This is a genomic window from Rhodococcus sp. NPDC058532 (genome assembly GCF_042719255.1).
Classification (GTDB): Bacteria; Actinomycetota; Actinomycetes; order Mycobacteriales; family Mycobacteriaceae; genus Rhodococcus_G.
On sequence record NZ_JBHXNU010000009.1, the window covers coordinates 93,770 to 151,440 of the forward strand.

Consider the following 57,671-nt stretch of genomic DNA (forward strand, 5'->3'; position numbering starts at 1 on the left):
GTGTTTTCTCTGCCGCGTGGGGCGAAGAGACGGAAGGGGAAGTGGGATGCTCCCCGACCCCCTTCCCCCCCCCCCCCCTCCCCGTTTCCGCGCGGTCAGCCGCCGAGCGTGGCCTTCTCCGCGTCCGCCGCCATCGCGGCGATCAGGCTGTTCGGGCGCATGTCGGTCCAGTTGGTCTCGACGTACTCGACGCACGACTGGCGCGACGCCGCACCGTGCACGGTCGTCCAGCCGGCCGGGACGTCGGCGAACGTCGGCCACAGCGAATGCTGCCCCTCGTCGTTCACCAGCACGAAGAACGTGCCCTCCTCGTCGTCGAACGGATTGCTCATCTCTTTCCTTTCCGTGAAGATTCTTGTCCTGCAGGCATGTTCGGTCGGTCAGCGTTCGCCGTCGGCGGACCACCATTCCTCGAGCGCCGCACCAATCCGGGCGAGCGACTCCGGGGACGCCATCTCCCAGTGCGTGGCCTCGATGCGGTGGGTGGCGATCCGGCCGTCGACGGCGGCGCGCCACGTCGACGCGCCGATCTCGCCGGTCGGGTCGTCGCCGCACGCCGCGAAGTACAGCAGGTCACCCTTGTAGGGCCGCGGGTCGTACTCCCCGATCATCTCGATCGACGCGCCCGCGGCAGCGAGCGCGGCAGCGATCCGGTCGGCCCCGAACGATCCGAACGGCGCGGGAAGATCCGCGACGAGCTCGTGCACGAGGTCGATGGTGAGATCCTCGTCGACCCGTTCGCCCCCCGACGCGAGCGACGGGAGCAGACCGCCGACCAGGTCCCGGGCGGTCATGCCGCGCGCGGCCGCCGGGCGTTCGATGTCGTTGTCCGCGTAGCTGTCCATCATCGCGAGCAGGGCGACCTCCCCGCCGTCCGCCTGCAGCTGGGCCGCCATCGCGTGGGCGATGACGCCGCCAAGCGACCAGCCGATCAGGTGGTACGGCCCCTCGGGCTGCACGGTCCGAATCTCCCGCAGGTAGCGCGCCGCCCAGTCCTCGATGGTCGCGGGCAACGGTTCCGCACCGGAGATCGCGGGCGACTGCAGACCGTAGATGGCGCGCTCGCGGTCGACGTGGGCGGACAGCCCGCCGAACGCCCACGACAGGCCGATGACCGGGTGGATGCAGAACAGCGGCGGCTTGGTCCCCTGCTCCCGCAGCGGAAGCAGGATGCCGAACGCGGCGTCCGCGTCGACGTCCTCGACACCCGCGAGGACGGCATCCGCACGGGACGCGATCGACTCCACCGTGGGACCCGAGAACACCCACAGCACCGGAACCTCGACACCGAGCTCGGCGCCGAGGAGCGCGGTGAGCCGGGTGGCCACCAGCGAGTTGCCGCCCAGTTCGAAGAAGTCGTCGTCCAACCCGACCCGCTCGAGCCCGAGCACCTCGGCGAAGACCGCAGCCACCGCGCGCTGGGTGTCGGTCGCCGGTGCCCGGAACTCGCGCGGCGCGAACTCCGGATCGGGCAGCGCCGCCCGGTCCACCTTGCCGTTCACGTTCAGCGGCAGCGCATCGAGGACCAGCACGGCCGCAGGCACCATGTACGACGGCACCGCGCCGGACAGCGCGCCACGAACGTGCGCCCCGTCGAGGCCGGACCCGACGACGTAGCCGACGAGCCGGGTGCCGCCCAGCGCGTCGCCCCGTGCGACCACGACCGCGTCGTTCACCCCGGTCAGGGACCGCAGCGCGGATTCGATCTCGCCGAGTTCGATCCGGTAACCGCGGACCTTGACCTGGAAGTCGGCGCGCTCGAGGTAGTCAAGGTTGCCGTCGGCGCGCCACCGCACCACGTCGCCGGTGCGGTAGAGGCGGGTGCCGTCACCGAAGGGGTTGGCGACGAACCGATCCGCGGTCAGGTCGGTCCGCCCGTGGTAGCCGCGGGCCAGCTGGGTGCCTGCGAGGTACAACTCGCCGGGCACCCCGACCGGTACCGGGTGCAGGCGTCCGTCGAGGACGAACACCTGGGTGTTCCACTCGGGCCTGCCGATCGGCACCGTCGCCGCGTCCGCCTCCGACGTCCGGTATGAGGTCACCGAGACCGCCGCCTCGGTCGGTCCGTACAGGTTGTCGAGCCGGGCACCGCTGACGGCCCGCAACCGCGCCGCGGTGTCCGCGGGCAGTGCCTCGCCGATGGCCAGGACTCTGGTCACCGACTCCGGGAAGCGGTGCTGCTGGTCCGCCAGCAGCATCGACAGCATCGACGGCACCACGTGCAGGGTCGTCACCGACTCGCGCGTCATCAGGTCAAGGAGGTACGCCGGATCCCGATGCCCGTCGGGGCGGGCGATGACCAGCCGCGCACCGGTCTGCAGCGCCCACCAGAATTCCCACACCGACAGGTCGAAGGTGGCCGCGGTCTTGAGCAGCACCGCGTCGGTACCGCCGAGCCCGTATTCCTCCTGCTTCCACACCATCTGGTTGACGACGGCCGCGTGGGAGACGGCGACGCCCTTCGGCCTGCCGGTCGAACCCGACGTGAAGATCACGTACGCCGGGTTCCCGGTGCGCAGCGGCGCCACCCGGTCCCGGTCGTCGACCGGTGCGTCCGGGATGCCGGACAGGTCGAGGGTGTCCACCGCCAGCGACCGGACGTCGTCGGGCAGCGCGACCGCGTCGGCGGTCCGGGTCAGCACCAGCGCCGGGGCCGCCGACTCCAGGGTCAGGGCGATCCGATCCCCCGGATGGTCCGGGTCGATCGGCACGTAGGCGCCGCCCGCCGTGACGATCGCGTACATGCCGACCATCAGCTCGACGGACCGCCGCATCGCCAGACCCACCGGGGCCTCGGGGCCGACCCCCTCCTCGATCAGCCTGCGCGCCAACCGGTTCACCCGGGACGCGAACTCTCGATAGGTCAGCGTCTGCTCCTCGAACACCAGCGCAACCTCGTCCGGGGTCCGGGTGGCCTGCGCCGCGAAGAGGTCGACGAGGGTCGCGTCGGGCACCGACTCGTCGGTGGCGTTCCAGTCGCCGAGGATCTGCTCGGACTCGGCCGCGGTGACCATCGGCAGGTCCCCCACGGTCCCGTCCGGGTCGGCGACGACCCGTTCCAGGATCCCGAGGAAGCGATCCGCGAACGCCTGCGCGGTGCCCCGATCGAAGAGGGCCGTCGCGTAGGTCAGGTTGGCGCCCAACCCGATCGGCGTCCCCTGTTCGTCGTAGCGGTCACCGATGATCAGGTGCAGGTCGAACTGGGAGACCTCGGACGCCAGCTCGGCGGGCGCGATCTCCAGGCCGTCGAGTTCGAAGGTGGCCTCGGCGAGGTTCTGGAACGAGAAGCCGACCTGGCACAGCGGGTGCCGCGCGGTCGAGCGGGTCGGGTTGAGCACCTCGACGAGCCGCTCGAACGGCACGTCCGCGTTCCCGAACGCCCCGAGGTCCGCCTCCCGAACCAGCGCAAGCAGCTCGATGAAGCTCGCGTCCGGTGCGACATCGGTCCGGAAGACCAGGGTGTTGACGAACATCCCGATCAGGTCGTCGAGCGCGGCGTCGCCGCGGCCGGCGAACGGGGTGCCGACCGCGATGTCCCGTGTCCCCGACAGCCGCGCGAGCAGCGTCGCGAACGCGGCGTGCACGACCATGAACAGGGTGGCGTTGTTGCCGCGCGCGATGGCGGCCAGGCCCCGGTGCAGCTCGGCGCTGACCGCGAACTCGATCGTCCCGCCGTGATACGACTGCACCGCCGGGCGCGGCCGGTTGGTCGGCAGATCGAGCTGGTCGGGAAGGCCGGCGAGCGCGGTCCTCCAGTAGTCGAGCTGCGCGGAGATCAGGGACGCCGGATCGTCCTCGCTGCCGAGGACCTCCCGCTGCCACAGCGCGTAGTCCGCGTACTGCACCGGCAGCGGCTGCTGCGGCGGGACGGTGTCGGCGGCACGAGACGCGTACGCCACCATCAGGTCCCGGGTGAACGGCCCGATCGAGGACCCGTCGGCCGCGATGTGGTGGACGACGAGGGCGAGCACGTGTTCGTGGTTCGCGTCGGTGCCGTCGACCCGCACCAGCAGCGCCCGGATCGGGACGTGCGCGGTGACATCGAATCCGGCGGACACGAACGCCGTCACCTCGGCGACCACCCGGTCGGCAGGCACGACGACCGGGTCGAGGTCCACCACGACGTCCCCGATCGGCAGGATCACCTGCGTCGCGGTGCCGTCCTCGGCCTGCGGGTACACGGTGCGCAGCACCTCGTGCCGCGCCATCACGTCCCCGACCGCGGCCTGCAGGGCCGCCACATCGAGGTGACCGGTCAGCCGGATCGCCGACGGAATGTTGTAGGCCACCGACTCCGGGTCGAACCGGTTGAGGAACCACATCCGCTGCTGCGCCAGCGACAGCGGCAGCTGCTCCGGCCGGTCGCCCGGACGCAGCGCCGGACGCCCACCGTGTCCCGCGAGTTGGCCGACCCGCACCGCGAGCTCCGCGACCGTGCTGGCCTCGAACATGAGCCGGACCGGGACGGTTGCGTCGAGCGCGGCGCCGAGACGGGCGGTGACCTGCGTCGCGATCAGCGAGTTGCCACCGAGCTCGAAGAAGTCGTCATCGAGCCCGACGCGAGTGGCGCCGAGCACCTCCGCGTAGGCGTTCGCGACGATCTGCTCGACCGGGGTCGACGGGGCGCGGAACTCGCGGGCCTCGAAGACGGGCTCCGGCAGCGCCTTCCGGTCGAGCTTGCCGACCGGGTTCAGCGGGATCTCGTCGAGCACCATGATCGAGGCGGGCACCATGTGGGCGGCCAGTGATCGACCGACGAACTCCTTGAGCGCGCTCGGGTCGAGCACCCGACCCGGTACGGCCACCACGTAGGACACCAGCGAGGTCGAGCCACCGGCGGTGTGGCCGATCGTCGTCGCGAAGTCGACGTCGTCGTGAGCGGTCAACGCCAGGTCGATCTCGCCGAGTTCGATCCGGAAGCCGCGGACCTTCACCTGGAAGTCGGCGCGGCTGACGTAGTCGAGCTCACCCGCATCCGTCCACCGCACCACGTCACCGGTCCGGTACATCCTGTCGCCCGCGAGGGCACCGTCCGCGGCGAAGGGATTCGCGACGAAGCGGTCGGCGGTCAGCCCCGGCCGATCGAGGTAGCCGCGCGCGACACCGGGGCCAGACAGGTACAGCTCCCCGGCAACACCGACGGGGACCGGGTGCAGCCTGCCGTCGAGGACGAGGGTGCGCACCCCGCGCAGACCCTCGCCGATCGGCATCGGCCCGCCCGGGGTGAGCGGATCACTGCTGGTGGCGAGGATCGTCGTCTCGGTGGGCCCGTAGACGTTGAAGAAGGCGCGGTCGGCCGCCCAGCGGGCGACCAGGTCCGGCGAGTATGCCTCGCCGCCGACCATCACCGACCGCAGCTCCGGGACCTGGGCAGGGTCGATCGAGGCCAGCGCGGCCGGGGTGATGAAGATGTGGCTCACCCGCTCGTCCCGGATCAGCTCACCCAGTTCCGCACCGCCGTAGATCGTGGTCGGCACGATCACCATCGTCGCGCCAGCTCCGACCGCGAGCAGCAATTCCAGCATCGAGGCATCGAAGCTCGGGGACGCGAAATGCAGTGTCCGCGAGTCGGCATCGATCCCGAACCGGTCCCGCTGTTCGTCCGCCAGGTTGGACAGTCCGCCGTGGGTGACGGCGACGCCCTTCGGTTTGCCCGTCGACCCCGACGTGTAGATGACGTAGGCGGTGTTCTCGACCCGGAGGGCACCGCGGCGTTCGGACGCGTCGACCTCGCCCGCGGGCTGCACCCGGCAGCGGGCGGCGAAGTCGAGGTCGTCGAGGACCAGCCAGCGGACGCTGCCCGGGAGCCGGTCCACGGACGCGGACACGGTCAGGCCGATCCGGGCACCCGAGTCCGACGCCATGTGCGCGACCCGGTCGGCGGGGTAGTTCGGGTCGACCGGAACGAACGCGGCGCCGGTCTTTGCCACCGACCACACCGCCAGCACCGACTCGATCGACCGGGTGATCCCCAGCGCAACGAACGACTCCGGGCCCACCCCCTCCGCGATCAACACCCGCGCCACCCGGGACGACCACTCGTCGATCTCCCGGTAGGTCAGGGTGCGACCCTCGAGTGTGACGGCGGGCGCCGACGGGTGCATCCTCGCCGCGGCGGCGAGCACCTCCGGCAGCGTGCGCACCGGGCCGGCGTCCGCGCCGCGCCGACTGCTCAGCTCGACCAGTTCCGCAGGGGTGAGGAGGTCGATGTCGCCGATCGCGGTCGAGGGGGCCGCCACCGCCGCGTGGGCGATGGACACCAGTCGCTCCGCGAAGCGGACGACGGTCTGCTCGTTGAACAGATCTGTCGCGTAAAGGAATTCGGCCGCAATGCCGTCGGCGACGCCGTCCTCGGTGAACGACTCCATGATCGCCAGCTGCAGGTCGAACTTGGCGACGTGCCCGTCGAAGTCGACGCCGCTCAGGCTCAGCCCGGGCAGTTCGAACTCGACCGGCCCGGTGTTCTGCATGGCGATGGCCACCTGGAACAGCGGGTTCCGCGACTGCGAGCGGGTCGGGCTCAGCACCTCCACCAGCCGTTCGAACGGCACGTCCGCGTTCGCGAACGCCGACAGGTCCGTCTCCCGAGCCTGCTCAAGCAGATCCGCGAAGGTGGTGGACGGCTCGGCGGGCGTCCGCAGGACCAGCGTGTTGACGAACATGCCGACCAGCTCGTCGAGTGCCGCGTCGCCACGTCCCGCGATCGGAGTGCCGATCGCGATGTCCGAGGTCCCGGAGAGCCTGGCGAGCAGCACGGCCAGCGCCGTGTGCAGCACCATGAACATCGTCGAATTGTGGGTCCGGGCAAGGTCGCCGAGGCCTCGATGGAGGCTCGCGTCCAGCGTGAACGACACCACCGCTCCGCTGTTGGTCGCCACGGCGGGACGCGGTCGGTCCGTCGGCAGCTCCAGCTGGTCCGGCAGCCCGTCTAGGGCCGTCGTCCAGTGCGACAGCTGCCGGGAGATCAGCGAAGCCGGGTCGTGCTCGGAGCCGAGAACCTCGTGCTGCCACAGGCTGTAGTCCGCGTACTGGACGGTGAGCGGCGCCCAGTCCGGCGCGCTGCCCGCGCCGCGGGCGGCGTAGGCGAGCATCACGTCGCGGGTCAGCGGCCCCATCGAGACCCCGTCGCCCGCGATGTGATGCACCACCAGCACGAGGACGTGGTCGTCGGTGTCGGCGACGGCGAACAGCCGGGCCCGCACCGGGACCTGGGTGGTCACGTCGAAGCTGGCGGTGACCACCTCGGTGACCCGGGTGATCGTGTCCGCTGCCGGGATCGTCTCCGGCGTCAGGTCGAGGGTGAACGCGCCGACCGGCAGGACCTGCTGGCTACCCGTTCCGTCGACGGACGGGTACCGCGTGCGCAGCACCTCGTGCCGGGCCAGCACGTCGCCGACTGCTGCCCGCAGTGCCCCGACATCCAGCTGGCCGGACAGTCGCACCGCTGCCGGAATGTTGTACAGCGCCGATTCGGTGTCGAACTGGTTGAGGAACCACATGCGTTGCTGTGCAAGGGACAGCGGAATCAGGTCGGGACGCGGGCGTGCGGTCAGCGCGGGACGGTCCGACGCCAAGCCGGACCGTTCGACAACCTCCGCCAGTGCCGCAACGGTCGGGGCGTCGAAGATCACCCGGACCCCGAGATCGACGCCGAATCGGGCGTTCAGCCGAGCCACGACCCGGACCGCGAGCAGGGAGTGGCCGCCGAGCTCGAAGAAGCTGTCGGTGGCACCGACCTGCTCAATGCCGACGACGGCGGCGAAGGCCTCGGCAACGAATGCCTCGACCGGGGTGCGGGGAGCGACGTAGGCGTCCGTGGACGTCTCGAATCGTGGCGCAGGTAGGGCTCTGCGGTCCAACTTCCCCGCAGCATTGAGCGGCATCTGATCGATGCCCACGATCGCCGAGGGCACCATGAACCGGGGAAGACGGGTATCGAGGTACGCCCTCAGCTCCGCCGACCCGACCTCCATCCCATCGGACGCAACGGCATACCCGACGAGTTGCATGCCTGTCCGCTCGTCGGCGTGCGCGACGACGACCGCCTGCGCCACCGCCGGATGTCGACGGAGAACCGCTTCGATCTCTCCCGGCTCGATCCGCTGGCCCCGCAGCTTGATCTGGAAGTCCGTGCGGCCGAGGAACTCGAGGTCGCCCTCGCCGTTCCACCGCACGCGGTCACCGGTCCGATACATGCGATCACCAACGGTCCCGAACGGATCGGCAACGAACCGATCAGCCGTCAAGTCCGGCCTGCCGAGATAGCCCCGCGCAACCTGCTCGCCGGCCAGATACAACTCACCGGCGACCCCGATCGGAACCGGGTGCAACCGCGAATCGAGCACATACGCCCGGGTATTCCACGCCGGACCACCCATCGGCACCACGGCGCCCCGCGCACGACCAGCGTGGTCGAACCAGGTGGCAGTGACCGTCACCTCGGTCGGTCCGTAACTGTTGTGGACCGACAGCCCGCGCGTGGCGGCCGACCGCGCCAGGTCGATCGAGATCGCCTCGCCACCGACAAAGACGAAACGAAGCGAGTCCGGTAGGGCGACACCGTCCGACCCGAGGAAGAGGTCGAGCATCGACGGCACGAAGTGCGCAACCGTCACCCGCTCACGCGCCATCAGATCCGCAAGGTACCGCGCATCGCGATGCCCATCGGCGCGGGCCACCACGACCCGACCGCCGGACTGCAGGCCACCGAAGCATTCCCAGACCGCGATGTCGAACGTCTCGACCGCCTTGTGCAGCACGACGTCCGCATTCGTCATACTCGCCCGGTCCCGCATCCACCGCAGATGACCGGTGATCGCGTCGTGGGACACCACGACACCCTTCGGCCGTCCGGTCGACCCCGAGGTGAAAAACACGTACGCGGCATTGCCCGGACGCAGCACCCCGATCCGCTCCGACGGATCGATCTGCTCGCCGCGAACGCCGGCGGTATCGAGGCAATCGATCTCGACGACCTCCGCCTCGGTCGGAGGAAGGTCCGCGCGGTCCGACGCGCTGGTCAGGACCAGTAGCGGAGTGGCTGCCTCCAGAACGAACTCGTTGCGGGTCCCCGACTGATCCGGGTCCACCGGGAGATAGGCCCCGCCCGCCTTGAGGACCGCGTAGATCGCGACGAACAGGTCGAGCGACCGGCGCATCGCGATCGCAACCGTTGCCTCGGGTCGGACCCCACGCGCAATGAGAACACGCGCGATGCGGTTGGCCCGAGCGTCGAACTCCCGATACGTCATCCGGCGGGTGTCGTCGGCGAGTGCGATCGCGTCCGGCGTGCGTGCGACCTGCGCCTCGAAGTCGTCGAGTAGAAGGCCACCATTGCCGGGGACGGTCTCGCCCGTTGCGCGGGCGAGCCACGTCTGCGCCTCCTGCCGGTTGACCATGCGGATATCGCCGACGACCGCGGCCGCATCCGCGACCACGGCCTCAACGATGCGGACGAACTGCGACGCGAACGCCGCGATCGTCGACTCGTCGAACAGATCCGTCGCATACACGAAGCACGCGTACATGCCATCGGCTGCGCCGTGCGCGTCCACCTGGTCACCGAGGGTGAGTGACAGGTCGAACTGGGTGACCTCGACATCGGTGTCGAGCGCGCCGACCGTCAGGCCGGGCAGTTCCAGAACCGCCTGCTCCTGGTTCTGCAACGACAGCGATACCTGGAACAGTGGATTGTGCGCCTTCGACCGCGCCGGGTTCAGTGCGTCGACAAGTTGCTCAAACGGCACGTCCATGTGCCCGAAGGCCCGGACGTCCGTCGAACGAACAATGCCCAACAGGTCCGCGAACGACGCCGACGCGTCCACCTCGGTGCGCAACACCAAGGTGTTGACGAACATGCCGACCAGGTCATCCAACGCGGCCTCGCCACGTCCGGCGACCGGGGTGCCGATAACAATGTCCGACGTCCCGGAGAGCCTGGCCAGCAGCACGGCCAGCGCGGTATGCAGCACCATGAACGGAGTTGCGCCGTGCGCGGCGGCGCACTCGCGGATCGCCGCTGTGGTGCCCTCGTCGAGGGCAAAGTCGTACCGCGCACCCCGCATCGACTGCTCGGCCGGGCGCGGCCGGTCGACGGGGAGATCCAGGGCGTCGGGCAACGCCGCGAGCTCGCCCCTCCAGAACTTGAGTTGCTGTGCAGCCAGACTGTTCTCGTCATCGAGCGAACCGAGCATCCGGTGCTGCCACACCGTGTAGTCCGCGTACTGCACCGGCAGCGGCGACCACGCCGGCGCCGCCCCTTCCGCACGGGCAGCGTAGGCCACCATCACGTCACGGGCCAGCGGCGCCATCGACAGACCGTCCGCACTGATGTGGTGCACCACCATCACCAGGACCCGATCGGTATCGGACACCTCGAACAGTCGCGCACGCACCGGCGGTGCAACCCGCACGTCGAACCCCTCGGACAGGAACTCCGCAGCCGCGGCGAGCATGTCGACGTCGGCGATGCTCCTCGGCTCAAGGTCGAGGGTCACCTCAGCGGACGGAACGATCACCTGCCGCGGACCCTCGTCCGACTCCGGGTACCTCGTGCGCAGCGATTCGTGCCGCTCAAGCACATCACCGACCGCCGCCTGCAACGCGGCCACCTCGAGCACGCCCGTCAACCGAACCGCCAGTGGAATGTTGTACGCGGTCGACTCCGGGGCGAACCGGTTCAGGAACCACAGCCGAGCCTGTGCGAGCGACAACGGAATCCGGTCCGGGCGCTCGCCGGCGCGCAACGCGACCCGGCCGCCAGCGCCGGCATGGGCCTCGACCAGGCCCGCCAGTTCCCCCACCGTCGACGCCTCGAACAGCATCCGCACCGGCACCTGCGTGTCCAACGCGGCACCCAACCGCGCCACCACCTGCGTCGCGATCAGCGAGTTGCCGCCCAACGCGAAGAAGTCGTCATCGAGTCCGACCTCCTCGACCGCGAGCACCTCACCGAACACCGCTGAAACGACCCGCTCGACGGGCGTGGACGGCGCACGGAACACCCGCACCTCGAACACCGGCTCCGGCAGCAACTTCCGATCCAGCTTGCCGCTGGTGTTGAGCGGGAACGCCTCGAGCACCATCACCGTGGACGGCACCATGTACCCCGGCAACGACTCCGCCACCCGCTCCCGCAGCGCGCTCGAGGTCAGCGCCACGCCCGGATCCGGCACCGCATACCCGACCAGTCGATCACCAACCGCCGGATCCGAGCGCAGCACCACCACCGCCTGCGACACACCACCGACACGCTCGAGAGCCGACTCGATCTCCCCCAGCTCGATGCGCTGGCCGCGCAGCTTCACCTGGAAGTCGGTGCGCCCCAGGTACTCCAACTGGCCATCCGCACGCCAGCGGGCGAGGTCGCCCGTGCGATACATGACAGAGCCCGGTCCCCCGAACGGGTTCGGAACAAACCGTTCCGCCGTCCGGCCCGGATGACCGTGGTAACCGCGCGAGACCTGCCTGCCCGCGAGATACACCTCTCCCGCGACACCCGGCAACACCGGATGCAACCGCGAATCCAACACGTATGCCTGCGTGTTCCACACCGGCCGACCGATCGGCATCGAATCCGACTCGGTCCCGTCGCACCAGTAGTGCACCGACGTCAGCGTCGTCTCGGCAGGACCGTACGCATTGTTGATGCGCACCGGCGATGCGCCCATGACCCGCGCCGCGAGCTCGGGACTGAGCGCCTCACCCGCCAACTGCAGAGCCCGCACCGACGGCGGCAACGCCGACACCGCGCCCGACGCCAGGGTGGCCAGCATCGACGGCACGAAGCCAAGGAGGGTCACCCCCCACTCCCGAGACATCGACACCAGGTAGTCCGGATCGCGGTGCCCGTCCGGGCGGGCAATGACCAGGTGTGCGCCAGCGAGGAACGGCACGAACAACTCCCACACCGACGGATCGAACACAATCGGTGTCTTCTGCAACACCACATCCGACGGCGTCACCGCGTACTCGCCAATGAACCAACTGAGCTGGTTCACGATCGCCTCGTGCGTGACCGCGACACCCTTCGGCACCCCGGTCGAACCGGACGTGAAGATGACATACGCGGGGTTGCCGGGACGCAGCGGGCGCATCCGATCGCCGTCCGAAACCGGACCATCACTGAGACCCACCAGATCGACACGGTCCAGTTCGACGACCACCACACCGGCCGGCACCTCGACCCGATCGCGTTCGGTCGTCAGCACACACACCGGCTCGGCGATCGCGAGGACCGCCGCCAACCGCTCGACGGGCTGATCCGGATCGACCGGCACATACGCGCCACCGGCCTTCATCACCGCGTACATGCCGACGAGCATCTCCACCGACCGGCGGGCGGCAACCACAACCCGATCCTCCGGTCCAACACCGATCCCGATGAGGTGACGGGCAAGCCGGTTGACCCGGGAATCGAACTCGGCGAAGGAGAGCGTCTCGCCCTCGAAGGTCACGGCGGGTGCGGTGCCATTCTCGCGGGCGGACCGGTCGATCAGATCGACCAGGGTTCCGGCCGGAACCTCCACCGCGGTCGCGTTCCACTCCCCAAGCATCACCTCGCGGTCCGGCGCGGAGATCAGCTCGAGGTCGCCGAGTTCCCCGACGGTGCCGGCACCGACCCGACGAAGAATATGCAGGAACGCCGCACCGAACCGGGCCGCGGTGGCCCCATCGAACAGATCCGTCGCATAGGTCAACGCCACGGCTGCGCCGACCGGGGCACCGTCGACGAGTCGGTCGACGACGATGACCTCAAGGTCGAACCGCGCGACAACCACGTCGCTGTCGACCGCCGAGACGTGCAGTCCATCAAGCTCCAGAGCCGTCGATGCGTGGTTCTGGAAGGCAAGCGAGACCTGGAACAGCGGCGTGTACGACTGGGAACGAACCGGATTCACGGCATCCACCAGCCGCTCGAACGGAAGATCGGCGTGCGCGAACGCCGCCAGATCCGTCTCCCGCACCCGCCCGAGAAGATCCGCGAACGACTCGCCACCCTCGACCGCGGTCCGCAACACCAGCGTGTTAACGAACATGCCGACCAGGTCGTCGAGCGCCTCGTCGCCACGGCCAGCGACCGGCGTCCCGATCGCAACGTCGGACGAGCCACTGAGCCGGGCAAGCAACACCGCCAGCGCCGCATGCACAACCATGAACACCGTCACACGATGCTCGCGGGCCACGGCCTCCAACGCGCCGTACAGCTCGGCATCGATCTCGAACTCGTGCGTGACCCCACGCCCGGACATCACCGCCGGACGCGGCCGATCGGTCGGAAGCTCCAACACGCTGGGAAGACCCGCCAACGCCTCCGTCCAGTACCCGAGCTGCCGCGAGATCACCGACTCCGGATCGTCCTCCGAGCCGAGCACCTCCCGCTGCCACAACGAGAAGTCGGCGTACTGCACCGGCAACGCAGCCCAGGTCGGCTCCGTGCCCGCGGTCCGCGCCGCGTACGCGAGCATCACGTCCCGGGTCAACGGGCCCATCGACCAGCCGTCCGCGCTGATGTGGTGAACCACCAACACCAGGACATGCTCGGCGTCGCCGAGGCGATAGATCCCGCCCCGCACCGGCACCTCGGAGGTGAGGTCGAAGCTCCTGGCCATCACCCCCGCGACGGTGGCCGCGATGGTCTCGGATGTCACCTCGATCGGTGCCAGATCTGGAACAGACTGTGCAACAGGGACAATCAGCTGATACGCAGAACCATCCGACTCCGGATAGATGGTGCGCAGCGACTCGTGCCGCTCCAGCACGTCGACCACAGCCGCCTGCAACGCATCGATGTCCAGTCGCCCGGTCAGCCGAATGGCCATCGGAATGTTGTAAGCAGCCGACTCCGGATCGAAGCGATTCAGGAACCACAACCGCTGCTGCGCCAGCGACAGCGGAACCCGTTCCGGGCGCGGGCCCGCAACCAACGCGATCCGGCCACGAACACCCGCCTGCGACTCCACCCGCGCCGCCAAATCCGACACGGTCGACGCCTCGAACAGCACCCGCACAGGCACCGGCACCTCCAGCGCCGCACCCAACCGCGCCACCACCTGCGTCGCGATCAGCGAGTTGCCACCCAACTCGAAGAAGTCATCATCCAACCCGACCCGCTCCACACCCAGCAGATCCGCAAAGGTCGCCGCGATGATCTCCTCGACCGGCGTCGACGGGGCCCGGAACACCCGCGCCTCGAACACCGGCTCCGGCAACAACTTCCGATCCACCTTGCCGTTCACGTTGAGCGGCAACCGGTCGAGGACCATCACGACGGCGGGGACCATGTACGACGGTACCGATCCCTCAAGACCTTCCCGCACGGTCGAGCCATCGAGCGGCCGGTCGCCATCGCCGCCGACGACGTAGCCGACCAGCTGGATGCCGAGGTGCGTGTCCTCACGAGCCACGACGATGGCCTCGATCACCCCGGGCCGCGCCCGGAGGGCGGATTCGATCTCACCGAGTTCGATCCGGAAGCCCCGCACCTTCACCTGGAAGTCTGCGCGCTCAAGGTACTCGAGCGTCCCGTGCTCCGGTGCGAGGTCCGCACGCCAGCGCACCACGTCGCCGGTGCGGTACATCCGCGCGCCTGCGGTGTCGAACGGGTTCGCGACGAAGCGGTCCGCGGTGAGGTCGGCGCGACGGTAGTAGCCGCGGGCCAGTTGGGCACCTGCCAGGTAGAGCTCACCCGCGACTCCGGCGGGCACCGGGTGCAGCCGTGAATCGAGCACGTAGACCTGGGTGTTCCACTCGGGTGAGCCGATCGGCACCGTGACGGTGTCCGCCTCGGACGTCCGGTACGAGGTCACCGAGACCGCGGCCTCGGTCGGGCCGTAGAGGTTGTCCAGCCGCGCGGAGCTGACGCGGCGCAGCCGCGCCGCGGTGGCGGCGGGCAGTGCCTCACCGATCGCCAGCACTCGGGTCACCGTGCCAGGGAACCCGGAATCGGCCTCGGTCAGCAGCATCGACAGCATCGACGGCACCACGTGCAGGGTGGTCACCGCCTCCCGGTCCATTAGGTCGAGCAGGTAGCCCGGATCCTGATGACCGTCCGGCCGGGCGATCACCAGCCGGGCACCGGTTTGCAGCGCCCACCAGAACTCCCACACGGACAGGTCGAACGTCGCCGCGGTCTTGAGCAGCACCGCATCCCGCGCATCGAGCGGGTACTCGGATTGCTTCCACACCATCTGGTTCACGACCGCGGCATGTGAGACCGCCACACCCTTCGGTCGTCCCGTCGATCCCGACGTGAAGATCACGTACGCCGGGTGGGACGGGCGCAGCGGAGCGACCCGCTCCGCGTCCGCGATCGGCGATCCGTCGAGCGACTCCAGGTCCGCGGCGTCAACCGTCAGGGTCCGCACCCCGGCTCCGAGATCCAGGCCGTCCTGGGTGCGGGTGAGGACCAGGGCCGGAGCCGCGGACTCGAGCACCAGCGCAATGCGTTCGATGGGATGGTCGGGGTCGAGCGGCACGTACGCGCCGCCCGCCTTGACGATCGCGTACATGCCGACGAGCAGGTCGATTGACCGCCGGATCGCCAGTCCGACCAGCGTTTCCGGGCCGACGCCCTCGGCGATCAGCCTGCGCGCGAGTCGGTTCACCCGGACATCGAACTGCCCGTAGCTCAGCGTCTCGCCCTCGAAGACCAGCGCCGTCGAGTCCGGGGTGCGTGCCACCTGGCGGTCGACGAGGTCGACGAGCGTCGCCTCGCGGACGGGCCGGTCGGTCGCGTTCCAGCCGTCGAGGATGCGGCCCCGCTCGGCAGTTCCGAGCAGGTCGACGTCGCCGACGATCGCGGCCGGGTCCGCGACGACGGCCTCAAGGATCCGGACGAACCGGTCCGCGAACGCCTGCACGGTGCCCGCGTCGAACAGTGCCGTCGAGTAGGTGATCGCAGCCGACATGCCGGCCGGGTCCCCGTCGCCGTCGTAGCGGTCGGCGACGATCAGGTGCAGGTCGTACTGGGTGATCTCGGACTCGAAATCGACCGCCGCGACGGACAACCCGGGCAGCTCGAACTGTCCGCCGGACAGGTTCTGGAACGAGAATCCCACCTGGCACAGCGGATGCCGCGCCGTCGATCGGGTCGGATTCAGCACCTCCACCAGTCGCTCGAACGGCACGTCCGCGTTGCCGAATGCTCCCAGGTCGGTCTCGCGGACCGCCGCGAGCAGTTCGGTGAAGGTGGCGTCCGCGGCGACCTGGGTGCGGAAGACGAGGGTGTTGACGAACATGCCGACCAGGTCGTCGAGGGCGGCCTCGCCGCGGCCGGCGAACGGGGTGCCGACCGCGATGTCCTCGGTCCCGGACGACCGGGCAAGCAGCACCGCGAACGCGGCGTGCACCGCCATGAACAGCGTCGCGTTGTTGCCGCGCGCGACATCGACGAGACCGCGATGCAGGTCCTCGCTGACCGCGAACTCGATCCTTCCGCCGTGGTACGACTGCACCGCAGGTCGCGGCCGGTCCGTCGGGAGCTCAAGCTGGTCCGGCAGCCCACCCAGCGCGGTGATCCAGTAGCCGATCTGCCCGGCGATCAGGGAGTCCGGATCGTTCTCCGAACCGAGGACCTCCCGCTGCCACAACGCGTAGTCGGCATACTGCACCGGCAGGGATGCCCAGCCCGGCAGCTGTCCCGCGGTGCGTGCCGCGTACGCGATCATCACGTCGCGGGTGAACGGCGCCATCGAAAAGCCGTCCGCGGAAATGTGGTGAACCACCATGGCGAGGACGTGCTCGTCGCTGGCGGTCTCGTCGAGGCCGTCACGGTCGATGCGAAGCAGCAGGGTTCGCACCGGGACCTGCGCGGTCACGTCGAAACCGGCCTGCACGAAGTCGGTGACCACCCGGGTCACCTGGGCCTCGGTGGTCGGCACCACCGTGAGGTCCGGCACCGCGCCGTCGGCGGGGAGGATCACCTGGACGGGCCCGTCCGCGGTCTCCGGGTAGACGGTCCGCAGGACCTCGTGCCGGGACAGGACGTCCGCGACGGCCGCCCGCAGCGACCCGACGTCGAGGTGCCCGGACAGCCGGATTGCCACCGGAATGTTGTAGGCAGCAGATTCCGGGTCGAACCGGTTGAGGAACCACATCCGCTGCTGCGCCAACGACAGCGGCAGCTGCTCGGGCCGAGTCTGCGCGGTCAGTTCCGGGCGCGCACCGCTACCCGCCGCCGACGCGACGCGGCCGGCCAGCGATTCGACGGTCGCCGCGTCGAACAGGTCCCGCACAGCCACCCGGGTGTCGAGCGCGGCACCAAGACGCGCGGTGACCTGCGTCGCGAGCAGCGAGTTGCCACCCAACTCAAAGAAGTCGTCATCGGCACCGACCCGCTCAAGCCCGAGGACCTGCGCGAAGGTGCTCGCGACGATCTCCTCCACCGGCGTCGACGGAGCCCGGTACACCCGAGCCTCAAACACCGGCGCGGGCAACGCCTTCCGATCCAGCTTGCCGACCGGCGTCCGCGGAATCTCGTCCAACACCATGATCGCCGACGGCACCATGTGCGCCGGAAGCGACAGCGCGGCATGCTCTTTGAGCATCTCATTGTCGACGGTCACCCCGTCAACCGGCAGCACGTACGCCACCAGCACGGTCGCCCCGGCCGGACCCGCATGCCCCTGCGTCGTCGCGAACTCGACACTCGGATGGGAGCCGAGCACCGCGTCGATCTCGCCGAGCTCGATCCGGAACCCACGGACCTTCACCTGGAAATCGGCGCGACCCACATACTCGATCTCGCCACCAACCCACCGGACCAGGTCGCCGGTGCGGTACATCCGCTCACCGGCGGCCCCGTACGGATCGGCAACGAACCGGTCCGCGGTCAGGTCGGGGCGGCCGCGGTAGCCGCGAGCCAAACCCGGCCCGGCGAGGTAGAGCTCTCCGACCACCCCGTCCGGCACAAGTCGCAGCGTGCTGTCCAACACCACCACCCGCATCCCGCGCACCGGCGGGCCCGCGGTGATCGGACGGCCCGGCACCAGCGGCCGACTGCTGGTTGCGAGAATCGTCGCCTCGGTGGGCCCGTACCCGTTGATGAACGTGCGCTGGTCTGCCCAGCGGGCCATCAGCTCCGGCGGGCACGCCTCACCACCGACGCCGACCATCCGCACCTCGGGAAGCTCGGCCGGGTCCACCGACGCCAACGCGGACGGCGTCATGACCACGTGGCTGACCCGCTCACGCCGGAGCAGCTCGGTCAGTTCCGCGCCGCCGTAAACCGTGGTGGGGGCGATGACGAGGGTGGCGCCGGGCACCGCGGCCAGCAGCAGTTCGTTGACCGAGATGTCGAAGCTCGGTGATGCGAAGTGCAGCACCCGCGATTCCGCGGTGACCTGGTAGTCCGCATGCTGGTAGGCGCAGAAGTTTGCCAGGCCGGTGTGGCTGACCACCACGCCCTTCGGCTTGCCGGTCGAGCCCGAGGTGTAGATGACGTAGGCCGGGTGCGCCAGCCGCAACGACCGGGTCCGGTCGGCATCGGTGATCGGCGCCGCTGACACCGCCTCGAGCAGCGCAGCACTCTCGTCGAGCACCAGCCAGTGCTCGCCCGGCAGCCGGTCAACGAATTCCGTTGTGGTCAGGCCGATCACCGATTCCGAATCGGTGAGCATGTGATCGATCCGCTCGGCCGGGTAGGTCGGGTCCACCGGCACAAACGCGGCACCGGTCTTCGCGACCGCCCAGATGCTCAGCACCGATTCGATCGACCGCCGCACCGCGACCGCGACGACCCGCTCGGGTCCGGCGCCGCGACCGATCAGCACCCGAGCCAACCGGGACGACCGCTCGTCGAGCTCTCGGTAGGTCAGCGTCTGCCCCTCGAACGCGAGGGCGACCGCCTCGGGGTCGCGTGAGGCCCCGTGCGCCAACAGCTCCGGAAGAGTGCGCGGATCCGCGTCGGGCGCCCCACGCCTGCTCAGCAGCTGCACCCGTTCGGCGGCGTCGAGAATGTCGATCTCGGCGACCGGCGCCGAGGGACGCGCCACCACGGATTCGAGTACCCGCCGGAATCGGGACACGAACCCGGTGATCGTCGACTCGTCGAACAGGTCCGTCGCATAGGTGAACCCACCGACGATTCCGACAGGTGTGCCGTCCTCGGAGAAGGTCTCCGCGATCGTCACCTGGAGGTCGCACTTGGCGACGTGCTCGTCGAAGTCGAGCGCGGCCACGCTCAGGCCCGCGAAGTCCAGGTCGGACCGACCCGCGTCCTCGATCGCCAGCGCCACCTGGAACAGCGGGTGCCGCGCCTGCGACCGGGCCGGGTTGAGCACCTCCACGAGCCGCTCGAACGGCACATCCGCGTTCCCGAACGCCGCGAGATCCACCTCGCGCGCTTGCCCCAGCAGGTCGGCGAACGAGGCACCGGATTCCACCTGGAGACGGAGCACGAGGGTGTTGACGAACATGCCGACCAGGCCGTCGAGCTCGGCCTCGCCGCGCCCGGCGACCGGGGTACCAACCGCGATATCCGAGGTGCCCGACAACCGGGCGAGCAGCACGGACAGCGCGGAGTGCAGCACCATGAACAGCGTCGAATTGTGCGTGCGGGCAAGCCCGGTCAGCGCCTGGTGCAGTTCGGCGTCGATCGTGAACTTCGCCCTGCTACCGCGGCCGGACGCAACCAGCTGGCGCGGACGGTCGGTGGGCAGGTCCAGCTGCTCGGGGAGTTCCGCGAGCGCACCGGTCCAATGCGAAACCTGCCGAGAGATCAGCGACTCCGGGTCGTCCTCCGACCCGAGCACCTCCCGCTGCCACAGCGTGTAGTCCGCATACTGCACCGGCAGCGGCGCCCATGCAGGCGCCTCCCCCATGCTCCGCGCCGCGTACGCCAGCAGCACGTCGCGGGTCAGTGGTTCGATCGAGACGCCGTCCGCCGCGATGTGATGCACCACCAGCACCAGCACATGCTCCGGCGTGCCGTCCACACGGAAGAGCCGGGCGCGCACCGGAACCTGCTCGGCGACGTCGAATCCCTCCGACACCACCTCGACCACCCGGTCGAGCACAATCGACTCGGACACCGTCTCCGGAATGAGATTCAGGAGGGATTCCGACGTCGGCAGCACCACCTGATGACCGACCCCGTCGACCTCCGGGTAGACGGTTCGCAGCACCTCGTGCCGCGCGATCACGTCACCGAACGCCGCGCGGAGCGCCGCCAGATCCAGGTCTCCACCGAGTCGGATCGCGGCGGGAATGTTGTTCACCGCGGAACTCGGGTCGAACCGGTTCAGGAACCACATCCGCTGCTGCGCAAGCGACAGCGGGATGTGGTCCGGGCGCTCCCACACGGTCAGCGGCACCCGGCCGCCCGCGCCCATGCGCGCCCCCACCCGAGCCGCGAGCGCCTCCACCGTCGACACCTCGAACAGGGTCCGCACCGGCACGGTCGTGTCCAGCGCCGCACCCAGCCGGGCGGTCACCCGGGTCGCGATCAACGAGTTGCCACCCAACTCGAAGAAGTCGTCGTCCGCTCCGACGCGCTCGACCCCCAACAGGTCCGCGAACGTGGCCGCGATAATCTCCTCGACCGGCGTCGCCGGGGCACGGAACGTCTTCGCCTCGAACACCGGCGCCGGCAGCGCCGTGCGGTCCAGCTTTCCGGACGAGTTCACCGGCATCTCGTCGAGCACGACGAACGCCGCAGGAACCATGTAGGACGGCAGACGCGAGGCCAGGTGGGCCTTCAGTCCGGCAATGTCGAGACCTGTCCCCACGAGGTAGGCGACGAGTTGGTCGCCGACCCGCGGGTCCCGGCGCAGCACGACGAGGCACTGGTCGAGTCCGGCGACATCGCGCAACGTCGACTCGATGTCACCGAGTTCGATCCGGAGACCGCGCAGCTTGACCTGGAAGTCGGTGCGCCCCAGGAATTCCAGCTGACCATAGGTGTTCCAGCGCACCAGGTCACCGGTGCGGTACATGCGCTCACCGGGCTCGCCAAACGGGTTCGCGACGAACCGGTCGGAGGTCAGGTCCGCGCGGCCGTGGTAGCCGCGGGCCAACTGCGCACCTCCGTGGTACAGCTCGCCAGCCACCCCGATCGGGGTCGGCTGCAGGCGCGCATCGAGCACGTACGAGGTGGTGTTCCAGACGCCCCTGCCGATCGGGACCACGGCCGCGTCGCCGATGTCCGAGGCGTCGAAGTGCGTGGTGGTGATCGCGGCCTCGGTCGGGCCGTAGGTGTTCTCGACGGTGGCGCCCCGGGCGGCGGCCCGGCGGGCGGTGCGCGGGGTGAGTGCCTCGCCGCCACCGAGGACGTGCCGCATCGACACCGGGAGGGTCGAGGAGTCGTCGGGCAGCAGGGCGTCCAGCAGCGACGGAACGAACTCGGCGATCGTCACCGCGTGCTCGTCCACGATCCGGGCGATGTACGCGGGATCGCGATGCCCGTCCGGCCGCAGCACGACCACGGAACCGCCGATCTCGAGAAGCGCGAAGCACTCCCACACCGACACGTCGAACGTGATCGGCGCCTTCTGCATGGTCCGGTCGTCCGAGGTGAGGCCGAAGTGCCCGTGCATCCAACGAGTCTGGTTGGTGATCGCCGCGTGCGAGACGGCCACGCCCTTCGGGCGACCGGTGGATCCCGACGTGTACAGGATGTACGCGGTGTTCGCCGGGCGGAGCGGGGCGAGCCGATCGGCATCGGTGACCGGCGTGCTGGCGTGCGCCGAAAGGTCCAGCCCGTTGAGCTCGACGACATCGGCCGCCGCGGGCAGCGCGGCACCGGTGTCGGCGGTCGTCAGCACGCACACCGGCGCGGAGGAGGCGTGCACGTACTCGATGCGGTCGGCCGGGTGTTCCGGATCGATCGGCACGTACGCGCCGCCCGCCTTCACGATCGCGTACATCGCGACGAGCAGGTCGAACGAACGGTGCAGGCAGAGCCCGACCGCGGTGTCCGGCCCGACTCCCCGCTCGATCAGCGCCCGCGCGAGGCGATTCGCGCGGGCATCGAGGTCGGCGTAGGTGAGTTCGCTGCCCTCGAAGATCAGGGCGACCGCGTCGGGGGTGCGCTCGACCTGCTCGTCGAACAGCGCGACGAGCGTCGTCGGCTCGGTGTGCGCCGCGGTGTCGTTCCACTGCCGCAGCACCCGGTACCGCTCGCCATCGGTGAGCAGCGCGAGGTCCCCAACCGGATGGGATGCATCACTCGTGACGGACTCGAGGATCCTGACGAGTCGCTCGGCGAACGAGGCGATCGTCGACTCGTCGAACAAGTCTGTCGCGTAGGCGAACGACCCGTACATTCCGGCCGCGACGCCGGATTCATCGACCCTCTCCCCGAGGGCGAGGTCGAGATCGAACTGGGTGACCGTCACCTCGGTGTTCAGCGCGCGGACCGTCAGGTCGGGCAGTTCGAGGGCGGCCTGCTCCTGATTGTGCAGCGACAGCGACACCTGGAACAGCGGGTTGTGCGCCTTCGAGCGCACCGGGTTCAGTGCCTCGACGAGCTGCTCGAACGGCACGTCCACGTGACCGAAGGCGCGAAGGTCGGCGGAACGGACCACGCCGAGCAGGTCGGCGAACGACGCGGACGGGTCGACCTCAGTCCGCAGCACCAGGGTGTTGACGAACATGCCGACCAGGTCGTCCAGCGCTGCCTCGCCGCGCCCGCCGACCGGCGTCCCGATCGCGATGTCCGACTCACCGGACAGGCGCGCCAGCAGGACGGCCAGCGCCGCATGCAGGACCATGAACGGCGTAGCGCCGCTGCTGGCAGCGAGGTCGCGCACGCCCCTGCTGAGCCGCTCGTCGATCGTGAAGTCGTACCGGGCGCCCCGCATCGACTGTTCCGCGGGTCGCGGACGATCCGTCGGCAGATCCAGCGCCGCGGGCAGGTCCGCGAGCTCGTCCATCCAGAAGGCGAGCTGCTGTGCGGCAACACTGGTTTCGTCGTCGGGTGAGCCGAGCACCCGATGCTGCCAGAGCGCGTAGTCCGCGTACTGCACCGGAAGCGGCGACCATGCGGGCGCCGACCCCGCCGAACGGGCGGTGTACGCGGTCATGACATCGCGGGCGAGGGGCGCCATCGACAAACCGTCCGCACTGATGTGGTGCACCACCATCACCAGCACCCGGTCCGTCGGGGACACCTCGAACAGCCGGGCACGCACGGGCGGCGCGATCCGCACGTCGAAGCCGCTGGACAGGACCCCTCCTGCCGCAGTGAGGAGGTCCGGTTCCGCGACGAGGGTCGGCGCCAGGTCCAGGTCGAGCTCCTCGACCGGGACGATGACCTGGTGCGGCCCCGCCGCGGAGTCCGGGTAGCGGCTGCGCAGCGACTCGTGCCGCTCCAGCACGTCCACGACGGCGGCCTGCAACGCAGCAACGTCGAGCACGCCGGTGAGCCGGATTGCCAGCGGAATGTTGTAGGCCGTGGATTCCGGGTCGAACCGGTTGAGGAACCACATCCGCTGCTGCGCCAACGACAGCGGCAGCTGCTCGGGCCGAGTCTGCGCGGTCAGTTCCGGGCGCGCACCGCTACCCGCCGCCGACGCGACGCGGCCGGCCAGCGATTCGACGGTCGCCGCGTCGAACAGGTCCCGCACAGCCACTCGGGTGTCGAGCGCGGCACCAAGACGCGCGGTGACCTGCGTCGCGAGCAGCGAGTTGCCACCCAACTCAAAGAAGTCGTCATCGGCACCGACCCGCTCAAGCTCGAGGACCTGCGCGAAGGTGCTCGCGACGATCTCCTCCACCGGCGTCGACGGAGCCCGGTACACCCGAGCCTCAAACACCGGCGCGGGCAACGCCTTCCGATCCAGCTTGCCGACCGGCGTCCGCGGAATCTCGTCCAACACCATGATCGCCGACGGCACCATGTGCGCCGGAAGCGACAGCGCGGCATGCTCTTTGAGCATCTCATTGTCGACGGTCACCCCGTCAACCGGCAGCACGTACGCCACCAGCACGGTCGCCCCGGCCGGACCCGCATGCCCCTGCGTCGTCGCGAACTCGACACTCGGATGGGAGCCGAGCACCGCGTCGATCTCGCCGAGCTCGATCCGGAACCCACGGACCTTCACCTGGAAATCGGCGCGACCCACATACTCGATCTCGCCACCAACCCACCGGACCAGGTCGCCGGTGCGGTACATCCGCTCACCGGCGGCCCCGTACGGATCGGCAACGAACCGGTCCGCGGTCAGGTCGGGGCGGCCGCGGTAGCCGCGAGCCAAACCCGGCCCGGCGAGGTAGAGCTCTCCGACCACCCCGTCCGGCACAAGTCGCAGTGTGCTGTCCAACACCACCGCCCGCATCCCGTGCACCGGCGGGCCCGCGGTGATCGGCAGGCCCGGCACCAGTGGCCGACTGCTGGTCGCGACGATCGTCGCCTCGGTGGGCCCGTATCCGTTGATGAACGTGCGCTGGTCTGCCCAGCGGGCCATCAGCTCCGGTGGGCACGCCTCACCGCCGACGCCGACCATCCGCACCTCGGGAAGCTCGGCCGGGTCCACCGACGCCAGCGCGGACGGCGTCATGAGCACGTGGCTGACCCGCTCGCGTCGGAGCAGCTCGGTCAGTTCCGCGCCGCCGTAAACCGTGGTGGGGGCGATGACGAGGGTGGCGCCGGGCACCGCGGCCAGCAGCAGTTCGTTGACCGAGATGTCGAAGCTCGGTGATGCGAAGTGCAGCACCCGCGATTCCGCGGTGACCTGGTAGTCCGCATGCTGGTAGGCGCAGAAGTTTGCCAGGCCGGTGTGGCTGACCACCACGCCCTTCGGCTTGCCGGTCGAGCCCGAGGTGTAGATGACGTAGGCCGGGTGCGCCAGCCGCAACGGCCGGGTCCGGTCGGCGTCGGTGACCGGTGCCGCTGACACCGCCTCGAGCAGCGCAGCACTCTCGTCGAGCACCAGCCAGTGCTCGCCCGGCAGCCGGTCAACGAATTCCGTTGTGGTCAGGCCGATCACCGACTCCGAATCGGTGAGCATGTGATCGATCCGCTCGGCCGGGTAGGTCGGGTCCACCGGCACGAACGCGGCACCGGTCTTCGCGACCGCCCAGATGCTCAGCACCGATTCGATCGACCGGCGCATCGCCACCGCGACGACCCGCTCGGGTCCGGCGCCGTATCCGATCAGCACCCGAGCCAGGCGTGAGGACCGCTCGTCGAGCTCGCGGTAGGTGATAGTGCGCCCCTGGAAGGACAGCGCCACCGCCTCGGGATCCCGCAAGACCCCCTCCCCCAGCAGGTCCGGCAAAGTCCGCGGATCCACACCGGCAGCACCGGACCTCGTAAGGAGGTCTACCCGCTCGGCCGAGTCGAGCAGGTCGATCTCGGCGACCCCAATGGTCGGCCGCGCCACCACCGCCGCGAGCACCCGCCGGAACCGCGACACGAACCCGACGATCGTCGACTCGTCGAACAGATCCGTCGCATAGGTGAAGCCACCGGTCATGCCAGCCGGAGTGCCGTCCGACGCGATCGCCTCGGACAGGCTGACCTGGAGGTCCGCCTTCGCCGGGTGCTCATCGACCTCGACCCCGGAGACGGTGAGGCCGTCGAGGTGAAGTTCGGTCCGGCCCATGTTCTCCAGCGCGAGCGCGACCTGGAAGAGCGGGTGCCGCGCCTGCGACCGGGCCGGGTTGAGCACCTCCACGAGCCGCTCGAACGGCACATCCGCGTTCCCGAACGCCGCGAGATCCACCTCGCGCGCCTGCCCCAGCAGGTCGGTGAACGAGGCACCGGATTCCACCTGGAGACGGAGGACGAGGGTGTTGACGAACATGCCGACCAGCCCGTCAAGCTCGGCCTCGCCGCGCCCGGCGACCGGGGTACCGACCGCGATATCCGAGGTGCCCGACAACCGGGCGAGCAGCACGGACAGCGCGGAGTGCAGCACCATGAACAGCGTCGAATTGTGCGTGCGGGCAAGCTCGGTGAGCGCCCGGTGCAGTTCGGCGTCGATCGTGAAGTCGATCAGGCCGCCGCGGTTCGTCGCGGCCAGCGGGCGAGGCCGGTCGGTGGGCAGGTCCAGCTGCTCCGGCAGCCCGGCCAGCCGCTGCGACCAGTGGTCCACCTGCCGGGAGATCAGCGACTCCGGATCGTCCTCCGACCCGAGCACCTCCCGCTGCCACAGCGTGTAGTCCGCGTACTGCACCGGCAGCGGAGCCCAGGTGGGCGCCTCGCCCGCGCTGCGCGCCGCATAGGCGACCGTGACATCGCGCGTCAGCGGTCCCATCGAGAAGGCGTCGCCCGCGATGTGGTGCACGACCAGGACCAGCACGTGCTCGTCGGTGCCGCCAACGCGGAAGAGCCTGGCCCGCAGGGGAACCTCGGTGGTGACGTCGAAGCCGGCCTGGATCGTCGCGACGACGCCCGCGGTCAGTGCGTCGACCGACACGATCTCGGGCGTCAGGTCGATCATCGCCTGCGCGGCCGGAAGCACCAGCTGGTGGCCGGTGCCGTCGACCTCCGGGTAGACCGTTCGCAGCACCTCGTGCCGCGCGATCACGTCACCGACGGCCGCCCGCAACGCTGCGATGTCGAGGGCACCGGTCAGCCGGACGGCCACCGGAATGTTGTTCGCGGCGGATGCGGTGTCGAAGCGGTTGAGGAACCACATCCGAGACTGCGCCAACGACAACGGAACCCGCTCCGGCCGCGGACCCGCAACCAACGCAACCCGCCCACCCGCGCCGGCCTGCGACTCCACCCGCGCCGCCAGCCCCGCGACCGTCGACGACTCGAACAGCTCGCGAACCGCGACCCGCGCATCGAGCGCCGCACCCAACCGCGCCGCCACCTGCATCGCGACCAGCGAGTTGCCACCCAACTCAAAGAAGTCGTCATCGGCACCGACCCGCGGGGCCCCGAGCACCTCACCGAACACCGACGCCACGATCTCCTCCACCGGCGTCGACGGCGCCCGGAACACCCGAGCCTCAAACACCGGCGCCGGCAACGCCTTCCGATCCAACTTCCCCGACGCATTCAACGGGAACGCATCAAGCACCACCACCGCCGACGGCACCATGTACGACGGCAACACCCCACCCGCGAACACCTTCACCGCACCCGCATCGACCACCGCACCCGGCACCGGCACCACATACGCCACCAGATGATCACCCGCCGACGTCGACACCACCAGCACCGCCGCCTGCAGCACCGACCCCTGCCCAAGCACCGCCGACTCGATCTCACCCAACTCGATCCGCTGACCACGGAACTTCACCTGAAAATCGGTACGCCCGATGTAGGCCAACTCACCGGCCGCATCCCACGTCACCAGATCACCGGTCCGATACATCCGCTCACCAAGCACCGAGAACGGATTCGCCACAAACCGATCCGACGTCAGATCCACCCGCCCGAAATACCCGCGCGCGAGCTGATCCCCCGCCAGGTACAACTCACCCGGCACCCCCACCGGCACCGGATGCAACCGCGAATCCAACACGTACACAAGCGAATTCCACTGCGGACGGCCGATCGAGATCGCCGCCGCATCACCGTCACCGCTCACGTCACGGTAGGTGATCGACACCGCCGCCTCCGTCGGCCCATACAGATTGTGCACCCGCGCCGCACTCACCGAAGCGAACGCCCGCACCGTCTCCGGCGGCAACGCCTCACCGATCACGAACACCTGCCGCAGCGACTTCAGTTCCGCCGCAGGCACCGCCGCCGCGAACACCGTCAGCATCGACGGCACGAAGTCCGTCACCGTCACCCCATGCTCGGCGATCTTCCCCGCCACATACCCCGGATCCCGATGCCCATCGGGCGTCGCCACAATCAACTGCGCACCCACCCGCAGCGGCATAAACCAACCCCACAACGACACGTCGAACGTCGTCGCCGTCTTCTGCAGGTACACGTCGCCGGAATCCAGCAGGTACTCGCCCTGCATCCACTCCATCTGGTTGACGATCGCCCCATGGCTGACCGCAACACCCTTCGGCTTACCCGTCGACCCCGACGTGAAAATCACATACGCCGGATGCTCCGGACGCAGCACCGAACCCCGCTCAGCATCCGAAACCGGGGCATCATCGACACCCGCCAAATCCAGCCGATCCAGCAGCAGGACAGACCTGTCCCCCGCGGCCTCGAACTCGTCTCGCGCCGTCGTCAGCACCACCACCGGACGTGCCGTGTCGAGGATGTGCCCGATCCGCTCCGCCGGATGATCCGGATCGATCGGCACATACGCGCCACCCGCCTCCAGCACCGCATAGATCCCGACCACCAAATCCAACGAACGACGAACAGCCAACGCCACCAACGACTCCGGGCCGACACCCACACCGATCAGATGACGCGCCACCCGGTTCACCCGAGACGCAAACTCCCCATAGGTCAGCGACTCACCCTCAAACACCACCGCCACCGCATCCGGCGACGCCGCCACCCGACGACGAAACCCATCCAGCAGCAACCCACCCGCCGGCAACGCACGACCGGTCTCGTTCCACGACGTCAGCGTCAACGCACGCTCGTCCGCCTCAAGCAACTCAATGTCCCCGACCACCACCCCGGCGTCCGCGACCACCGCCGACAACACACCCTCAAACCGCCGACCGAACGCGACCACCGTCGCCTCATCGAACAGATCGGTGGCATAGGTGATCTGCACGGTCATCGCGGGCGCGCCGCTGTCCGCGACCGAGTCGAGCATGGTGACCTGCAGGTCGAACTTGGCGATGCCGGGGTCGAAGTCGAGGGCCGCGACCGTCAGGTCCGGCAGTTCGACGGCGGCTTGCTCGAGGTTCTGGAAGAACAGCGCCACCTGGAACAGCGGGTGCCGCGCCTGCGACCGGGCCGGGTTGAGCACCTCCACGAGCCGCTCGAACGGCACATCCGCGTTCCCGAACGCACCGAGGTCGTTCTCCCGGACCCGGCCGAGCAGGTCCGCGAACGGTTCGGCCTCGTCGACCTCGGTGCGCAGCACCAGGGTGTTGACGAACATGCCGACCAGGTCGTCGAGTGCGGCGTCGCCGCGTCCGGCGATCGGTGCGCCGATCGCGATGTCGGAGGTGCCCGACAACCGCGCCAGCACCACCGCGAGCGCGGCGTGCACGACCATGAACGGTGTCGCTCCGAGATCGCGGGCCAGCCCGTCGATCCCGGCGACCAGTTCGGGTGACAACGGGAACCGGTGGTTGACGCCTGCGTGCGAGGCGACCGCGGGCCGCGGCCGGTCGGCGGGCAGGTCGAGTTGGGTGGGGAGGCCGCGGAGGGCATCGGTCCAGTACGCCAGTTGCCGCGCGATGGTCGAGACCGAGTCGTCCTCGGAGCCGAGCGCCTCGCGCTGCCACAGCGCAAAGTCCGCGTACTGCACCGGGAGCGGTGTCCATGCGGGCGCCTGCCCGGCCGACCGGGCGGCGTAGGCGGTGACCACGTCCCGCACCAGGGGGGCGATCGAGAATCCGTCGCCGGCAATGTGGTGCACGACGAGCACCAGCACGTGCTCGGTGTCCGAGACCCGCAGCAGTCGGGCCCGCAGCGGCACCTCGGTGGTGACCTCGAATCCCCCGCCCGCGATGCCGAGGACGGTGGGCAGCAGGTCCTCCTCGGTCACCGACTGCGGTGTCAGGTCCGGGGTCGCCCGGTCGACGGGCAGGATCAGCTGGGTGCCCTCGCCCGCGTGCTCGGGGTAGACGGTGCGCAGCACCTCGTGCCGCGCGACCACGTCGGCGACCGCCGCGGCCACCTGCGCCGGGTCGACGGCTCCGCTGAGCCGGACCGCGAACGGGATATTGTTCACCGCGCTCGCGCTGTCGAACCGGCTGAGGAACCACATGCGGGACTGGGCCAGCGACAACGGAATCCGGTCCGGGCGTGGTCCCGCAGCCAGGGCGGGCAGGGAGTTGCCGCCACCCGCGGCGGCATCGACGACCGCGGCGAGTTCCGCGACGGTGGGGGCGTCGAAGAACTCGCGGACGTCGATCCGGACCCCGAACTCGGCGTTGAACCGCGCGATCGCCCTGGTCGCGATCAGCGAGTTGCCACCGAGTTCGAAGAAGTCGTCGTCGGCACCGATCCGCTCCAACCCGAGGAGCGCGGCGAACATGGCCGCCAGCGTCTCCTCGGTCGGCGTGCTCGGTGCCCGGTACTCGCGGGCCAAGGACGAGAAGTCCGGCGCGGGAAGGGCTTTGCGGTCGAGCTTGCCGCTGGCGTTGAGCGGGAACCGCTCCAGCACCACGAACAGCGACGGCACCATGTAGTCGGGCAGGCGGTGCTTGAGATCCGCCCGCAGTTCCCGGTGATCCGGTGTCATCCCGGCCGTCGCGACGAGATAGGCGACGAGATGGTCACCGACGGTGGGGTCGCTGTGCACCACCACGACGGCCTGGGCCACCTCGTCCCTGCTGAGGAGCGCCGCCTCGATCTCGCCGAGCTCGATGCGCAGGCCGCGCAGCTTCACCTGGAAGTCGATGCGGCCGAGGTAGTCGAGCGAGGCGGGCGCCTCGACCCGCCAGCGCACCAGGTCACCGGTCCGGTACATCCGGGCGCCGGCTGCGGCGTACGGGTTCGCGACGAACCGGTCCGCGGTCAGTTCGGGCCGGGCGACGTAGCCGCGGGCGAGCTGCACACCCGCCAGGTACAGCTCGCCGGGCACCCCCACCGGCACCGGCCGCAGCCCGTCGTCGAGGACCAGAAGTTCGGTCTCGGCGACCGCGGAGCCGATTGGGATCGCCGCGCCGTCGTGTTCGCCGGTCGGGTGATAGGTGACGTCCACCGCCGCCTCGGTGGGGCCGTACAGGTTGTGCAGGCCTGCGGAGCTGACCGCGCGGAAGCGGGACGCGGTCTCGGCGGGCAGCGCCTCACCGGACGCGAAGACCAGGCGCAGCGTGTCGACGTCGGCGGCGGTCGGTTCGGCGAGGAACATCGCCAGCATCGACGGGACGAAGTGGGCGACCGTGACGCCGCGGTCGATCATCGTCTTGACCAGGTACACCGGGTCGCGGTGGCCGTCATGGGTGGCGATCACCAGCTTCGCACCCATCAGCAGCGGCCAGAACAGCTCCCACAGCGAGACGTCGAACGTGTACGGCGTCTTCTGCAGAATGACGTCGTCCTGGGTGAACCGGTACTCGGACTGGCGCCACAGCAGGTTGCTGACGATGGCGCGGTGCGCGACCGCGACGCCCTTCGGCCGTCCGGTGGATCCGGAGGTGAAGATGACGTAGGCGATGGTGTCGGCGGACAGCGGCGACAGCCGGTCCGCGTCGGTGACCGGGGCGGTGGAGTAGCCGGACACGTCGAGGGTGTCGATCTCGAGCACGGTCACGCCTGCGGGCATCGGCACCGCGTCGCGGGCGGTGGTGACCACCGCGGCGGGCCGCGCCACGTCCAGGACGTACGCGATGCGGTCCGCCGGGTGGTCGGGGTCGAGCGGGACGTATGCGCCGCCCGCCTTGACGATCGCGTACATGCCGATCAGCAGGTCGAGGGAGCGGCGGATCGACAGCCCGACCATCGATTCCGGGCCGACGCCCGCCTCGATCAACCTGCGGGCGAGCGCGTTGGCACGGGCATCGAACTCGGCGTAGGTCAGCGTCGCGCCCTCGAATTCGAGTGCGACGGCGTCCGGGGTCCGCACCACCTGCTCGTCGAAGAGCGTCGGCAGGGTCCGCGGCAGCGGTGCCGCCGCCGCGACGCCACCCGCGGCGGCGACGTCGGCGAGCAGGGCCTCGGTCACCGCGCCGAGCCCATCGGTCTCGGAGTCGGCGAGGTTCGGCAGCAGGCTCGAGAGCACCACCGGGATCAGCGCGTCCGCCCCGAGCGCGCCGCCCATGGCCGAGTCGAGTGCCGCGAGCTCCGCGTGCAGCACCCGGTAGGCGATGGCGGCATCCCCGTGCCGGACGGCGACCCGATCCGGGTCGGTGTTCGCGATATCGGCGATCAGTCGCGGCAAATCCTCGACAACAAGCGCCCGCCCCTGTGAACCCACACCCGACATCTGGCCGTTCCCTTCACTACACCGCGATGCCCGGCCATGACCGACCGGAACACGCGCACACAAAAGACGTGGGACGCCACAAATTCGGGCGTCCCCGCGTGAACTATAGGTTCACTGCGTGCCGCCTGACCGGGCTTTCTCAACAATCGCTTGGGACTCGGTGACCAGGGAATCCATCACCTTCGCGAGCCCCTCCGGACCCAACGCGGGAAGGATGCCGGGGACGAGCCCGGACAGCGCGACGGTGATCGCCGCCTCCGGCTTGAGTGCCGCGCCCATCGACTTCACCACGGCCGCCACCTTGGCGGCCAGCTGCCCGAAGGTGATGGCCGTACCGTCGTGGGTCAGGGCGACGGCGTCGGACCCGACCGCCGCCGCGGCCGCAACCAGATCCGGCAGATCCGCCGCCGTCGGCTCCTGCGTCGGCGCGAATCGGGACCGTTCCTGCTCGGTCAGGATGTCGATGCCGCGCAGCAGCACCATCGGGTCGGCGGACACCGCGTCGAGGATCCGGGTGAGCCTGCCCGCGAACAGCGCGATGGTCTCCGGCAGGAACAGGTCCGTCGCGTAGGTGAACTGCATCCGGATCTCCGCGGGTGCGCCGCGGTCGTCGAAGGTCTCCTGCCCGGTGAGCTGCAGGTCGAACTTCGCCTGGTCGAAGCCGCTGTCGAGCGCCGACACCTCCAGCCCGGGCAGCTGCAGCGACCGGGCAGTCATGTTCTGGAACGCGAACATCACCTGGAACAGCGGCGAGTAGGCCGTCGACCGTTCCCGCCCGGTCACGTCGACGAGCCGCTCGAACGGCACGTCGGCGTGGTCGAAGGCGGCCAGGTCCTTCCGCCTTGCCTGCGCGAGCAGGTCGGTGAAGGTCGACCCCGAGCCGACCTCGGTGCGCAGCACCACGGTGTTGACGAACATGCCGATCAGGTCGTCGAGCACCCGCTCCCCGCGCCCGGCGACCGGGGTTCCCACGGTGATGTCGGTCGACCCGCTCATCTTCGCGAGCAGCACCGCGAACGCGCTGTGCACGACCATGAACAGCGTTGCATGGTGGTCGCGGGCGATCGCGTTCAGCCGGTCCGTCAGCTCCGCGTCGATCGTGAAGTCGTACGATCCGCCGCGCATCGACTGGCGGGCGGGGCGCCGATGATCGGTCGGCAGTTCCAGCTGCTCGGGCACCCCGGCCAGCTCGTTCACCCAGTAGTCGACCTGCCTGGCGAGCGGGGACTCCGGGTCGTCCTCGGAGCCGAGCACCGCGCGCTGCCACAGGCTGTAGTCCGCGTACTGGACCGCCAGCGGCGCCCAGCCCGGTTCCCTGCCCTCCACCCGCGACGAGTAGGCCATCATGACGTCCCTGGTCAGCGGGCCCATCGAGAAGCCGTCCCCGCTGATGTGGTGGACCACCACCACGAGCACGTGCTCCGTCGCGCTCAGCTCGAACAGCCGGGCCCGGATCGGGACCTGCGTGGTGACGTCGAATCCCAACGACACCGTCTCCAGCAGCAGGGCGGGCAGGTCCCGCTCGGCGACCCGGGCCGGGGTCAGATCCGGCCGCACCGCATCGGCTGGCCGCACCACCTGAACCGGGCCGTCGGTGCCGTCCGGGTAGACCGTCCGCAGCACCTCGTGCCGCTCCACCACGTCCCGCATCGCGGATGCCAACGCCGGGACGTCGAGCAGCCCGGACAACCGGATCGCGGCCGGGATGTTGTAGGCGGCGGAGTCCGGCATCATCCGGTTGAGCACCCACATCCGCTGCTGCGCGAGCGAGAGCGGGATGGCGTCGGGGCGCGGCATCACCGTCAGCGGCGTCCTGCCGCCGACGCCCGCGATCTCGGCGACCCGCGCGGCGAGAGCGCCGACGGTCGGTGCCTCGAACAGCAACGCCACCGGCACCGTCGTGGCAAATATTTCCCCGAGGCGCGCGGTCACCTGCGTCGCTACGAGCGAGTTGCCGCCGAGCGCGAAGAAGTCATCGTCGAGGCCGACCCGGCCCGCGGCGAGCACCTCCGCGTACACGTCCGCGACCGTCCGCTCGGCCGCGGTCTCCGGTGCGCGGAACTCCGCCACCGAGAATTCCGGGGCGGGCAGCGTCGCCCGGTCCAGTTTGCCGTTGACGGTGAGCGGCAGGGCGTCGAGCACCACGAACGCGGCGGGCACCATGTAGGCGGGCAGGCCGGCCAGCGCGTGCGCCTCGAGCCGCGCGGTGTCGAGGGTCGTGCCGGCGGCGGACACCAGGTAGGCCACCAGCCGGTCGACGCCGTCGCCGTCCGCGCGGGCGGTGACCACCACCGCGCCGACCGACTCGTCGCGGGCAAGCACCGCCTCGATCTCGCCGAGCTCGATCCGGTACCCGCGCACCTTCACCTGGAAGTCGCCGCGCTCGAGGTACTCGAGGTCGCCGCCGGCCCGCCAGGTCACCAGGTCGCCGGTGCGGTACATGCGCTCGCCGGGAAGGCCGAACGGGTTCGCGACGAAGCGGTCCGAGGTCAGGTCGGCGCGGCCGTGATAGCCACGCGCCAACTGCGTCCCCGCCAGGTACAGCTCGCCGGGCACCCCGGCGGGCACCGGGTTCAGCCGCCGATCGAGCACGAACAGTCGGGTGTTCCACTCGCCCCTGCCGATCGGCACCGACGTGCGATCGTCGTCGGTGACCCGATGCGCGGTCACCGAGACCGCGGCCTCCGTCGGGCCGTACAGGTTGACCAGTTCCGCACTGTTCGACTCCCGGAACGCCTGCGCGGTCGCCGCGGGCAGCGCCTCCCCGATCGCGAGGACGCGACGCAGGTCAGCGGACACGGCGGTGCCGCCCGCGACGGTGGACAGCATCGTCAGCATCGACGGCACCGTGTGCAGGGTCGTCACCCGCTGCTCGCGCAGCAGCGCCAGCAGGTAGTCGGGGTCCTGCTGACCACCCGGCCGGGCAATCACCAGCCGACCACCGGTCACCAGCGTCGACCAGAACTCCCACACCGATAGGTCGAAGGTCGCCGCGGTTTTCAGCAGCGCCGAATCGGTTGCATCCAGGCAGAATTCGAACCGCAGCCATTCCAGCTGGTTGACGATCGCCCGGTGGCTGACGGCAACGCCCTTCGGCCTGCCGGTGGACCCGGAGGTGAAGATGACGTACGCCGGGTGCTGCGGCCGCAGCGCGGTGATCCGCTCCGCGTCCCGCACCGGCGCATCGGAGAACCCGGCCAGGTCGAGGGTGTCGACGTGCAGGACCGGGATGGCGCCGGCGATGAACGCGTCCCGGTCGGTGCTGAGCACGCACACCGGTACCGCGGTGTCGAGAATGTGCGCGATCCGCTCCGCGGGGTGATCGGGATCGACCGGCACGTAGGCACCGCCCGCCTTGGCCACCGCGTACATGCCGATGACGAGTTCGACGGATCGACGCATCGCAAGCACCACCAGGGACTCCGGTCCCACCCCCGCCGCGATGAGCCTGCGCGCGAGACGGTTCACCCGGGCATCGAACTCGCGGTAGCCGAGTTCGATGCCGTCGCACCACAATGCGGGTGCCGCGGGGGTGCGGCCGACCTGCCGGTCGAACAGGTCGACGAGTGTCTGGTCGGCGACCGGTTCGGCGGTGTCGTTCCATCCGCCGAGGAGCGTGATCCGCTCGGCGTCGCCGAGCAGATCGACGTCGCCGACGGGTGCCGACGGGTCCGCGACGACGGCCTCAAGCAGCCGGATGAAACGGTCCGCGAATCCGGCGACCGTCGCCTCGTCATAGAGGTCGACCGCATAGCTGAACACCGCATCCAGACCCGCCGGTGCACCGGTCTCGTCGTACCGGTCGGTGAGGAAGAGCTGCAGGTCGAACTGCGCGTTCTCGGTGTCGAGGTCGAGTGCCGTGACGGTGAGGCCGGGCAGTTCCAGGCTGGTCTGCTCGTGGTTCTGGAACGAGAAGCCGACCTGGAAGATCGGGTGCCTGGCGGTGGACCGGGTCGGGTTGAGCACCTCGACCAGCCGCTCGAACGGCACATCCGCGTGGGCGAAGGCCTGCAGGTCGGTTTCCCGAACCGCGGCGAGCAGGTCCGCGAACCCGGACTCCGAGGTCACCCGGGTGCGGAAGACGAGGGTGTTGACGAACATGCCGATCAGGTCGTCGGTCGCGGCCTCGCCGCGCCCGGCGATCGGGGTGCCCACCGCGATGTCGGTCGTTCCCGACAGCCGGGCCAGCAGCACCGCGAGTGCGGTGTGCGCGGCCATGAACAGCGTCGCGCCCTGACCGCGCGCGAGGTCGCCGAGCCCGCGGTGCAGCCGCGCGTCGACCTCGAACGCGACCCGGCCGCCGCGGTGCGACTGGACGGGCGGCCGCGGCCGGTCGGTCGGAAGGGTCAGCTGATCCGGCAGCCCGGCGAGGGCGTCCCGCCAGTATCCGATCTGCTGCGCGGCAACCGAATCCGCGTCATCGTCGCTGCCGAGGAGGCGGCGCTGCCACAGTGCGTAGTCGGCGTACTGCACCGGAAGCGGCGCCCAGCCGGGGGCCGTTCCCGCGATGCGGGCGGTGTAGGCGGTCATCACGCCCCGCACGAACGGGGCCATCGAGGAGCCGTCCGCCGAGATGTGGTGGACCACCGACGCGAGCACATAGTCGGTCGGACCGGTCGGCGTGCGCACCTCGAACAGTCGGATCCGCACCGGAATCTCGGCGGTGACGTCGAAGCGGGTGGTCATCAGCTCGGTCAGCAGCCCGGGCAGGTCATCGGCCCGCACCCGCTCCGGGGTGAGCTCCGGGGTCGCCTGCGCGGTCTGTTCGATCAGCTGGATCGGCCCGGTCGCGGTCTCGGGGTAGCGGGTGCGCAGCGACTCGTGGCGGGCGAACACGTCGCCGACCGCGGCCCGCAGCGCGGCGACGTCGAGGTCGCCGGACATCCGGATCGCCATCGGGATGTTGTAGGCGGTCGATGCCGAGTCGAAACGGTTCAGGAACCACATCCGCTGTTGGGCAAGGGACAGCGGGAGCTGCCCCGGCCGCTGCTGCGCCACCAGCTCGGCTCGGCCGCCCTCGCCGCGGTGGGCGACGAGGCGCGCGGCCAGCTCGGCGACGGTCGACGCGTCGAACAGTGCGCGCACCGGCACCTTGGTGTCGAGGGCGGTGCCGAGCCGGGAGATCACCTGTGCGGCGGACAGGGAGTTGCCGCCGAGCTCGAAGAAGTCGTCGTCCGCACCGACCCGGTCGGCGCCGAGCACCGCGGCGAAGACGCCAGCCACGATCTCCTCCACCGGCGTCGACGGTGCCCGGAACACCCGCGCCTCGAACACCGGCGCGGGCAACGCGCGCCGATCGAGCTTCCCGTTCGCCGTCAACGGGATCTCGTCGACCACCACGAACGCCGACGGAACCATGTACGCCGGCAGCAATCCCGCCGCACCATCGCGCACCACCGCGACATCCACACCCGACGACCCGGCGGCCACCACATACGCCACCAGCACCGGATTGCCCGGGGTGTCCTCCCGAACCACCACCGCCACCTGTCGCACCGACTGCTGCGCCAGCACCGCCGACTCGATCTCACCGAGCTCGATCCGGAAGCCGCGCACCTTCACCTGATCGTCGGCGCGGCCCAGGTACTCCAGGTCCCCGCCGCGTCCCCACCGCGCAAGGTCGCCGGAGCGATACAGCAGCGACCCCGCGGCACCGAACGGATTCGCCACGAACCGTCCTGCGGTCAGGGCGGGCCGACCCAGGTAGCCCCGCGCCAACTGCCCACCCGCAACGTACATTTCACCCGGCACACCCACCGGCACCGGACGCAACCGCGCATCGAGGACGTACACCTGCAACCCGTCGATCGGCTGCCCCACCACACTCGCCGCCGACGACGAGGCCATCGCCCGGTCGAGTCCGCGATGCGACACGTGCACCGTCGTCTCGGTGATCCCGTACATGTTAACCAGCCGCGGCCCCGGCGCGCCGAGGCCGTCGCCGTGCCGGTCGAACCAGTCCGTCAACCGCCGCAGCTCCAGCGCCTCACCACCGAAGATCACCTGCCGCAACGCAAGCTGGCCGACCGAGGCCGATGCCCGGTCCACCTCCGCCAGCTGGTAGAACGCCGACGGCGTCTGGTTCAGCACCGTCACCCGCTCCCGCACCAGCAACTCCAGGAACTGATCGGGCGACCGGGACGTGAAGTAGTCCACCACCACCAGCGTCCCGCCGTAGAGCAGCGGACCCCACAACTCCCACACCGAGAAGTCGAACGCATACGAGTGGAACAGCGTCCACACATCCGACTCGTCGAACCCGTACACCGACTCGGTGTTCGCCATCAGCCGCGCGACGTTGCGGTGCGGCACCAGCACACCCTTCGGGCGACCCGTCGACCCCGACGTGTAGATCACGTACGCCACATTGCCGGGTGTCAGCGGCACGATCCGCTCCGCATCGGTCACCGGCGCAGCCGACACCGCGGCCAGGTCCACCCGGTCCAACTCGACCACCGGCAACCCGGCCGGACGCACCGCCTCCACACCCGAGCCGGTCAGCAGGCACGCCGGCGCCGCGTCGGACAGCATGAACTCGATCCGCTCCGCCGGATAGGTCGGGTCCACCGGCAGGTAGCCGGCACCTGCCTTGATCACCGCAAGCAACGCCACCACCAGATCCGCAGACCGCGGCAGCGCCACCGCCACCAACGACTCCGGGCCGACACCCATCGCAATCAACCCGCGCGCCAGACGATTCGACCGACCGTCGAGGTCGGCGTAGGTCAGGGTGTCTCCCCCGTACCGCACCGCGACCCGACCGGGGTGGGTCCGGGCCACCGCGTCGAACAGTTCCGCCAGCGTCGCGTCGACACCGGCATCGGCCCCCGCCGACGTCCACTCCGACACCACCAGCTCCCGCTCACCCGAGCCGAGCAGGTCGATGTCCCCGACCACCACCGCCGGATCCGCAACCACCTGCGTGAGGATCCGCACGAACCGGTCGCCGAACGACTCCACCGTCACCCGGTCGAACAGATCGGTGGCATAGGTGAATTCGGCCGTGAGCCCGGACGGGCGACCGTGCTCGTCGACGGCCTCCGACACCGTGAGCTGCAGGTCGAACTTCGCGACCTGCGCGTCGACGTCGGCCTCGCCGATCGTCAGGCCCGGCAGTTCCAGGCTCACCCGCCCCAGATTCTGGAACGTCAACGCCACCTGGAACAGCGGGTGCCGGGCCTGCGAGCGCTGCGGGTCGAGTGCCTCCACCAGCCGCTCGAACGGCACATCGGCGTGCGCGAAGCCGGCGATGTCGGTGTCCCGGACCCGCGCGAGCAGATCCGTGAAGGTGGCCGTCGGCTCCACCCGGCTCCGCAGCACCAGTGTGTTGACGAACATGCCGACCAGGTCGTCGAGCGCGGCGTCACCGCGACCGGCGACCGGGGCACCGATCGCGATGTCCTCGGTGTTCGACAGTCGCGCCAGCAGCACCGCCAACGCCGCGTGCACCACCATGAACATCGTGGCGCCCTCCCCGCGGGCAAGGTCGCCGAGCGCGGCGTGCAGCTCGGCGTCCACGGTGACGGTGGTGCCTGCGCCGCGATACGACGCCACCGCGGGCCGGGTCCGGTCGCTCGGGAGCTCCAGCTGGTCCGGCAGGCCCGACAGCTCGCGTGACCAGTGCACCAGTTGCCGGGAGATCAGCGACTCGGGGTCGTCCTCCGACCCGAGCACCTCCCGCTGCCACAGCGCGTAGTCGGCGTACTGCACCGGCAGCGGCGACCAGGTGGGGGCCTGGCCTGCGCTGCGGGCGCCGTACGCGGTCATCACGTCCCGGACCAGCGGGGCCACCGAGAAGCCGTCGGCGGCGATGTGATGCACGACGAACATCAGCACGAACTCGGTCTCCCGCAACGCGAACAGGGTTGCCCGCAGGGGGATCTGCACGGTGACGTCGAACCCGGCGCTGGCCTCGGCCACGATGGCCGCGGGCAGGTCGTGGTCGGTCACGGGTGTCGGCATCAGGTCCGGGACGGCGTCGGCGAGCGGCACGATCACCTGCATCGGGCCCTCCGCCGTGTCGGGGTATCGAGTCCGCAGCACCTCGTGCCGTGCCACCACGTCCGCGACGGCCGCCTGCAGCGCGGGGATGTCGAGCTGCCCGGACAGCGTGATCGCGGCCGGGATGTTGTTGACGGCGGATGCGGTGTCGAACTGGTTGAGGAACCACATCCGGGACTGTGCCGGGGAGAGGGGAAGCCGTTCCGGGCGCGGGCCCGCAACCAACGCGACCCGGCCACCAACACCGGCCTGCGACTCCACCCGCGCCGCCAAATCCGACACCGTCGACGCCTCAAACAACACCCGCACCGGCACCAGCGCATCCAACGCCGCACCCAACCGCGCCACCACCTGCGTCGCGATCAACGAGTTGCCACCCAACTCGAAGAAATCATCATCGAGACCCACCCGCTCCACACCCAGCAGATCCGCGAACGTGACCGCCACGATCTCCTCCACCGGAGTCGACGGCGCCCGGAACACCCGCGCCTCAAACACTGGCACCGGCAGCGCCGCACGATCCAACTTCCCCGCCGCATTCAACGGGAACGCCTCAAGCACAACGAACGCCGACGGAACCATGTACGACGGCAACACCGCGCGCAGCGCCCCCCTCAGCGCATCGGCATCCACCTCAACACCGGAGACCGGCACCACATGGGCCACCAACGCATCCCCGACACGCTCATCGCGGTGCACCGTCACGACGGACTGCGCCACCGACGCAACCGTCAGCAACGCCGCCTCGATCTCGCCCAACTCAATCCGCTGCCCACGCAACTTCACCTGAAAATCCGTACGACCGATGTACTCCAACTCACCAGCAGCGGCCCACACCACCAGATCACCCGTCCGGTACATCCGCTCCCCGACCCGGAACGGATTCGCCACAAACCGATCCGCCGTCAAATCCACCCGACCGTGATAACCCCGCGCCAACTGCACACCCGACAGATACAACTCACCCGCCACACCCACCGGCACCGGCCGCAACCGACCATCCAACACAAACACCTGCGTATTCGGCACCGGCACACCCATCGGCACCGACACCACCTCGGTCCCATCCACCCAACGATGCGTCGAATGCACCGCAGCCTCCGTCGGGCCATACAAATTGTGCAATTGCGCACCACTGACAGAGGTGAAACGCGACGCCGTCACCGCAGGCAACGCCTCCCCCGCCGCAAACACCTGCCGCAACGCCACATCCGCCGAACCGCACACGCCCTGCAGATAATCAACGAACACCGACAACATCGACGGCACAAACGACGTCGCCGTAATCCCCCGCTCCGCAATCACCGCAGCCAAATACTCCGGATCCCGATGACCATCCGGCCGCGCAACATGCACCCGACCACCAGTCACCAACGGAACAAACAACTCCCACACCGACACATCAAACGTCAACGGCGTCTTCTGCAGGACGACGTCATCCGCACCGAACCCATACCGCGACGCCATCCACGCCACCTGATTCACCACCGCACGATGGCTCACCGCCACACCCTTCGGCCGACCCGTCGACCCCGACGTGAAAATCACATACGCCGCATTCTCCGGACGCAACGGCCGAACCCGCTCAACATCCGCAATCGGCGCATCCGAAACACCAGCAAGGTCGAGCCCGTCCACCAACAGGACAGACCTCACCCCCGCCTCGAAGCCATCGCGCACCGTCGACAACACCACCACCGGATCCGCAGAATCCAGGATGTGCCCAACCCGGTCCGCCGGCTGATCCGGATCCACCGGCACATACCCCGCACCAGCAGCCTGCACCGCATAGATCCCGACGATCATCTCCACCGACCGGCGCATCGCCACCGCAACCAACGACTCCGGCCCCACACCCACCGACAACAAATACCGCGCCAAACGATGCACCCGCGACGCAAACTCGCCATACGACAGCGACTCACCCTCAAACACCACCGCCACCGCACCCGGCGTGGCCGCCGCCTGCACCTCAAACAACTCCACCAACGTCCCCGACCCAAGATCGGCAGCGGTGTCATTCCACCCCGACACCACCAGCGCACGCTCGTCGGCGTCGAGCAACTCGATGTCCCCGACTAGCACCGCCGGATCCGCGACAACGGCGTCGATGATCCGGGTCAGCCGCGCACCCAGGTTCGCGATGGTCTCCGCATCGAAAAGGTCGGTGGCGTAGGTGAAGTCCGCGACAAGCCCGTCGGCCGCGCCGCCGGCGGCCGATTCGGTGACGGTGACGTGCAGATCGAACTTCGCGATCTGTTCGTCGTACTCCACCTGTTCGACGCGCAGCCCGGGCAGTTCGAGCCGGGCGGTTCCGATGTTCTGGAACGCGAGCATCACCTGGAACAGCGGGTGGCGCGCCTGCGAGCGTGCCGGATCGATCACCTCGACGAGCCGCTCGAAGGGCACGTCGGCGTTGCCGAACGCCGCAATGTCGGCGTCCCGGGTGCGGGCCAGCAGCTCCGCGAACGGCAGCGCCGCGTCGACGTCGGTGCGCAGCACCAGCGTGTTCACGAACATCCCGATCACGTCGTCGAGGGCGCGTTCACCCCGGCCCGCGACCGGTGTGCCGATGGCGATGTCGCTGGTGCCGCTGAGTCGGGCGAACAGCACCGACAGCGCCGCGTGCAGCACCATGAACATGGTGGTGTGGTGTTCGCGGGACAGGGACTCGAGCCGGGTGTACCGGTCCGTGCCGATCTCGATGCGGTGGGTGGCCCCGCGATGGGACGCGACCGCGGGCCGCGGCCGGTCGGTGGGGAGCGCCAGCTGGTCGGGCAGCCCGTGCAGCGCGTCCCGCCAGAAGCCGACCTGCTGGGAGATCAGCGAATCCGGGTCGTCCTCGGAGCCGAGCACCGCACGTTGCCACAGGCTGTAGTCCGGGTACTGCACCTCGAGTGGGGACCAGTCGGGTGCGGCGCCCGCGGTGCGCGCGGTGTACGCGAGCATCACGTCGCGGGCCAACGGCGCCATCGACCAGCCGTCCGCGCTGATGTGGTGGACGACTACGGCGAGGACGTGTTCGTCCGTGCCGAGTTCGACGAGCCGTGCGCGCACCGGGATCTGGGTTCGCACATCGAATCCGGTCGAGGCGAAGTCGACGAGGATGTCATCGAGTTCGGCTGCACTGCAAGCGATTCGATCGAGTTTCGTCGGCACGTCGGCCGGGTCGAGCACCACCTGCACGGCACCGAGCTCGGTTTCGGGGAACACCGTGCGGAGCGACTCGTGCCGGGTGAGCACGTCCACGACCGCGGCCTGCAGGGCATCGACGTCCAGGGTTCCCGACAACCGCATCACCATCGGGAGGTGATAGACGGTGGCGTTGCTGTCGAACCGGTTGAGGAACCACATCCGCTGCTGCGCCAGCGACAGCGGGATGGACGCAGGCCGGTCCGTCGCGGTCAGCGCGGGGCGGGCACCGCTCCCCACGTGGTCGGCCGCCCAGCCGGCGAGCGCGGCGACGGTGGGCGCCTCGAACAGGATCCGCACCGGGACGGTGACGTCGAGGGCGACACCGAGCCGGGCCACCACCTGGGTGGCGATCAGGGAGTTGCCGCCGAGGTCGAAGAAGTCGTCGTCGAGTCCCACCCGGTCGACGCCGAGCACGTCCGCGAAGGTGCCAGCGACGGTCTTCTCCACCGGGGTCGACGGCGCCCGATACGCGCGCGCCTCGAACACCGGTGCGGGCAACGACTTCCGGTCCAGCTTCCCGACCGGCGTCCGGGGAATCTCGTCGATCACCATGATCGCGGCGGGCACCATGTGGGAGGGCAGCCGCTCACCGAGCGCGGCCTTGAGTTCGGCCACGTCGATGGCGGCGCCGGGCGCGGCAAGCACGTAGGCGACCAGGGCGGTGTGCCCGCCTGCCCCCTCGTGACCGAGGGTTACCGCGAAGTCGATGCCGGGACGGGCGGCGAGCGCCGCGTCGATCTCGCCCAGTTCGATGCGGAAGCCGCGCACCTTCACCTGGAAGTCGGACCGGCCGAGATAGTCGACCTCGCCGTTCTCGGTCCAGCGAGCGACGTCGCCGGTGCGGTACATCCGCTGGCCCACGCCGCCGAACGGGTCCGCGACGAACCGCTCCGCCGTGAGACCCGCCCGCCCGCGGTAGCCGCGGGCCAGGCCGGGGCCGGACAGGTACAGCTCCCCGACCACACCGACGGGGACGGGGTTGAGCCGGTGGTCGAGGATGGCGTTCCGGATCCCGGCGGTGGGGTGGCCGATGGTGATGTGCTCGCCCGGCGCCAGCGCATCGGTGCAGCTGGCGACGACGGTGCTCTCGGTCGGCCCGTACGCGTTGACGAACCGTCGACCGACCGACCAGGCGGCCATCAGTTCCGGCGGGCACGCCTCGCCGCACACCACGACGACGCCCAGCTCGTCGAGGGGTTCCGGGTCGACGGTCGCCAGCGCACCCGGGGTGATGACGACGTGCGAGACCCGTTCCCGGCGCAGCAGTTCCGTCAGCTCGGGTCCGCCCCACACGGTCGGCGGTGCGATGACCATGGTGGCCCCGACGCCGAAGGCGACGATCAGTTCATAAAACGCGACGTCGAAGCTCGGGGACGCGACGTGCAGCGTCCGTGCCCCGGGGACGATCCGGTAGTCCTCGCGCTGGTGGTCACGCACGTTCGCGATGCCCGCGTGGGTGACGACGACGCCCTTGGGCAGTCCGGTGGAGCCGGAGGTGTAGATGAGGTATGCGGGGTGGTCGATCCGCAGCGGCCGGATCCGGTCCGCATCGGTCACCGGGGAGCCGGACAGCGCTGACGCCGACTCTTCGGCCCGGTCGAGCGCGAGCCATTCGACCGACGGCGGCAGGTCCGCGATCTCGTCGGTGCAGCTGACACCGAGCACCGCGCCGGAGTCGGTGACCATGTGCATGATCCGGTCCTGCGGATAGGTCGGATCGACCGGCACGAAGGCGGCACCGGCCTTCGCGACCGCCCACACCGACAGAATCGATCGCAGGGACCGTCGAATGGCCAGTGCCACCGTCGTTTCCGGACCGACGCCGCGGGAGATCAGCAGTCGGGCCAGTCGCGACGAGCGTTCGTCCAGTTCCCGGTAGGTCAGGGACCCGTCCTCGCTGACCAGTGCGGTGGCCTCGGGGTCGCGGGCCGCTGCCGCGGCGAGGAGGTCGGGCAGCAGTCGCGGGTCGGTGCCGGCGGCCGGGCCGCCGGGTCGCAGCCCGGTCCGCGGGTCGACGCGCTGCAGCAGGTCGGTGCGCTCGGCGGCGGACAGGATCTCAATGTCGCCGACCGGGCGGGTCGGATCGCGGAGCACCGCAGAAAGAATCCGGGTGAACCGCTCCGCGAATCCGATGACCGTCGCCTCGTCGAACAGGTCGGTGGCGTACACGAATTCGGCGGGCATGACCCCGGAGTCGGTGGCCTCGCGCAGCGTCAGCTGCAGGTCGAACTTGGAGACATCGACCTGGACCTCCCCGGCCGTGACCGACAGCCCGGGCAGTTCGAGGGTGGTCTCGCCCATGTTCTCGAAGGACAGCACCACCTGGAACAGCGGGTGGCGGGAGGTGGACCGGGCAGGGTTGAGCACCTGGACGAGCCGCTCGAACGGCACGTCGGCATGGGAGAACGCCGACAGGTCGGTGTCCCGGACATGGGACAGCAGATCGGTGAACGACGACCCCGGGTCGACCTGGGTGCGCAGCACCAGGGTGTTGACGAACATCCCGATCACATCGTCGAGCGCCTGCTCGCCGCGTCCCGCGACCGGGGTGCCGATGGCGATGTCGCTGGTCCCGCTCAGCCGGGACAGCAGCACACCCAGCGCCGCGTGCACGACCATGAACGGCGTGACCCCGTGCGCGCGCGCGAGCGCGGCCAACGCTTCCGTGACGTCCTCGTCGATCGTGAACCCGACCCGGCCGCCGCGGAAGGACTGCACCGCGGGCCGCAGACGATCCGCGGGCAGGTCCAGCTGGTCGGGAATCCCCGCCAACGCGCCGCGCCAGTAGTCGATCTGGCCTGCGGACACCGAGGTCGGATCGTTCTCGTCGCCGAGCACTTCCCGCTGCCACAGCGCGTAGTCGGCATACTGCACCCGCAGCGGCGGCCACTCGGGCAGGGTGCCGCCGGCCCGGGCGGTGTATGCGGTCATCACGTCGCGGGCGAGGACCGCCCAGGACATGCCGTCCGCGGCGATGTGATGCAGAACGAGCGCAACGGCAAGCTCGTCGGCACCGATCGCGAGGATGCGCACCCGGAACGGGATCTCCTCGGCCACATCGAATCCGGCGGCGGCGAACTCCGTCAGCGCGGTCGCCAGATCCGCGTCGGGCACGACCCGCACGGACAGGTCGAGATCCACCTCGTCGGCGGGTAGGACCACCTGGTGGACGCCGTCCGCGGACTCGGGGAACACGGTGCGCAGCGACTCGTGCCTGCCGACGACGTCGAGCAGTGCCGCGCGCAGCGCAGCGGTGTCGGTGCGGCCTGCGAGCCGCACGACCAGCGGAAGGTTGTACGTTGCCGCGGCCGTGTCGTACTGGTTGAGGAACCACATGCGTTGCTGCGCAAGGGATAGTGGGATGCGATCGGGTCGGATTCGGCCCGTCAGGTGGGGTCGCTGCTCCCCCCGCGAACCCGCCCGCTCGGCACGGTCGGTGATGGCGGCGACGGTGGGCGCCTCGAACAGCGCGCGCACCCCCAACCGGATCCCGAACGCGGCCCCGATCCTGGCCACCACCTGGTTCGCGTTGAGGGAGTTGCCACCCAACTCGAAGAAGTCGTCGTCGAGCCCGACCTGACCGACACCGAGGACGTCTGCGTAGACGGCGGCGACGACCTCCTCCGCCGGGGTTCGGGGGGCGCGGAACGCCCGTCCGCCCGCGGTGACGTCGGGCACCGGGAGCGCCGTCCGGTCCAGCTTGCCGCTGGCATTGAGCGGGAACGCCTCGAGCGCCATCACCACCGACGGCACCATGTACGACGGCAACACCGACCCGACCGCGGACCGCAGCTCGTCGACATCGAGCACCGCGCCGGCGGTGGGCACGGCATACCCGACGAGGTGCTCACCGGCGGCGGAATCGCCGCGCACGACCACGACACTCTGTGATACCCCGGGCAGGCCGTTCAGTACCGCCTCGATCTCGCCCAACTCAATCCGCTGCCCACGCAACTTCACCTGAAAATCCGTACGACCGATGTACTCCAACTCACCAGCAGCGGCCCACACCACCAGATCACCCGTCCGGTACATCCGCTCCCCGACCCGGAACGGATTCGCCACAAACCGATCCGCCGTCAAATCCACCCGACCGTGATAACCCCGCGCCAACTGCACACCCGACAGATACAACTCACCCGCCACACCCACCGGCACCGGCCGCAACCGACCATCCAACACAAACACCTGCGTATTCGGCACCGGCACACCCATCGGCACCGACACCACCTCGGTCCCATCCACCCAACGATGCGTCGAATGCACCGCAGCCTCCGTCGGGCCATACAAATTGTGCAATTGCGCACCACTGACAGAGGTGAAACGCGACGCCGTCACCGCAGGCAACGCCTCCCCCGCCGCAAACACCTGCCGCAACGCCACATCCGCCGAACCGCACACGCCCTGCAGATAATCAACGAACACCGACAACATCGACGGCACAAACGACGTCGCCGTAATCCCCCGCTCCGCAATCACCGCAGCCAAATACTCCGGATCCCGATGACCATCCGGCCGCGCAACATGCACCCGACCACCAGTCACCAACGGAACAAACAACTCCCACACCGACACATCAAACGTCAACGGCGTCTTCTGCAGGACGACGTCATCCGCACCGAACCCATACCGCGACGCCATCCACGCCACCTGATTCACCACCGCACGATGGCTCACCGCCACACCCTTCGGCCGACCCGTCGACCCCGACGTGAAAATCACATACGCCGCATTCTCCGGACGCAACGGCCGAACCCGCTCAACATCCGCAATCGGCGCATCCGAAACACCAGCAAGGTCGAGCCCGTCCACCAACAGGACAGACCTCACCCCCGCCTCGAAGCCATCGCGCACCGTCGACAACACCACCACCGGATCCGCAGAATCCAGGATGTGCCCAACCCGGTCCGCCGGCTGATCCGGATCCACCGGCACATACCCCGCACCAGCAGCCTGCACCGCATAGATCCCGACGATCATCTCCACCGACCGGCGCATCGCCACCGCAACCAACGACTCCGGCCCCACACCCACCGACAACAAATACCGCGCCAAACGATGCACCCGCGACGCAAACTCGCCATACGACAGCGACTCACCCTCAAACACCACCGCCACCGCACCCGGCGTGGCCGCCGCCTGCACCTCAAACAACTCCACCAACGTCCCCGACCCAAGATCGGCAGCGGTGTCATTCCACCCCGACACCACCAGGTCGAGCTCGGCCGCGGTGGCCGCGGTCAACGACCACACCGGTGTCTGGGCGTCCGCGCGCACGAACCGGTCGAAGAAGTCCAGGAATCGCGAATGCTGCTGCTGCGCTTCCTGGTCGGTGTAGAGGTTGGGGTTGGACTCGAAATCGATGTGGGTGCGGGTGCCGCCGACGCTCTGATAGAAGTTGACGCCCAGGTCCTCGATGATGCCGGTGGAGAGGACGTTGTACTCGCCGACGATCGAGCCGAGCGACACCTCGTTGTGGAACAGCATGATGTTCACGAGCGGACCGAGCAGGTCGCGGTGCGCGGTGCCCGCCGCGGCGCCGCGGCGGATGTCCTCGTACCGGTACCGCTGACGCCGCAGTGCCCCCGAGACGGCGACCTGCACCTGCTTGAGCAGTTCGGCAACCGTGGTGTCCGCGCCGACCCGCAGCCGCAGCGGAAGCACGTTGGACATCATGCCGCCCGACCTGCGGGCCGCCGCGGTGGTGCGCGCGGTGACGGGCAGGGTGAGGACGACGTCCTCGGTGCCGGAGATCTGCGCGAGGTAGCTCGCGAATGCCGCGATCAGCATGCCTGCGGGCGAGGAGTTCTGCTCCGCGACCACCGCTTCGAGGCGGCGGGCGACGCCGTCGGACAATGCCGCGCTGGTGATCCGGTTGACCGCGGACGGCGCCGCGGTGCGACCGCTGAGGCTGGTGCCCTGCTCCAGCCCGGCGATCCGCTCGGCCCAGTACTCGCCGTCGGCGGTAAATCGGGGGCTCTCCCGGTAGGCGGCATCGGATTCGTACAGTGCGCGCAGGTCGACCGTCGTGAAGGGTTCCGGTTCGCGACCCTCGATCGCGGCGGTGTAGAGCTCGGCGACCCGGGTCATGAAGTTCATTGCCCCGAAGCCGTCGAGGATGATGTGGTGGCAGCGCGAGTACCAGAAGTAGCGGTTGTCCTCGACGCGGAGCACGGCAGCGAGGATCAGTCGGTCCGCGAGGAGGTCGAGCGGAGCGCTGTAGTCCTCGAGCATCCACGCGTTGGCTGCGGCAACCGGATCGGATTCAGCACGGAAGTCCCGGTTGATCATGGAGTCGTCGATGGTGAGGTCGACCATCTGGCAGGGCTGACCGTCACGTTCGAGGAGCCGAAGCCACCCGGACCCGAACTCCGTCGATGCGACCCGGCTGGCCCGCTCGAGGACGTCGAAGTCGACGTCGCCACGCAGATCGACGTACTGGGCGATGTTGATCGGGACCTCGGGGTCGAGGTGCTGGGCGTACCACATCCCCAGCTGCGCCGGCGACAGGGGAAAGACGTCGAACTGTTCGACCCCGTCGGTCTGGACCGTTCGGTCGAAGTCGGTGCTGTCGAATCCGTCGATGGCAGTCAACGATGTACCCCTGATTCCGGAATGCGTCGCAAGTTCCCCAGCCGTTCGAACAGCGCGACCCGCGAATCGGGCATAGCTCGCGCCCGGACAGACATGGCGAACCGAATGGAATTTGTCTTAAGGAAGCCGAATTCGGCTCAAGGCGCGCGCCACCCGCGCGAAACCACTGCTGTCAGCGGGAGGGTCCCCGACCGGGTACACCGCACGGCAGCGCCGGGCCGGACAGCGACCGTCCGACGCGAAGGCCGGCGTTCTGCCACGTGTTCGCGATGGTGGTGGAACACAGCACATGGTGTCCGACGCTCCATAGTGTGCTCACAGATCGCCCTCCCGAAAGACAATCACCCCGCCTGATGTGGCGGCCTTACCTATCCACGATGGGTGCGGTTGCTCCCATTGCACGAGGCAACTTACCGCGTTCACCACACCCGGCGAGGCGGTTTGGGAACTTCCTTCGACAAGCGTCCAACTCAGTGCCGTTCGGGTGCGTCAGAACCGCACACGGTCCGGCGTCCAACCCGCCCCGACCTCTCGTTCCCCCAGGTCACGCTCGATAACCGGCAGCAAACCGGACAATCCTACCTGGTAACAGAATGATTGTGGCCGGGTCACAGATCGTGACCCGGCCTCATCAAGCGGCAGTTGTCTGGCGATTAGCCAAACCCCGCGAACAGCCGTCGCGCACGTGCCCGGTTCAGGCCCGGAGCCCGTCCGTCCCGGCGCGCGTGACCACCAGGTTCGGCACCACCGCACGCGCCGACAACCGCAGCAGGGAGTCGACCAGCTCCACGATGTCGTCGACCTCGATCATCTCCTCGGCCGGAATCCGGTCACGGATCCACGCGCTCATGTCGGTGTCGACGTACGCGGGCGAGATCGCCGTCGCGCTGACCCCGTTGCCGGACTCCTCCGCATTCAGCGTTGCCACCAGCGAGATCAGCGCGGCCTTCGTCGCGCCGTAGACGGCGAGGCCCGATTCGGCGTAGACCCCGGTGATCGACGACAGCGCGATCACCTTCGCACCCCGCCCCGGGTCGGCGGTCGCACCCGCCCGCAGCAGCGGCAGGCACTGCTGCAGGAGCAGGAACGGCGCCCGCAGGTTGACGTCCAGGGTCTTGTCGAAGCGTCGCATCGGGAAGTCCGCGACGGTGCCCGCCGTTCCGACACCAGCGTTGACGATCAACGCCTTCATCGGCCCCAGCTCCTCGGCATGCCGAGCGGTGAGCCGCTCGATCGCCGTCGGGTCCGCCATGTCGCCCGCCACCGCGAGCACCCGCGGCGCCCCCGCCGCCCGCAGGCCCGCCGCCACCTCGTCAAGGCGTTGCTCGTCGCGGGCACTGATCGACAGCGAATAGCCCTGGGAGGCAAGTCGAGTCGCGATCCCGAGGCCGATCCCCCGGGAGGCACCGGTGACAAGCGCGGTCGGGGCGCTCACGCCGACACCCCGGCGAGGGCGCGCAGCCCGGCGGCCATGAACTCACCGGTCGCCTCGGCAGCGCGCATCGCGCCGCCCCCCGCGTCCGACCCCTGCCTGGCCCGGTGTGTGATGCCCTCGCCGATGACGCCGAGCTTGAAATTCGCGAGCGCCAGATAGAAGTTCCAGTCGCCGAGGTCGCGTCCCGAGGCGGTCGCGTAGATCTGCGCGAGATCGTCGGCGCTGGGCAGCCGCGGACTGGTCCAGGCCGCGCGGGAGCCGAGCACCAGGTCGAAAACCGGTGCCCGGTAGACGCACATCAGCGCGGCGTCGGTCAGCGGATCACCGAGGGTGGACATCTCCCAGTCCACGACCGCACGGATGCTCGTCGCGTCCTCGGTGTCGAGGATGGTGTTGTCGATCCGGAAGTCGCCGTGCACGATCGACGCGGCGGTGGTGGCCGGGATCGCCTCGGCGAGCTTGGCGTGCAGTACCGCGACGTCGGGAAGTTCGCGGGTCTTGACCCGCTCCCACTGCCCGGCCCACAGTGCGACCTGGCGCGCGACGAACCCGTCCGGGCGACCGAACTCGCCGAGTCCGACGGACCGGTGGTCCACCGCGTGCAGATCGGCGAGCACCCGGACCAGGGCATGCGTCGAGCCGCGAACCTCGGTGTCGGACAGCGTATCGAGATCGTCCTGGTCTCGGATGACGCGCCCGTCGACGAACTCGACCACCGTCATCTGCGCACCGAGGGCCGTGCCCGACTCGTCGAACGCCACGGTGCGGGCCACCGGAACCGCGGAGTCCTGCAGTGCCCGGGTCACCCGGAACTCCCGCGCCATGTCGTGCGCGGACGGGGTCAACCCGCTGGTCGGTGGGCGCCGCACGATCCAGGTGCTGCGACCGTCGGACGCCCTGAAGGTGAGGTTCGAACGCCCCCCACTGACCAGGTCGACCGTCAGGTCCCCGACGACGTCGACACCGCTGTCAACCAGAAACCGCTGCAGTGCGGTGACATTCATGCCTGGAAGACTCATCGCGACTCCAATCCGGCGCGCTTCGCTGCGCCGACGACCCGCTTGGCCAGCGCCCAGCGGTGCACCTCGGACGGACCGTCGTACACCCGGAAGGGGCGCACCTCACGGGACAGCCGTGCGAGCGGCAGGTCCGCGGACACCCCCATGCCACCGCACATCTGAATGCTGCGGTCGACGATCCGGAAGATCGCCTCGGCCGCATAGGTCTTGGCGATGGCGGTCGCGTTCGCCGCCCTGTCACCCTGGTCGAGTTCCCAGCAGGCGCGGGTGAGCAGTGCCCGCGTCGCGGCGATGTCGATCTCGTTGTCCGCCACCATCTGCTGCACCATCCCGAGATCACCGATCCTGGCGCCGAACCCCTCCCGCCGCGCGACGTAATCGACCGCGACGTCGTGGCCGCGGCGGGCGGCGCCGAGCCACCGCATTACGTGCGTCATCCGCGCCGGGCCGAGTCGGACCTGCGCGTACTCGAAGCCGCGGTCCACCTCGCCGAGGACCGCGGAATCCGGGACGAAGACGTCCTCGAAGGCAACCTCGCAGTGCCCGCCGAGCATCGACGTGTCCAGCGTGTCGATGTGTCGCCCGACCCGGATCCCCGCCGTGTCGGCGGGGGCAAGGAACATCGTGGCACCGCCACGGTCACCGGGCTCACCGGCGGTGCGGGCGAAGATGATGAAGAAGCCGGCACCGTCGGCTCCGGTGATGAACCACTTGTGGCCGTTGATTCGCCAGCCGCCGTCGGACCTGTCGGCCCGGGTGGTCAGTGCCGATGGATCCGAGCCAGCGCCGGGCGCAGGCTCGGTCATCGCGAATGCGGACCGGACGTCGCCGCGGGCGAGTGGGGCGAGGTACTGCTCCCGCTGCTCCGGGTCGGCGATGTGCGCGAGCATGTGCACGTTGCCCTCGTCGGGGGCGGCGATGTTCAGGGCGGTCGGCCCGAACAGGGAGTAGCCGGCTTCCTCGAACACCGGCGCCCGGTCCGACATGCTCAGGCCGTGGCCACCGAACTCGATCGGCGCGTGCGGCGCGAACACGCCCGCGTCCCTCGCCGCCTGCTGCATCGTCGCCCGGATCGCGTCGCCACCCGCGGCCGTGATGTCGCCGCCGTGCTTGTCCTCGATGGGCAGGATGTGGTCGCGGGTGAACGCACGGGTGCGCTCAACGAGCGCCTGCACGTCGGGCGCGTGGGTCAGATCGATCGCCACGAGCAACCCTCCTCGATCGGTCCGGAATCCGAGCGATCGCTCGGCTTGCCGATCAAGGTGTCACAACGGCCCAGATTCGGTCAAGCCCTGCCATGTTCCTGGTGGTCGCGCCGCGCTGGCCCGTTCAGATTCCCTGATAGCATCAGTAGTGTTCAGTAATTCTGAATATCTCCGATGATCGAACGAGAACGAGGAGGTTGCCGGTGGGCGAGACACCGATCACGCCGGCCGAGCTGATCCGGGCCGCCCGCCTCGAGCGCGGCCTGTCGGTCCGCGAGCTGGCGCGCCGGCTCGGTGTCAGCGCCGCCACGATCAGCGCCATCGAGAACGGTCGGACGGGGGTCAGCGTCGACCGGATCCGCGCGATCGCCGACGCCCTCGGGACGTCGGTGGCCAGGCTGGTCGGCGAGCACCCCGGGGCGGATGCTCCGCGCGGTGCCGCCACCGACGTCGGCCCGGCCCCGCGTCGAGCGCCGGGCGCCGAGCGGGCGACGGCCCCGGCCGGCGAGCAGTGGCGGGTCTTTCCGCCGCTACGGATCGACCCCGTGCTCGCGGCGGCCATCGACGCATTCGTCGAGACCGGCTATCACGGCGCGACCGTCCGCTCCCTCGCACGGCGGGCCGGCATGAGCGTCCCCGGCGTCTACCACCACTACCGGGACAAACAGGCGCTGCTGGTGCGCGCCCTCGACCTGACGATGGACGAGTTGCATTGGCGGGTCCGCGCGGCCAGCGCCGAGGGCGGTACCGCGACGGAGCGGGTCGCCCTGATCGTGGAGGCCCTCGCCCTTTTCCACACCCACCGGCGGTCCCTCGCGTTCATCGGCGCCAGCGAGATGCGGAGCATCGAAGACCCGGACCGGATCCGAATCACCGAGTCCCGCAACCAGATTCAGTATCTCCTCGACGAGCAGATCGATGCGGCCGTCCGGGACGGCGGCCTGACCACCGCCCATCCACGCGACGCGGGCCGGGCCATCGCGACGATGTGCACGTCGCTGCCGCAGTGGTTCCGCGCGGACGGACCGGTGACACCCGAACAGATCGCCGCCGAGTACGCACAGTTTGCGCTGAACCTACTCGGGCACACACGTTGAACGGGGGTTCATGTGCCACCCACGTCGAGCGAATGACACATGAACCCCCGTTCAACGGTGGCGGGTCGGTCAGGAGCGGGGGTTGCCCGCCATGGTCGAGTTCGGGCGGGCCTGCGCGACGAGCGCCGGAATGATCTCGCCGAGCTCGGCCGGATCCCAGCGCTCGTTCTTCGAGACGCCGGGACCCGCGACCCACGTCTCGGCGACGCTGATCGAACCGCCGTGCACGTTGAAGATCCGACCGGTGACGCCGTCCGCCTCCGGGGATCCGAGCCACACGACGGTCGGCGAGATGTTCCCCGGCGCTGCCGCGTCGAATCCGGTCCGCTCCTTCTCCGCCTCGGCCGCGGCGACGAATCCGTCGAGCCCCGCGGTCATCTGGGTCAGGGCGGTGGGGGCGATCGCGTTGACCGTGACGCCGAGCCGGGCGAGTTCGTCGGCGAGGATCACGGTGAACGCGGCGATGCCCGCCTTCGCGGCGCCGTAGTTGGTCTGGCCCAGGTTGCCGTACAGCCCCGACGGCGACGAGGTATTGATGATCCGCGGGTGCGCGACCGGCGTCCCCGCCTTGCTCTGCTGCCGCCAGTACGAGGCGGCGTGCTGCGACGGGGCGAAGGTGCCGCGCAGGTGCACGCGCATGACGTCGTCCCACTGGTCGACGGTCATATTGACGAACATCTTGTCCACCCGTCGTCTCGGCCTGCCGATTTCCATCAGCCCAGTTCACGGCGTTGCCACCATTCGCACCATTCACTGATTACGACAGGCTGTTGCCCGCCGTGCGGGACCAGTGCGGGACCGAGGATGTACAGTCGTCCTCGACAACTACAGAAAGACCCCGGCGAGTGCGCTAACACTCCCGGGGCGTGGCCGAACTAAAGAGGAGTTCGACATGCAAGAGCATACCCATATCTCGGGCGAGATTCTGTCCGCCCCGCGCGCCACCGGCGGCGCCCTGTGAGCATCACCATCCAGCGGTACAGCCGCCCAGAGTCCGGTTACACCCAGATCTGCAACGACTTCATGCGGGCCAGCATCCCCGTCTCCGCGCACCGCGTCGCGTGCTACATCCTCAGCCACGAGAGCGGCTGGAAGCTCACCTTCGGTCGCATCGCGGACGCCATCGGCTTGAGCCGCAACACCGTCACCAAGGCCGTCTCCATCCTCGTCGAGCTCGGGTACGCCGTGCGCATCCCGCTCCTGGGCGGCACGCGTGGACGGGCCGCGAGCGAGTCCCTGATCGTCTCGGACACCGGGTTCACGACCGAGGAGCGGGCCGCGCTGCTCGCTGACACCACGCCCCGTAAAGTGCCCAAAAATTGCGCAGAGTCAACACCTGCCGTGCACGAAAATGGTGCACCGCAGTGCGCAGAAATTGTGCATCCCAGTGCTCAAAAATTGGGCACCATAAGAAGATCTCTTCTAGAAGATCAAGAAGAAGAGGGGGGTCACCTCAGCCGGGAACGTCACCAGCGCGACGCTGAGACCTCCCCCACCCTCAAGCCTTCATTCGACCCGGCACCCGCTGACGCGGTCGCCACGGTCGGCGCTGCGTCCCGGCACTGCCCGCGCCACCCCGACGGCACGACGGCACCCTGCGGTCCGTGTGGCGATGCGCGGCGGGCCCACGACGAGCGTCAGGTCGCCGAGAAGGCTCGCGTGATCGAGGCCCGCCGCTCCGACGAGGACGACGCCCGGGCCGCCCGGTACGCCGTCATCGACGCCTGCGCCCGCTGCGACGACCAGGGGTTCATCCCTGCCGACGTCCCGACCCGCTGCACCCACGACCAGCCCGCCCGGACCCGGCCCAGCATCCGCGAGCTGTTCGCCCGCGAGAAGGCGGCACGCGCATGAGCATCGCCGACCAGCTCGACGCACTCCTCGCCGCGTCGGAGACTCGCCTGACCGACGAGCTGCACGACCGCGACCCCGAGTTCACCACGGCCCGCGCCTACGCCCGCGCCCTCTGGGCCCTGCAGGACGACCTGCGCCGCCTCGCCACCACCGCCCGCGCCACCGAAGGAGCCCGCTCGTGACCCGCTTCGCCGCCGCCTGCACCTACGTCATCGCCGCGCTCGCGTTCGCGCTGTCGTACTCCAACCTTGCCGCGCTCGCGGCGCGCGCCGGCTACTCGCCGACGATGGCGCACGTCTGGCCGCTCGCCGTCGACGGGCTCGCTGTCGTCGCGACCGCCGCGGTGATGCGACTGCGCGCGTCGCGCACCTACGCCTGGTCGCTGCTCGCCGCGTCGACCGCCGTGTCGATCGTCGCGGGCGCCGCGGCGCACCTCCTGCCCGCGGGCCCGCTGCCCGGGTGGGCTGGCGCGGCCGTCGCGGTCGTGCCGCCGCTGTGCCTGCTCGTCGCGCCGCACCTCGCTGTGCAGCTGCACCGCGACGCAGCGGCGACGCACGACGTCGAGACGCCGCTGGCCGATGACGCACCGGCCGAGGTCGCGCCTGTCGCGGACACCGAATCCCTCGAGGCGCCTGCGCGCGACACCGACGCTGACCAGCCGCGACGCACCGCGACGCACGACGACGCCGCGCTCTTCGACGTGCCGCAGACCGTCGCGGCCGTGACCGTGCCGCGCGACGAGATGCGGCGCCGCGCCCTTGAGCTCATCGACGAGGGCATGTCGAACCGCGCCGCCGCGGCGGCCGTCGGCACCAGCGAGGCGAGCGTGCGACGGTGGCGCGCTGCCGACGCAGCACCCGCGCTCGCGACGGTCAGCGCCGCGGGGTGACGCGCCGGGCCGCGTCCGTCGATCGCATGACGGGCGCGGCCGCGTCGGCGCGGGGTGCGACAATCCCGGCCATGACGACTCCCGGGTGGTACCCGAATCCTGACGGCTCGAACTCGCGACGCTACTGGGACGGCCAGCAGTGGGGACAGGTGGACGCGCCGCCTCCGCCGCCGGCCAAGCGGAAGATGCCGATCTGGCAGAAGGCGGCCATCGGAGTGGTCGGCGCGTTCGTGGCGCTGGCCGGGTGCGGCGCAGTCTTCGGCGACAGCGAGAAGGAGGAGGTGGCTGCAGAGGGGGCTGCGACGCCGACCTCGACGACTCGCCCTGTGGCCGCGACGACACCCGTAGCTGCACCTGCGGCGCCCGCGTCGGCAGCCCCGACCTCCGCCGTGCCCGCGCGACCCCCGGTCGACTACACGTCCGATCCGCGATGCCAGCCGGGCGAGCCGCGCTA

Annotated in this window: 12 protein-coding genes (1 of these 12 cut by a window edge); 5 read left to right on the top strand and 7 right to left on the bottom strand. The window is 69.7% G+C overall.

What is annotated here, in order from left to right:
• Positions 1–95 precede the first annotated feature (95 nt).
• The 6 genes from ACFWQG_RS12900 to ACFWQG_RS12925 form a co-directional block, all read right to left on the bottom strand.
• Positions 96–332, bottom strand: a complete 237-nt coding sequence (locus tag ACFWQG_RS12900) for an MbtH family protein (protein ID WP_378508018.1) — start codon at positions 330–332, stop codon at positions 96–98.
• Between the two features lie 48 nt (positions 333–380).
• On the bottom strand, positions 381–31,919 hold the full coding sequence (locus tag ACFWQG_RS12905; RefSeq protein WP_378508019.1) for a non-ribosomal peptide synthase/polyketide synthase: 31,539 nt from the start codon (positions 31,917–31,919) through the stop codon (positions 381–383).
• 120 nt (positions 31,920–32,039) lie between these two features.
• On the bottom strand, positions 32,040–49,718 hold the full coding sequence (locus ACFWQG_RS12910) for a non-ribosomal peptide synthase/polyketide synthase (RefSeq protein WP_378508020.1): 17,679 nt from the start codon (positions 49,716–49,718) through the stop codon (positions 32,040–32,042).
• Between the two features lie 694 nt (positions 49,719–50,412).
• On the bottom strand, positions 50,413–51,153 hold the full coding sequence (locus ACFWQG_RS12915) for an SDR family NAD(P)-dependent oxidoreductase (protein WP_378508021.1): 741 nt from the start codon (positions 51,151–51,153) through the stop codon (positions 50,413–50,415).
• The gene (locus ACFWQG_RS12920; protein WP_378508022.1) at positions 51,150–52,157 is read right to left on the bottom strand and encodes a phosphotransferase family protein; all 1,008 of its coding nucleotides are present in this window, start codon (positions 52,155–52,157) and stop codon (positions 51,150–51,152) included. The genes ACFWQG_RS12915 and ACFWQG_RS12920 overlap by 4 nt, the downstream gene beginning before the upstream one ends.
• A gap of 11 nt (positions 52,158–52,168) precedes the next feature.
• A complete protein-coding gene (locus ACFWQG_RS12925; RefSeq protein WP_378508023.1) occupies positions 52,169–53,377 on the bottom strand; it encodes an acyl-CoA dehydrogenase family protein in 1,209 nt (402 codons plus the stop codon).
• A 203-nt stretch (positions 53,378–53,580) separates the two neighbouring features.
• Between ACFWQG_RS12925 and ACFWQG_RS12930 the strand changes: the two genes are divergently transcribed.
• Positions 53,581–54,474 carry a helix-turn-helix domain-containing protein gene (locus tag ACFWQG_RS12930; RefSeq protein WP_378508024.1) on the top strand — a complete coding sequence of 298 codons (894 nt, stop codon included), beginning with the start codon at positions 53,581–53,583 and terminating at the stop codon, positions 54,472–54,474.
• A gap of 69 nt (positions 54,475–54,543) precedes the next feature.
• Here the strand turns inward: ACFWQG_RS12930 and ACFWQG_RS12935 are convergent, their stop codons facing one another.
• Entirely contained in the window at positions 54,544–55,188 is a 645-nt protein-coding gene (locus tag ACFWQG_RS12935) for an SDR family oxidoreductase (protein WP_378508025.1), read from the bottom strand.
• A gap of 243 nt (positions 55,189–55,431) precedes the next feature.
• On the opposite strand from ACFWQG_RS12935, the gene ACFWQG_RS12940 reads away from it, so the two are divergent.
• The 4 genes in view from ACFWQG_RS12940 to ACFWQG_RS12955 are tightly spaced (at most 26 nt apart) and all read left to right on the top strand, a layout consistent with a single transcriptional unit that may run on beyond the window.
• Positions 55,432–56,328: a hypothetical protein gene (locus ACFWQG_RS12940; RefSeq protein WP_378508026.1), complete on the top strand. Its 897-nt coding sequence runs from the start codon at positions 55,432–55,434 to the stop codon at positions 56,326–56,328.
• A complete protein-coding gene (locus tag ACFWQG_RS12945) occupies positions 56,325–56,510 on the top strand; it encodes a hypothetical protein (RefSeq protein ID WP_378508027.1) in 186 nt (61 codons plus the stop codon). The genes ACFWQG_RS12940 and ACFWQG_RS12945 overlap by 4 nt, the downstream gene beginning before the upstream one ends.
• On the top strand, positions 56,507–57,217 hold the full coding sequence (locus tag ACFWQG_RS12950) for a DUF2637 domain-containing protein (RefSeq protein ID WP_378508028.1): 711 nt from the start codon (positions 56,507–56,509) through the stop codon (positions 57,215–57,217). The genes ACFWQG_RS12945 and ACFWQG_RS12950 overlap by 4 nt, the downstream gene beginning before the upstream one ends.
• A gap of 26 nt (positions 57,218–57,243) precedes the next feature.
• Positions 57,244–57,671, top strand: the 5' portion of a protein-coding gene (locus ACFWQG_RS12955) for a DUF2510 domain-containing protein (protein ID WP_378508029.1). Its footprint extends 289 nt past the window's final position; only the first 428 of its 717 coding nucleotides appear in the window; it begins with the start codon at positions 57,244–57,246; its stop codon lies off the right edge, out of view.

What these genes read in the sequence shown, in the direction of transcription:
- ACFWQG_RS12945 (WP_378508027.1), top strand. Translation starts at nt 56,325, where the DNA reads ATGAGCATCGCCGACCAGCTCGACGCACTCCTCGCCGCGTCGGAGACT.
- ACFWQG_RS12935 (WP_378508025.1), bottom strand. Translation starts at nt 55,188, where the DNA reads ATGGAAATCGGCAGGCCGAGACGACGGGTGGACAAGATGTTCGTCAAT.
- ACFWQG_RS12920 (WP_378508022.1), bottom strand. Translation starts at nt 52,157, where the DNA reads ATGAATGTCACCGCACTGCAGCGGTTTCTGGTTGACAGCGGTGTCGAC.
- ACFWQG_RS12900 (WP_378508018.1), bottom strand. Translation starts at nt 332, where the DNA reads ATGAGCAATCCGTTCGACGACGAGGAGGGCACGTTCTTCGTGCTGGTG.